This window comes from Sporofaciens musculi (assembly GCF_009830285.1).
Taxonomy (GTDB): Bacteria; Bacillota; Clostridia; order Lachnospirales; family Lachnospiraceae; genus Sporofaciens; species Sporofaciens musculi.
In genome coordinates, this window is record NZ_WUQX01000001.1 from 4,745,015 (window position 1) to 4,801,105 (window position 56,091).

General features: G+C 43.2%; 67 protein-coding genes and 5 pseudogenes. 11 read left to right on the forward strand and 61 right to left on the reverse strand.

Annotation, left to right across the window (positions count from 1 at the left end):
• The first annotated feature begins 134 nt into the window (after nt 1-134).
• Complete coding sequence (locus GN277_RS23990; RefSeq protein WP_159754755.1) at nt 135-413, forward strand: helix-turn-helix domain-containing protein; 279 nt, start codon at nt 135-137, stop codon at nt 411-413.
• 4 nt (nt 414-417) lie between these two features.
• Here GN277_RS23990 and GN277_RS23995 read toward each other — a convergent pair whose 3' ends face one another.
• From GN277_RS23995 to GN277_RS24050, 12 genes are all read right to left on the reverse strand, one after another.
• The gene (locus GN277_RS23995) at nt 418-624 is read right to left on the reverse strand and encodes a hypothetical protein (RefSeq protein ID WP_159754757.1); all 207 of its coding nucleotides are present in this window, start codon (nt 622-624) and stop codon (nt 418-420) included.
• A gap of 154 nt (nt 625-778) precedes the next feature.
• Complete coding sequence (locus tag GN277_RS24000; RefSeq protein ID WP_159754759.1) at nt 779-1,234, reverse strand: JAB domain-containing protein; 456 nt, start codon at nt 1,232-1,234, stop codon at nt 779-781.
• A complete protein-coding gene (locus GN277_RS24005) occupies nt 1,234-1,560 on the reverse strand; it encodes an LPD28 domain-containing protein (protein ID WP_159754761.1) in 327 nt (108 codons plus the stop codon). The genes GN277_RS24000 and GN277_RS24005 overlap by 1 nt, the downstream gene beginning before the upstream one ends.
• A 30-nt stretch (nt 1,561-1,590) precedes the next feature.
• On the reverse strand, nt 1,591-2,205 hold the full coding sequence (locus GN277_RS24010; protein ID WP_244324881.1) for a sigma factor-like helix-turn-helix DNA-binding protein: 615 nt from the start codon (nt 2,203-2,205) through the stop codon (nt 1,591-1,593).
• Between the two features lie 161 nt (nt 2,206-2,366).
• Nucleotides 2,367-3,479 (reverse strand): ParB/RepB/Spo0J family partition protein, encoded by a 1,113-nt coding sequence (locus GN277_RS24015; RefSeq protein ID WP_159754763.1) that lies wholly within the window; start codon nt 3,477-3,479, stop codon nt 2,367-2,369.
• 6 nt (nt 3,480-3,485) lie between these two features.
• The gene (locus GN277_RS24020) at nt 3,486-4,301 is read right to left on the reverse strand and encodes a ParA family protein (protein WP_159754765.1); all 816 of its coding nucleotides are present in this window, start codon (nt 4,299-4,301) and stop codon (nt 3,486-3,488) included.
• A 117-nt stretch (nt 4,302-4,418) separates the two neighbouring features.
• Nucleotides 4,419-5,114 carry an RpnC/YadD family protein gene (locus GN277_RS24025; protein WP_159754767.1) on the reverse strand — a complete coding sequence of 232 codons (696 nt, stop codon included), beginning with the start codon at nt 5,112-5,114 and terminating at the stop codon, nt 4,419-4,421.
• A gap of 31 nt (nt 5,115-5,145) precedes the next feature.
• Nucleotides 5,146-5,361, reverse strand: a complete 216-nt coding sequence (locus tag GN277_RS24030) for a hypothetical protein (RefSeq protein ID WP_159754769.1) — start codon at nt 5,359-5,361, stop codon at nt 5,146-5,148.
• Between the two features lie 480 nt (nt 5,362-5,841).
• On the reverse strand, nt 5,842-6,468 hold the full coding sequence (locus GN277_RS24035) for a hypothetical protein (RefSeq protein ID WP_244324882.1): 627 nt from the start codon (nt 6,466-6,468) through the stop codon (nt 5,842-5,844).
• 4 nt (nt 6,469-6,472) lie between these two features.
• On the reverse strand, nt 6,473-6,640 hold the full coding sequence (locus GN277_RS24040; RefSeq protein ID WP_159754771.1) for a hypothetical protein: 168 nt from the start codon (nt 6,638-6,640) through the stop codon (nt 6,473-6,475).
• Between the two features lie 235 nt (nt 6,641-6,875).
• Nucleotides 6,876-7,349, reverse strand: coding sequence for a relaxase/mobilization nuclease domain-containing protein (locus GN277_RS24045; RefSeq protein WP_159754773.1), 474 nt, complete (start codon nt 7,347-7,349; stop codon nt 6,876-6,878).
• Nucleotides 7,331-7,639: a plasmid mobilization protein gene (locus GN277_RS24050; RefSeq protein WP_159754775.1), complete on the reverse strand. Its 309-nt coding sequence runs from the start codon at nt 7,637-7,639 to the stop codon at nt 7,331-7,333. Before GN277_RS24050 ends, GN277_RS24045 begins: the two co-directional genes overlap by 19 nt.
• Before the next feature lie 261 nt (nt 7,640-7,900).
• Here GN277_RS24050 and GN277_RS24055 point away from each other — a divergent pair, with 261 nt between their 5' ends.
• Nucleotides 7,901-8,119: a helix-turn-helix domain-containing protein gene (locus GN277_RS24055; protein ID WP_159754777.1), complete on the forward strand. Its 219-nt coding sequence runs from the start codon at nt 7,901-7,903 to the stop codon at nt 8,117-8,119.
• 207 nt (nt 8,120-8,326) lie between these two features.
• On the opposite strand, the gene tnpA is transcribed toward GN277_RS24055, so the two are convergent.
• From tnpA to GN277_RS24115, 13 genes and pseudogenes are all read right to left on the reverse strand, one after another.
• Entirely contained in the window at nt 8,327-8,782 is a 456-nt protein-coding gene (gene tnpA, locus GN277_RS24060) for an IS200/IS605 family transposase (protein WP_159751301.1), read from the reverse strand.
• Nucleotides 8,783-9,283: 501 nt separating this feature from the next.
• The gene (locus tag GN277_RS24065) at nt 9,284-10,987 is read right to left on the reverse strand and encodes an AAA family ATPase (protein ID WP_159754779.1); all 1,704 of its coding nucleotides are present in this window, start codon (nt 10,985-10,987) and stop codon (nt 9,284-9,286) included.
• Between the two features lie 162 nt (nt 10,988-11,149).
• A pseudogene (locus tag GN277_RS24070) lies at nt 11,150-11,278 on the reverse strand (sporulation transcriptional regulator SpoIIID); the annotation flags it as partial.
• Nucleotides 11,279-11,392: 114 nt separating this feature from the next.
• Complete coding sequence (locus GN277_RS24075; protein ID WP_159754782.1) at nt 11,393-14,386, reverse strand: type I restriction endonuclease subunit R, EcoR124 family; 2,994 nt, start codon at nt 14,384-14,386, stop codon at nt 11,393-11,395.
• A gap of 49 nt (nt 14,387-14,435) precedes the next feature.
• Nucleotides 14,436-14,666 (reverse strand): hypothetical protein, encoded by a 231-nt coding sequence (locus GN277_RS24080; protein ID WP_159754785.1) that lies wholly within the window; start codon nt 14,664-14,666, stop codon nt 14,436-14,438.
• Nucleotide 14,667: 1 nt separating this feature from the next.
• Nucleotides 14,668-15,171, reverse strand: a complete 504-nt coding sequence (locus GN277_RS24085; protein WP_159754788.1) for a DUF3990 domain-containing protein — start codon at nt 15,169-15,171, stop codon at nt 14,668-14,670.
• Nucleotides 15,168-15,386: a DUF3791 domain-containing protein gene (locus GN277_RS24090; RefSeq protein WP_159754791.1), complete on the reverse strand. Its 219-nt coding sequence runs from the start codon at nt 15,384-15,386 to the stop codon at nt 15,168-15,170. Before GN277_RS24090 ends, GN277_RS24085 begins: the two co-directional genes overlap by 4 nt.
• A gap of 153 nt (nt 15,387-15,539) precedes the next feature.
• Complete coding sequence (locus GN277_RS24095) at nt 15,540-16,694, reverse strand: restriction endonuclease subunit S (RefSeq protein WP_159754794.1); 1,155 nt, start codon at nt 16,692-16,694, stop codon at nt 15,540-15,542.
• A gap of 5 nt (nt 16,695-16,699) precedes the next feature.
• The gene (locus tag GN277_RS24100; protein ID WP_159754797.1) at nt 16,700-18,298 is read right to left on the reverse strand and encodes a type I restriction-modification system subunit M; all 1,599 of its coding nucleotides are present in this window, start codon (nt 18,296-18,298) and stop codon (nt 16,700-16,702) included.
• A 35-nt stretch (nt 18,299-18,333) separates the two neighbouring features.
• Complete coding sequence (locus GN277_RS31860; RefSeq protein WP_456300596.1) at nt 18,334-19,473, reverse strand: PD-(D/E)XK nuclease domain-containing protein; 1,140 nt, start codon at nt 19,471-19,473, stop codon at nt 18,334-18,336.
• Between the two features lie 3 nt (nt 19,474-19,476).
• Nucleotides 19,477-20,037: an AAA family ATPase gene (locus tag GN277_RS32610; RefSeq protein WP_456300597.1), complete on the reverse strand. Its 561-nt coding sequence runs from the start codon at nt 20,035-20,037 to the stop codon at nt 19,477-19,479.
• A 206-nt stretch (nt 20,038-20,243) separates the two neighbouring features.
• A complete protein-coding gene (locus GN277_RS24110; RefSeq protein ID WP_204162786.1) occupies nt 20,244-20,399 on the reverse strand; it encodes a hypothetical protein in 156 nt (51 codons plus the stop codon).
• Between the two features lie 91 nt (nt 20,400-20,490).
• Nucleotides 20,491-21,300 carry a hypothetical protein gene (locus GN277_RS24115; RefSeq protein ID WP_204162787.1) on the reverse strand — a complete coding sequence of 270 codons (810 nt, stop codon included), beginning with the start codon at nt 21,298-21,300 and terminating at the stop codon, nt 20,491-20,493.
• Nucleotides 21,301-21,563: 263 nt separating this feature from the next.
• On the opposite strand from GN277_RS24115, the gene GN277_RS24120 reads away from it, so the two are divergent.
• Nucleotides 21,564-22,808: a sensor domain-containing diguanylate cyclase gene (locus GN277_RS24120; RefSeq protein ID WP_244324888.1), complete on the forward strand. Its 1,245-nt coding sequence runs from the start codon at nt 21,564-21,566 to the stop codon at nt 22,806-22,808.
• A gap of 72 nt (nt 22,809-22,880) precedes the next feature.
• On the opposite strand, the gene GN277_RS24125 is transcribed toward GN277_RS24120, so the two are convergent.
• From GN277_RS24125 to GN277_RS24140, 4 genes and pseudogenes are all read right to left on the reverse strand, one after another.
• Nucleotides 22,881-23,912 (reverse strand): 3-deoxy-7-phosphoheptulonate synthase, encoded by a 1,032-nt coding sequence (locus GN277_RS24125; protein WP_159754806.1) that lies wholly within the window; start codon nt 23,910-23,912, stop codon nt 22,881-22,883.
• A 43-nt stretch (nt 23,913-23,955) separates the two neighbouring features.
• On the reverse strand, nt 23,956-24,429 hold the full coding sequence (locus tag GN277_RS24130; RefSeq protein ID WP_159754809.1) for a low molecular weight protein-tyrosine-phosphatase: 474 nt from the start codon (nt 24,427-24,429) through the stop codon (nt 23,956-23,958).
• Nucleotides 24,430-24,602: 173 nt separating this feature from the next.
• Nucleotides 24,603-25,529 (reverse strand): DUF4238 domain-containing protein, encoded by a 927-nt coding sequence (locus GN277_RS24135; protein ID WP_159754812.1) that lies wholly within the window; start codon nt 25,527-25,529, stop codon nt 24,603-24,605.
• Nucleotides 25,530-25,668: 139 nt separating this feature from the next.
• A pseudogene (locus GN277_RS24140) lies at nt 25,669-26,316 on the reverse strand (site-specific integrase); the annotation flags it as partial.
• Between the two features lie 80 nt (nt 26,317-26,396).
• On the opposite strand from GN277_RS24140, the gene GN277_RS30575 reads away from it, so the two are divergent.
• Nucleotides 26,397-26,639 carry a transposase gene (locus GN277_RS30575; RefSeq protein WP_244324639.1) on the forward strand — a complete coding sequence of 81 codons (243 nt, stop codon included), beginning with the start codon at nt 26,397-26,399 and terminating at the stop codon, nt 26,637-26,639.
• A 51-nt stretch (nt 26,640-26,690) separates the two neighbouring features.
• On the forward strand, nt 26,691-27,548 hold the full coding sequence (locus tag GN277_RS24145; protein WP_244324963.1) for an IS3 family transposase: 858 nt from the start codon (nt 26,691-26,693) through the stop codon (nt 27,546-27,548).
• Nucleotides 27,549-27,718: 170 nt separating this feature from the next.
• Here the strand turns inward: GN277_RS24145 and GN277_RS24150 are convergent, their stop codons facing one another.
• From GN277_RS24150 to GN277_RS24180, 7 genes are all read right to left on the reverse strand, one after another.
• Complete coding sequence (locus GN277_RS24150; RefSeq protein ID WP_159757151.1) at nt 27,719-28,963, reverse strand: IS256 family transposase; 1,245 nt, start codon at nt 28,961-28,963, stop codon at nt 27,719-27,721.
• Between the two features lie 111 nt (nt 28,964-29,074).
• Complete coding sequence (locus GN277_RS24155) at nt 29,075-29,695, reverse strand: DUF6033 family protein (RefSeq protein WP_159754817.1); 621 nt, start codon at nt 29,693-29,695, stop codon at nt 29,075-29,077.
• 117 nt (nt 29,696-29,812) lie between these two features.
• On the reverse strand, nt 29,813-30,640 hold the full coding sequence (locus GN277_RS24160) for a hypothetical protein (RefSeq protein WP_159754819.1): 828 nt from the start codon (nt 30,638-30,640) through the stop codon (nt 29,813-29,815).
• On the reverse strand, nt 30,637-32,049 hold the full coding sequence (locus GN277_RS24165) for a sensor histidine kinase (RefSeq protein WP_159754821.1): 1,413 nt from the start codon (nt 32,047-32,049) through the stop codon (nt 30,637-30,639). The genes GN277_RS24160 and GN277_RS24165 overlap by 4 nt, the downstream gene beginning before the upstream one ends.
• Before the next feature lie 12 nt (nt 32,050-32,061).
• Nucleotides 32,062-32,766, reverse strand: coding sequence for a LytR/AlgR family response regulator transcription factor (locus tag GN277_RS24170; protein ID WP_159754823.1), 705 nt, complete (start codon nt 32,764-32,766; stop codon nt 32,062-32,064).
• Between the two features lie 355 nt (nt 32,767-33,121).
• On the reverse strand, nt 33,122-34,006 hold the full coding sequence (locus tag GN277_RS24175) for a radical SAM protein (RefSeq protein ID WP_159754825.1): 885 nt from the start codon (nt 34,004-34,006) through the stop codon (nt 33,122-33,124).
• A gap of 30 nt (nt 34,007-34,036) precedes the next feature.
• Nucleotides 34,037-34,927 carry a dihydroorotate dehydrogenase gene (locus tag GN277_RS24180; protein ID WP_244324890.1) on the reverse strand — a complete coding sequence of 297 codons (891 nt, stop codon included), beginning with the start codon at nt 34,925-34,927 and terminating at the stop codon, nt 34,037-34,039.
• 177 nt (nt 34,928-35,104) lie between these two features.
• On the opposite strand from GN277_RS24180, the gene GN277_RS24185 reads away from it, so the two are divergent.
• Nucleotides 35,105-35,431: a winged helix-turn-helix transcriptional regulator gene (locus tag GN277_RS24185; protein WP_016285912.1), complete on the forward strand. Its 327-nt coding sequence runs from the start codon at nt 35,105-35,107 to the stop codon at nt 35,429-35,431.
• On the opposite strand, the gene GN277_RS24190 is transcribed toward GN277_RS24185, so the two are convergent.
• The 5 genes from GN277_RS24190 to mobV form a co-directional block, all read right to left on the reverse strand.
• Nucleotides 35,423-37,414 carry a recombinase family protein gene (locus GN277_RS24190; protein WP_244324892.1) on the reverse strand — a complete coding sequence of 664 codons (1,992 nt, stop codon included), beginning with the start codon at nt 37,412-37,414 and terminating at the stop codon, nt 35,423-35,425. The genes GN277_RS24185 and GN277_RS24190 overlap by 9 nt on opposite strands.
• Before the next feature lie 54 nt (nt 37,415-37,468).
• On the reverse strand, nt 37,469-37,729 hold the full coding sequence (locus GN277_RS24195) for a stage II sporulation protein R (protein WP_456300598.1): 261 nt from the start codon (nt 37,727-37,729) through the stop codon (nt 37,469-37,471).
• 2 nt (nt 37,730-37,731) lie between these two features.
• The gene (locus GN277_RS24200) at nt 37,732-37,962 is read right to left on the reverse strand and encodes a YdbC family protein (RefSeq protein WP_159754827.1); all 231 of its coding nucleotides are present in this window, start codon (nt 37,960-37,962) and stop codon (nt 37,732-37,734) included.
• A gap of 77 nt (nt 37,963-38,039) precedes the next feature.
• Nucleotides 38,040-38,894: a ParB/RepB/Spo0J family partition protein gene (locus GN277_RS24205; protein WP_159754829.1), complete on the reverse strand. Its 855-nt coding sequence runs from the start codon at nt 38,892-38,894 to the stop codon at nt 38,040-38,042.
• Between the two features lie 8 nt (nt 38,895-38,902).
• A complete protein-coding gene (gene mobV / locus GN277_RS24210) occupies nt 38,903-39,868 on the reverse strand; it encodes a MobV family relaxase (RefSeq protein WP_159754831.1) in 966 nt (321 codons plus the stop codon).
• 53 nt (nt 39,869-39,921) lie between these two features.
• Between mobV and GN277_RS29580 the strand changes: the two genes are divergently transcribed.
• Nucleotides 39,922-40,104: a hypothetical protein gene (locus tag GN277_RS29580; protein WP_204162788.1), complete on the forward strand. Its 183-nt coding sequence runs from the start codon at nt 39,922-39,924 to the stop codon at nt 40,102-40,104.
• 176 nt (nt 40,105-40,280) lie between these two features.
• Here GN277_RS29580 and GN277_RS24215 read toward each other — a convergent pair whose 3' ends face one another.
• The 3 genes from GN277_RS24215 to GN277_RS24230 form a co-directional block, all read right to left on the reverse strand.
• On the reverse strand, nt 40,281-41,276 hold the full coding sequence (locus GN277_RS24215) for an AAA family ATPase (protein WP_159754833.1): 996 nt from the start codon (nt 41,274-41,276) through the stop codon (nt 40,281-40,283).
• A gap of 108 nt (nt 41,277-41,384) precedes the next feature.
• Complete coding sequence (locus GN277_RS24225; protein ID WP_159754836.1) at nt 41,385-41,819, reverse strand: RNA polymerase sigma factor; 435 nt, start codon at nt 41,817-41,819, stop codon at nt 41,385-41,387.
• An 86-nt stretch (nt 41,820-41,905) separates the two neighbouring features.
• On the reverse strand, nt 41,906-42,421 hold the full coding sequence (locus GN277_RS24230; protein WP_159754838.1) for a sigma-70 family RNA polymerase sigma factor: 516 nt from the start codon (nt 42,419-42,421) through the stop codon (nt 41,906-41,908).
• Nucleotides 42,422-42,965: 544 nt separating this feature from the next.
• Here GN277_RS24230 and GN277_RS24240 point away from each other — a divergent pair.
• From GN277_RS24240 to GN277_RS24250, 3 genes are all read left to right on the forward strand, one after another.
• Nucleotides 42,966-43,649: a helix-turn-helix domain-containing protein gene (locus tag GN277_RS24240; protein ID WP_159749279.1), complete on the forward strand. Its 684-nt coding sequence runs from the start codon at nt 42,966-42,968 to the stop codon at nt 43,647-43,649.
• A gap of 119 nt (nt 43,650-43,768) precedes the next feature.
• Complete coding sequence (locus GN277_RS30580; RefSeq protein WP_280178637.1) at nt 43,769-44,074, forward strand: IS3 family transposase; 306 nt, start codon at nt 43,769-43,771, stop codon at nt 44,072-44,074.
• Between the two features lie 5 nt (nt 44,075-44,079).
• Nucleotides 44,080-44,535, forward strand: a complete 456-nt coding sequence (locus GN277_RS24250) for an IS3 family transposase (RefSeq protein WP_159749277.1) — start codon at nt 44,080-44,082, stop codon at nt 44,533-44,535.
• Nucleotides 44,536-44,626: 91 nt separating this feature from the next.
• Here GN277_RS24250 and GN277_RS24255 read toward each other — a convergent pair.
• The 5 genes and pseudogenes from GN277_RS24255 to GN277_RS24270 all read right to left on the reverse strand — a co-directional run bounded on the left by GN277_RS24255 (nt 44,627) and on the right by GN277_RS24270 (nt 46,640).
• Nucleotides 44,627-44,826 (reverse strand): annotated as a pseudogene (locus tag GN277_RS24255) (cysteine-rich KTR domain-containing protein).
• Nucleotides 44,807-45,499, reverse strand: coding sequence for an alpha/beta fold hydrolase (locus tag GN277_RS24260; RefSeq protein WP_244324894.1), 693 nt, complete (start codon nt 45,497-45,499; stop codon nt 44,807-44,809). Before GN277_RS24260 ends, GN277_RS24255 begins: the two are co-directional and overlap by 20 nt.
• Before the next feature lie 99 nt (nt 45,500-45,598).
• Nucleotides 45,599-45,784 carry a hypothetical protein gene (locus GN277_RS29585; protein WP_204162789.1) on the reverse strand — a complete coding sequence of 62 codons (186 nt, stop codon included), beginning with the start codon at nt 45,782-45,784 and terminating at the stop codon, nt 45,599-45,601.
• A 120-nt stretch (nt 45,785-45,904) separates the two neighbouring features.
• The gene (locus tag GN277_RS29590) at nt 45,905-46,138 is read right to left on the reverse strand and encodes a PadR family transcriptional regulator (RefSeq protein ID WP_204162790.1); all 234 of its coding nucleotides are present in this window, start codon (nt 46,136-46,138) and stop codon (nt 45,905-45,907) included.
• A gap of 127 nt (nt 46,139-46,265) precedes the next feature.
• Nucleotides 46,266-46,640 (reverse strand): TnpV protein, encoded by a 375-nt coding sequence (locus tag GN277_RS24270; protein ID WP_016288753.1) that lies wholly within the window; start codon nt 46,638-46,640, stop codon nt 46,266-46,268.
• A gap of 88 nt (nt 46,641-46,728) precedes the next feature.
• On the opposite strand from GN277_RS24270, the gene GN277_RS24275 reads away from it, so the two are divergent.
• Nucleotides 46,729-47,493: a metallophosphoesterase gene (locus tag GN277_RS24275; protein ID WP_159754841.1), complete on the forward strand. Its 765-nt coding sequence runs from the start codon at nt 46,729-46,731 to the stop codon at nt 47,491-47,493.
• 738 nt (nt 47,494-48,231) lie between these two features.
• Here the strand turns inward: GN277_RS24275 and GN277_RS24280 are convergent.
• The 12 genes and pseudogenes from GN277_RS24280 to GN277_RS24325 all read right to left on the reverse strand — a co-directional run bounded on the left by GN277_RS24280 (nt 48,232) and on the right by GN277_RS24325 (nt 55,567).
• Nucleotides 48,232-49,056 carry a DUF4393 domain-containing protein gene (locus GN277_RS24280; protein ID WP_159754844.1) on the reverse strand — a complete coding sequence of 275 codons (825 nt, stop codon included), beginning with the start codon at nt 49,054-49,056 and terminating at the stop codon, nt 48,232-48,234.
• Nucleotides 49,057-49,465: 409 nt separating this feature from the next.
• Nucleotides 49,466-50,284, reverse strand: a complete 819-nt coding sequence (locus GN277_RS24285; protein WP_159754847.1) for a hypothetical protein — start codon at nt 50,282-50,284, stop codon at nt 49,466-49,468.
• Between the two features lie 120 nt (nt 50,285-50,404).
• Nucleotides 50,405-50,737: pseudogene (locus tag GN277_RS24290) on the reverse strand (tyrosine-type recombinase/integrase); the annotation flags it as partial.
• 42 nt (nt 50,738-50,779) lie between these two features.
• Complete coding sequence (locus tag GN277_RS30585) at nt 50,780-50,968, reverse strand: IS3 family transposase (protein ID WP_244324761.1); 189 nt, start codon at nt 50,966-50,968, stop codon at nt 50,780-50,782.
• Nucleotides 50,944-51,648: an IS3 family transposase gene (locus tag GN277_RS30590; protein WP_322101300.1), complete on the reverse strand. Its 705-nt coding sequence runs from the start codon at nt 51,646-51,648 to the stop codon at nt 50,944-50,946. Before GN277_RS30590 ends, GN277_RS30585 begins: the two co-directional genes overlap by 25 nt.
• Complete coding sequence (locus tag GN277_RS30595; protein WP_244324874.1) at nt 51,533-51,931, reverse strand: transposase; 399 nt, start codon at nt 51,929-51,931, stop codon at nt 51,533-51,535. The genes GN277_RS30590 and GN277_RS30595 overlap by 116 nt, the downstream gene beginning before the upstream one ends.
• An 80-nt stretch (nt 51,932-52,011) precedes the next feature.
• Nucleotides 52,012-52,731, reverse strand: a pseudogene (locus GN277_RS24300) (hypothetical protein); the annotation flags it as partial.
• An 86-nt stretch (nt 52,732-52,817) separates the two neighbouring features.
• The gene (locus GN277_RS24305) at nt 52,818-53,384 is read right to left on the reverse strand and encodes a DUF2815 family protein (RefSeq protein ID WP_159754850.1); all 567 of its coding nucleotides are present in this window, start codon (nt 53,382-53,384) and stop codon (nt 52,818-52,820) included.
• Between the two features lie 16 nt (nt 53,385-53,400).
• Entirely contained in the window at nt 53,401-54,522 is a 1,122-nt protein-coding gene (locus GN277_RS24310; protein WP_159754853.1) for a DUF2800 domain-containing protein, read from the reverse strand.
• The gene (locus GN277_RS24315; RefSeq protein ID WP_159754856.1) at nt 54,522-54,902 is read right to left on the reverse strand and encodes an rRNA biogenesis protein rrp5; all 381 of its coding nucleotides are present in this window, start codon (nt 54,900-54,902) and stop codon (nt 54,522-54,524) included. The genes GN277_RS24310 and GN277_RS24315 overlap by 1 nt, the downstream gene beginning before the upstream one ends.
• Complete coding sequence (locus GN277_RS24320; RefSeq protein WP_330587435.1) at nt 54,877-55,185, reverse strand: hypothetical protein; 309 nt, start codon at nt 55,183-55,185, stop codon at nt 54,877-54,879. The genes GN277_RS24315 and GN277_RS24320 overlap by 26 nt, the downstream gene beginning before the upstream one ends.
• Entirely contained in the window at nt 55,166-55,567 is a 402-nt protein-coding gene (locus GN277_RS24325) for an RNA polymerase sigma factor (RefSeq protein ID WP_159754859.1), read from the reverse strand. The genes GN277_RS24320 and GN277_RS24325 overlap by 20 nt, the downstream gene beginning before the upstream one ends.
• Nucleotides 55,568-56,091: the final 524 nt, after the last annotated feature.

The following is a 56,091-nucleotide window of genomic DNA, read 5'->3' on the forward strand; positions in this document are numbered from 1 at the left end:
TTTTTCACATCTCCCCTTCCACTTGACTGTCATTTTTTACATATTTTGACATCTTACATTGTCCATTATATCAATACTTTAGTATTTTGTAAATATACTTTCTTTAGAGTAGCCTATGAAAAAGGAGTTTTCTTATGTTTGGTGATATGATTAAAAATTTACGGCAATCCCGCAGCCTCAACCAAGTCCAGCTTGCGGATTCGCTCAACGTCTCAAAACAGACGGTTTCCAACTGGGAGAATAATAACATTCTCCCTTCCATAGAAATGCTAGTCAAGATTTCACAGTTCTTTTCCGTAAGTACCGACTACCTGCTGGAACTGGACAGCCGGAGTTACATTGAAGTAACCGGCCTTACCGATGTACAGTTAGCCCATGTCCGCCAGATTATTGACGATATCAAGGGGATATAAGCGGTTATTTTTCCGCACGCCCATTTTCCAACACTTCTATGGCATACTCATATCCCCTCATAAACGCTTTATCCTGAGCTTTGGTTACTATTTCAGCCAATGCCCTTTGGATTGCCCGCTGTTCCTTTACTGGGAAGGGCTGCGTCACCCTTACGATTTCCTGATATATATCATGTTCTAAATTTCCTACCCATTCTTCCTGTTCCTTCACACCTATCTCCTCCTCATACCAAAAGCTCTTTTATGTTATATTACTAAAACACATTATAAACTAATTTACAGCATATCCGACATATGCTGACAAAATCGATATTTTTTTAAATAACGTGATAAAATTCGACATAAAAGACTTATACCTCTTTCCCCTATGCCAGCAAGCCCTCTGTCTGAAAACTAAAAAAACCTTCCCCCACAATGATATGGTCCATCAACGGTATCCCAAGGATTTTTCCCGCCTTTTCTATCCTTTTCGTCGTCGCCATATCTTCCTCACTCGGCACGCACCTTCCCGACGTATGGTTATGCACCATCACAATCCCTGCCGCATTTGCCAGAACCGCATGTTTGAAGATTTCCCTTGGCTCTGCTAATGTCGCATTTACCGTCCCGATGGACACCACCTCGATTGCCGCCAGCTTCCCTGCGTTATCCATGGACAGCACCAGCAGATACTCCCTGTCTGCACCCGCCAGAAACTTCCTTGTAAATGCCGCAACTTTTTCCGGTCCGTCAATTTCTTCCATCGCATACGGAAGCTCACTTTCCCGAACCATCCTTACCCGTACAAACGGCACGTAATTTTTCACTTCTGGTTTTCCCACTATCCAATCCCCCTGACCTCCATATATTCTTCTAACGTAAAACTTCTTTCTCCGCTATAGTTCCAGTCCTCTCTTTCGAGAAAACATCGTCCCTCCTTCTCCACCTGTTCCAGACTTTCCTGAATCAATAAGGTTCCATAAAAATTAACTAAGATTCCTTTTGCAATCTCTACTGGATTTCCCTGACATTCATCATCATGCCTGACCTCATAACAGGAAAACCCTTTCGGTACGGAATCCCTTAATACTCTCAGTTCTGTAAAAATTGCCTCCTTCTCCAATACTGTGACCTGTTCATAACGAAGTTCATTTGCTTGATACCTCATTCTCTTTCCTCCTGTCTCACACAATTCCATCTAAATCAACGCCAATGCCCGGAATCTTCTTCTCATCCTTATCAGCCTTGCGGAAACTCCCCGCATGGTAATGTTGCAATGCTCTGCAATTTCCCTGTAAGTATATCCTGCCGCCCTCATGCAGACAACCTCCTTCTCTTTCACCGTCATATGGGACATCAACTGCTGTAACTGCACCCGATCTTCCAATTCACTCGCAACACAATTTACCTGCTCTAAAACCTGCTCTCTTGAAAACACACAGTCATAATCTTCAAGGTATGTCCCCATAGGGGCATTTCGTTTCGGACAGTTCCGGTAAATATATTCTTTTATCATGCTGTATCTCATTTTCCTCCACGCAATGGATGAAAACGGATACTTTGATAACTCCGGTTTTTCCAAAAACTCCTGAACCGCTTTTAGATATCCAAAGATTACCACGTCATAAAATTCAGCCCGTTCCAAATGATTCTTCCATAGAAACCGTTCCACCAGCATATGGTTCTGTTCTGCAAATATCTTCTGTTCCTCTGTCAATATGCGCATATTTTTCATCTGTATTTTCTTCTCCCTTCCCAAGCAGCAAAAAAACCGGGACATTTCTGCCCCGGCTTTGCTATTTCTTAATCTCATTATCTGTTTCTTCCTTATTTAAAAAGTGTCCGAATCGGACACCCATACTATGTATCTTCTCATAATTTCCAACACTGGCCCTATTCTGCCGAAACACCGCACGTTAATTATGTCCCTATTATAGTTTCCAGCACACTATCCGGCATACATCCCTGCGTAAATTACTCACCGCCCTGACACCGTATCATTATATCGTGAAGTAAATATAAATCCCCCTCGCTTACACAATCCGCCCGGTTCATAATCACCCTTGTAAGAAATACCGCCCACTCAACATCTGTCCACGCTTCTTTCGAGGTGTCCGATTCGGACACCTTTTGCATTGCCTCCGTAACTGTTTGCGGAATGACCGTCAGGCTTACCCTTTTCCTGCCCCACTCCCGCAGTATCTCTTGATGGCGGTTTAATTTCTTGAACCGCCTTATATTTCCTCCTCCTACAGCCTGTTCCGTTTCCTTTGTCTCCCTTTTACTTACCGAACCATCCTCTGGACTTTGTTTCTCATCCTGCGGCAGAGATTTCATATCCTGCTTTTCCACCACCGAAAATCCTCTATCTTTCCCTTCCCGTTTCTTCATCGCCCTCTCCGTTACCTCCTTCGCCTTAATACCGCCTCTTTCTGACGCCTGCCTTGCAATCTCCCTCTGTTCATCCTGCGGCAGTTTTGCCGCCTCATATGCGGCAGAAATCCCTATATTTCCCTTCTTAAATTCCTCGTCAATCTCCGAAGCCGCATGGTTGCTGATACATTCCATCCTAGCAATATTTGTACTGCTCTCATTCATCAGTTCCGCCACCACATCCCTAAGCTTTCCGGGTATCTTCAATCCATCTTCCTTCTTCGCCCGTATCAGAGCCTCCTTGAGCCGTTTCGCCTGCTGGCTTTTCTCCCATCCGGTGAGTTCCCTGTTGTACGCATTTCCCATCAGAAGGGACAGTTCCCGCATTGCAGGAGTCATATCTTTGTAAGGATAACGCACCTTCTCGTATTCCCGATACCCCCGTTCAAGGTTCTTGATATTCGCAAGGTTTCGCCTGTGCCCGCTCACGATACAAAACTCCCCATTCACTCTCGCCAAGACCGTCGGCTGCTGCTGTCCCACCGCAAGGAAGCTGTCTGCAAGTTCTTCTATATTTTCCTGCGAATAAAAATTACTCTCCGAAGGCTTCACGTCCTTGGGGTTCAGCCATATCTCCTTGTACGCATTCACTGTCCCTGACTCGGACTCCTTTTTCTTAATGTCTATCAAATCGTTAATTCCAAATTTCGCCATACCCCATCATCTCCCTATTCCCGTATAACTGGTCACGAAATGCTTATAATCCTGCGCCGCACCACAGCATGGACTGTACTCGTAGATTGGTTTCTTCACAAAAGAATTTTCTACCACCTTCGCAGAATACCGAATCCTCCCAAGAACCTTATACTGCCTGTAATGCTTGCTTTCTGCATTGTCCCATTCCTGCCTAAGCCATTCTAAGCCTGCCGCTTCCCCGTCCGTATTCTGGTAAATCGTTATCAGCACACCTTTTAATTCCAAAGACGGATTCAGAGCCTTTGCGTCCTCAATCTGCCCTGCCACAATATCCAAACCCTCCAACGCATTTTCATCAATCTTCACGGGAACAATGACTTCATCCGTAACCACAAGGGCATTGACCACATTGATTCCGATATCCGGTGGATTGTCTATAATACAGTAATCATAGCTTTCACAAATGCTGTCTCCTGTCTGATTGTTGATACCGGCTTTTAGAAATCTCCGGTATCTCTCCGTCATGTCAGCCCCTCCCTCTTTCACCAGATTCCAAGCTGCGCCAAACAATGATAGATTCGCCGTGATAATATCTATCCCTTCATAATCTGTCGCCTGTATCAATTCCTCCGAATTCTGCCAATCACCGCTTAGTATCCTTGCGACAGGTGCGGTCTGCTCTGCCTCATACCGGGCAAATGCCTTACTCAGATTCCCCTGCTTGTCGTTATCCCACAATAATACCCGGTTGCCCCTGCGCCACAATTCATAAGCCATATTTAACGAAGTGAAACTTTTCGCAACCCCTCCCTTTAAATTTAGCAAACTAATTGTTTTCATACCATTCCTCACCATCCTTGATTTATATTTAATAAATTGTTCCATTTGTATTTTTAGACAAATCTGCACATAAAAACGCTACCAGACTTACTCCGATAGCGTTAAAATAAATATAAACTATATACCAAACATTCTTCTTGTACTTTCTACTTCTTCCACAGTACAGCCAAGATTTTCAGCAATCTGCTTATTTGTTAAATCCGGGTTCTTCTTAACCATCCGGAAAACATCTGCCGATAAAATAATTCCTTCCCGTTTTCCTTCTTGCCTTGCTTCCTGCTGTTTCACTTGGATATCTTCCTCATAACTATACTCCGCAATCAACATATTCTCCACCTCACTTCCCTTTCGCTTCAAATAATCTGACAGTATTCCCTGTTCCATACATTCCCTGATTGCCTTTTTAATGGCGCTTTCTTCATCTGAATATTTTCTTACCGTACTGATAAACTGGCTGTATTCCTTTAGTATCCCGCATTTTCCCAGAAGATCATGCGCTTTATCCGAATTAATGTTGATCACCTTCACCTTTAGCTCTACTGAATTTTCTCCTGCCGGATTCATAAATGCGTCTGACAAAGATAATACCCTCTCTAACGGCTGTTCCTTCTTTCCATTATAAAATGTATAAAACTCCGGGGTTGGTATCTTCACCAATGTTGTCCTATAGCGCGCTTTACTATCGACCAACTGCTCATATGCCCTTCCCACATACTTCAAACAACGCAGACACATGTTCATATTCACAGTGCTTTGATGTTCCCCAAAGACAAGCACCTGCCTTTCCTTTATCTTTATACTACCATACTTCATTTGGGGTTTCAATTATCGGTTTCTAATCTCGTTACGCACATGTTTGTTTCTCCGCCTTCTTGAATTTACGGTTTCTGCATTTGAGATAATCTTTGGTCGATATGTAATTGCTGATTACAACTACCGGTTCCCCACATTCACAGCAGAGAAAATCCCCTTCTCCGGCCGCTATTAAATTTTTACAGAACTCGCAAATAGCCATCCTTTTCCTTTTACCCATGTCCTCTCCCTCCGTTTCTTGTCCCATATTTCCACTCCTCTTGCCTTGTAATCCTCATGACCGATTTCTTCATATATCTGTATAGCATGATACTATACATATCAGATTTTTCTGTAATGGAACATACCAAAAGTTGGAATGTTACTACTCTGGTACTTTTACAAGTATCATTAGAATAATATATAATTGAAATCCTATATTTTTACTGATTTTTGTATTATGATATGGCATAGACATATGGCATCGACTCTAAGAGATTTTAAAATGACGAAGAAGGAATATACTCACAATTTCTAAAAATATCTATTCTTCAATAGCTTATCTTCCCAATCCCTCTATCAAAGTTCCGCTAGAAATCCTATCGTAATATTTAATCCTTCATACTAAAAAATTGTGTCCGATTCGGACACCCTAAACCATACCCAAAGGGCATACCGTAATACATGCCCTTCGGGCTGGTGGACTTCGTCCATTAATGTATAGATAACCCTCATTCAGATTTACACCTTATCTTTTTCTCTGGTTTTGAAACCGCTTCTCCTTCCGTGTCGCATTGTCCCTTACCACTACTTGATGATACTTTTCCAGCATTTGGTCTTTCCTTTTCAAAGCCCTCTCCATACTGCCGCAGGAATATCCCCAGGGAAGCCTTTTCCCTTCATCATCTAACACATAAACATCCTCCCCTTCCCATGTAAAATCATCCAGGTTCCCATTGACGTAAGCACGTTCTTCCATCACAAAATCCGCCAGCAGTTCGGCCATCCTATACATGGCCTTATTATCTTCATATAACGTCTTGAATGTACCGAGGCCATGTTGGCATTTTTCTCTTTTGTTAAAATACTCAATCCATAAGTCCAAATAAATCCCCTCATTGCTTCCATAATTAAGATTGCTTCTCAACTCAAATTCATAAGTTCTGATTGGAACCGGGTTTCCATCCGCAAGGCTGTAATCCAGAATCTCCGGCAGCCTGCCCTTGTCTTTTAAAATATCAAGAATCTTACAGAATAATTCTTTCGTTGTCATAGGCTTTTCCATAATCTGAAATTCTCCCTCTCTATCTTTTCCGGCAGCACATAGACAAAAAGCCAGAACATTCTCTGCCCTAACTCTTTTTTCTAATATCATTCTCCTATTTCACATACATACTGCCGTCGTCAAAGACTCTGTAGGTAATCACATCCCCACCCATACTGCCTGTCACTTCCACAAATTCTGACGTCTCATAGCAATCCATGACATAATCCAGACTTTCTAATGCCCTATCCTGTACCTGATTCATCCTTTCTTTACTTCTCACTATCTTTTCTACCTCCAATACTAAATTTAAAATAGAATGATAAAGTTACTACGATAAGCACAAAATACTGGACATCCCAGTCCAGCCCTTTTATTGATATCATTAGAATAATATGCAATTAAAGTCCCCAACCATAACAATTACAATATGCCGCATAAAGCAAGGAATATCCCGTCAATCGAGATATTCCCAATCATTACAATTATGCATTACCCTACCTTCTCTTTAGTATCGGCTATTTCCCAAACCATTTACTTGAGATTTTCCTCTTTACAATAGGCTTTACATACTCTATGATATCTTCGATAGGATAATAAGCCTTGTATTCACCATTCGTATACGCAACTGTGTTAATCGCCATATGGATATGTATATTTTGCGTATCATCATGTACGGCAAACATGACCTGCCTGTCATATCCCCAATATGCCGCTATCTCATACCCCATTTCCATTACTTCATCAACCGTAAAGCCCAGGCTTTTTTCAAAGGATATAAAAATGTGGAATACCTGCTTTCCTTCTTCTTTATGGTATATCCGCTTTACAGCCAAAAACTGGTTTACCATATCTTCCACATACAGCGGAAATACTCCCATGCCTCCTACCTGTTCAGGCTTATCCAGCCTACAGATATAGTCAATTACCCTACTTACCGCATCTTCATTTTTATAATTACCTTTGGGAATCCCTATTTCAAATGCTGCCATACCAAGCGTGCCTCCTGATTCAAAAAATCTTTATCTTCTTGTGCAATATCATATTTATTAAGAATCTTGTTTAATGATGTCGAATAATTGCACAGTTGTACTAATAACTCTGTATTTTGAATATTATTTTCTAATTTTTTCCTGATATGCTCACTGATACTTATATGATTATTGTTTGCTTCACTGTTAAGTCTGTTGTACTCATCTTCTGTTAATCTGACTGTCACTTTTTTTCCCTTTGGTCCTGTCCCTCTGGCCATTGTTCTGTTTCCTCCTTCGTTATCTGACATCTTTGACCAGGTAACGGACTGTCAGACATTTTTGTCTGTTGTTGTCCGTTACCGTGGTAACCCTTTATTTAATTGTTATCTCTCTTATTCTTTTTTATTTCTGATTAAAATAATATTCCCATTCTTAAACTTTCCCTAACTACGTTGAACTTTCCCTGACTACAATGAAATATCGACTCTACACATCATCAATTCAAAACTATAAAAATAGTCCATTGGAACATCATAATAAAATATCTAATCAAGAAGGAGACTTTAACAATGACAGGTATCTTAAAACCATATTTCTCTACAGATAATGAAGCAGAACCGGCATTAATGACCGTTAATGAACTGGCAGAATATTTAGGCATAGGGAAGAACAGAGCCTATGAACTCTTGAATACCGGGGCTATCAAAGGTTTCCGGATTGGCTCAATCTGGAAAATAAGCAAGGTTGCCGTAGAGCAGTTTATTTATGAACAGTCTGGACTTATTTAATGACAAGGTATTAGTCAATAAAAATAATCTGACATACCTTTATATACCCAATCAAATTGAATCATGACCACCCGTCAAACGGGTGGTTTGCTCTGCGGCTATAAGCCGCTGTTACCGGCCAGCGCCTAAAGACGCTGGCTTTCACTTCGTTCAAGCCACTACGCCCTTGACTCGTCGCCGCCCTTCAAAGGGCGTTCGTAATACCGGCTACCCCTTGAAGGGGTCCTCGTATTCCTTCACGCTCAACTTGTCCTGCATAACGTCACTTTTCTCCTGATCCTGAATATACTTCTTTATTGTTGCCTCGTTCAGACCTACTGTGCTGACATAATATCCCTCCGCCCAGAAATGCCGGTTCCCGTATTTGTACTTCAGGTTTGCGTGTTTGTCAAATATCATCAGAGCACTTTTCCCTTTCAGATATCCCATAAAGCTTGACACGCTGTACTTGGGTGGTATACTTACCAGCATGTGGATATGGTCGGGCATCAGATGTCCTTCGATAATCTCCACTCCCTTATATCCGCAGAGCTGTTTTATAATGTCACGTATACTTTCTTTGTATTGATTATAAATCGCTTTTCGTCTATACTTGGGAGTAAAGACAATATGGTACTTGCACATCCATTTCGTATGTGCCATGCTATTCGTCTTGTTAGCCATAAAAATCACCTTTCCTTTCGTTATGTAGTAGCTTGAACAACTCTATCATAACGGAAAGGTGATTTTTGTGCTATAAGCACTTGCTACACCACCCGCATAGCAGGTGGTTTTTTGTTTCGCACGCCTCCGTTTTTCGGAACACGAAAAACTCCGCCGCACTCAACCGGCTAAAGCCGATAATCAAAAATCCTCAGAGACATACCGCCTCTGAGGATTCCTTTTACATAACTCTACATTTTTCTTCATATTTTTGTCTCTAAATGGTACACTTTTTATTATATTTATCTGCTAACTTTTCTGCTTTCTTCTGTGAAAATCGAGAATTCTTCATAAACATATATAAACATCCAATTCCCATCTTCATGCATAGACAAACTGATATTACTCCATATAAATCATATGGTAATACTTGATATATCTTACCTTTACCATTATATAAAGCCTTTACGTTCCATATTGTCATTCAAAACTCCTTTAACACATCTATATTTCTAAAATATATCATATTTCTTCCCTCCCAAATCGAACCTCGCAATCCTTCCGGAAAAATGATATCCCATAACAGTCAATCTTTCGATATCCTTCTGCACGCAGTTCTTCCATATATCTTTTGTCATATATTTGCTGCAATGCCTTTTCCGCATCCTTTTCCAAATCATCTATCGAATCCGAAACCTTCACTTCCACAATAAACGACCTTCCCCGTAGCGATGGGCTTTTCACCATAATGTCAGAACGCCCATTTCCGGTTTCACGGTTAGACTTCACCAGATAATTCTCGCTCTGGCTCAATATCCCTGTCAGAAAACCATGATAGAAGTTTTCTGCACTGTCATAAAAACTAATCGTCCGAATAAGCTGGCCGTTTAATATATCCGTCATCCTCTGGGCATTTCCCTCCTCCATTGCTCGGTACAAATCATGAAAATCCTCTTTCTTTATAGCGGCTTTCATCCAATTCAGAATCGTATTCTGATAAATCGTTTTTACTTCTATATTCGGTATACGCGCCCGTAAAAAGATAGAAGATTCTTTAAAATACTCACTCTCTTTTGTAAGATACCCTGTAAAATAAAGAAAATTCCATAAGTTCTCACCATTACTGTGCATATCCCCATAGGTAACTTCTTCATGAACCTGAATATCTAAAATGCCGCCAACTAAAAGTGTTTCTATCTGTCCTTTCGTTTCCCTGTCTGCCCTGGCTATCAAATCCTTTATAATGTCATTGGAACTGGTGTTAATCCAATATGGGTGCGGATATGCTTCTACATCTGAATATAAATCATATAAAAATTTAATCACACTCCAAGGGTTATAAACTTCCGTATCTCCAAACAAATACCCGTCATACCATTCTTTCATTGTCGAAAAACGACTTTCCACTTCATAGTAAGACATCATCTGAAGAACTTCTTGCTCTGTAAAGCCAAAATGCTCACTGTATTTTTTATCAAGCACCGATATAATATTGAGATGATTCAATCCGGTAAATATGCTCTCCTTTGAAATCCTCAGACACCCCGTAATAACCGCAAATTGTAGATACTGGTTCGTCTTTAGCGCCGCTTCAAACAATGAACGGATAAATCCAACCATCTTTTCATAAAAACCTCTAAAATATGCATTTTCTAAAGGCACATCATACTCATCAATTAAAATAACTGTATTCTTTCCTGTAATCTTATACATACATTGGCAGAAAAGCTGTAGCGAATTTCTTACAATTTTATCCTCTGCCTCTCCTTCCGCAATAGCGGTATACTGTTTATATTCTTTGAACGAAAGCATTTCTTTCTTGCTTTCTACAATACCTCTGTGCCGTTCAAATTCCATGCTGACTGCATTTTGTATCATGTAATAAGCAGTATCGTAATCTTCCTGCTTTGCTGACTTCAATGTCAGTTCAAGCACAGGATACAAACCCATATGATTTGTATAGTTTTCTCCTGCTTCTATAATCTTCATTCCCTGAAACAGACTTTTATTCTGCTCATTTCTTTTTTCATGCCCGGTATCTTCAAAAAAATATCGAAGCATACTTAGGTTCAATGTCTTTCCAAATCTTCTTGGACGCGTAAACAAATTTACTTTCCCCTTTAAGTCCAGTAATTCTTTTATAAACATTGTCTTATCTACATAGTAATATTCTGATTTTACTATATCTTCAAAATTTTCAACACCAACAGGTAATGCCTTCTTCATCACTATCGCCCCCATCTGATACTATTTTTCATATTATAACCTATCCCTTTACATTTCACAATCCGTTTCATTGAACAGCAACAAAGCCAGCTCTAAGAATACCTTCCGTATTCTCAGAGCTGGCTCATGATATCTATTTGATTCTCCATATCAACCGTTCTATTTTGTTACTACCGTATGTATGGTACTCTTACTTACTCCAAACGCCTTCGCTGTCTGCCTCACCGTTGCCTTATTCTCAATGATATAATATGCAATCTCTACTGCCCTTTCCTCGATATAATCCTTCATTTATGAACCCCTGCACTCATTGTTTTTACAATGTATGCAGAGGTACTTTTTCATATTCCTTTTTTCACTAAACCAGCTCAAACATCGATAACATATTAAAAAGCAACTTTCAAATTATACAACCATTAAAAGCGGTTTTATTTCTTCATCCAGAAGTTTTCTTAACTCCGCCATCATTTTTGTATAATATTTAAACTTTGGAAGTGCTTTTTCCTGAAATGATTTATAGCTTGTATAATCCACAGTCATTTTAATTGCGCTTTCGTTTGGAATTTCTCCGTTTTGATAATGTGTTGCCGCATACATCACATCATCCTTAGATGCATACCAGGTAATACAAAAATCAGAAATCACACGCTCGATGCAATCCTGTTTCATATTTTCCACAATATGAAGAATGGACTGTCCCCTGTATTTTGTATCATCCAATTCAATTTCTGCAATCAGATTCGACATAATATCTGCAACTTTTGGATTCTCTTTTCGCAAATCCCCTACATATTGTTTCACTTCATCCATTTTTTTCTGACGTTCTTTTGGCGTAACTTCTTCCATTTCATCATAAGGTGTAACGATATTCTGAATTAGGTGAATAATATACTCATAATCAATCTTTGTATTGCTGTATGCCATCAGCTCGTAGTCTTGATCAATTTCTATATCATCTCCGCCATCTTTCCCATCCAAACCATCAGGTTCCTCTCCCTTTGCATCTTTGATTTCCTGTACTACATTTTTATAATGTCCCACATAGTCATCATATTCTTCTTCAGAAACTCCATATTCTTCTAACATGCTGTCATCATATACAGTAAACGACTTTAACTGTGCAAACAAAGAGTCAAACTCCTGAAACATTTTTGCAAATATTTTCTTCTCATTCAAAGACAGGGTTGGAATTACTTCCGGTTTTTCAGCAGAGACGCGAAGTGCTGCAAGCGCTTTCCTGAAAGCGGGTTCCACTTCATTCCATTCTGCCATAAGCGCCTCTTTTGTTCCGCCGGCAGAATATAATTTAACTGCATTATCAACCGCTTCCTTAAAAAGAACTGGGGCCTGAAATGTAACGATTTGTCCATAGATTTTATTCTTATCAAAAATTCGATTTGTTCTTGAAAAGGCCTGAATCAGGTCATGGGGTCCCATCGGCTGTCTGTCCATAAAAATCGTAGACATACACGGAGCATCGAATCCTGTCAGTAAGCGATCTACCACAATCACTAAATCCAACTGTTCATTTCTGCTTTTATATTTGGAATCTTTTCTTGCAAGACGCTTATTTAAGTTTCCGTTATATCCCTGTATCTGAGACAATTCATATTTCGTGCCAAACATTCCATTATAGTCATCCAGAGAGTTTTGCATTTTCTCCTGATTAACCTGAGAACCTTCCTCATTTTCTGTTACAGAATAGGTAATTGCAAACTTCGGGAAATCCGGCAGGACCTGTTTGATTCGCTCATCAATTGTAAGAGATGTTTTTCCATTTTTTACCCTCGTCAATAATTCGTAATACTGCTGTGCTCTCTGAATCGAACTTGTGGTAAGCAATCCCTCGTAAGTCTGTCCTTTTCCATTTTGAAAACCAAGTTTGTGATAAGACTTATTCAAAATGATATCCAATACTTTTAACATATGTGTTTCGCTGTCATATACACTGCTGTCTGTTTCATCTTCTACATCTTTCGGTCCATTATGCTCTACCTGAAATCCCAGCACTGCCTTATCATGAATTGCATTTTGAATCGTATATTTGTGCAGACGTTCCCCATACAAATCTTCTGTCGTTCTTGGAAGGTCTCCCTTTTGCGGATATGGATTCTCTGCAAATCTTGGTGTACCCGTAAATCCATACCATAAAGACCGGTTAAAAAACCGCTCCAACTCTCTTTTTGTTCCCGGGCTAACCGCACGGTGGCACTCATCCACAACAAATGCAATTCTAAGATTCTTAATTTTTCGATATTCTGGTGTATCCTCTTTTAATTTCTTTGTGATTAGAATATGTAGTTTCTGAATGGTAGTTACAATCACCTGTCTGTCATCAGATTTTAATTTTTTCTTTAAATCATTTACATTATCCGTTTCATCTACATCTACCAAATCATTATTTGCATAAGCCTGAAATGCCATGGTCGTCTGTGTGTCCAAATCTTTGCGGTCTATCAGGAAAATCGCTTTGTCAATGGACGGAATATCCATCAGCAGATTTCTGGTTGCTTTATAAGATGTCAATGTTTTCCCAGAGCCTGTCGTATGCCATACGTATCCTGATTTTCCCTGTTTAGATGCTTCTCTAATTGCCTCGATTGCATGAATCTGATATGGGCGCAGCAATATTAAACGCTTTGCATCTTCGTCTAATACTGTATATCTCGAAATCATCTCATGTGCCTCTGGAATACGGAGTACACTCTTAGCAAAATCAAGATAATCCGAAACCGGATGATTCTCACGATCCAGCCATCCACTAATAAACTTGGAATTTAATTCTGTATCACCAGCGGCTGAAAAATATTTTGTGTCCACACCATTGCTGATTACAAACATCTGCACCGCTGAAAAAATTCCGGTAAATTTACCTTCTCCAATATATTTTTTAATCTGCCAGAACCCATCCATATATGAGTGCTGCTTATTTTTCAATTCTATATGAATCATTGGAAGACCATTGATCATCAATGTCACATCGAATCGTCTATCCCTTCTCGGAATTGCTTTGTCATCATCTGACTTCAATGTGCTATATTGATTGATTACTTCATAAACACTACTTCCGCCGGCAATATGTTCATGGTTCATTACTACAAGATGCAACCGCTCAGTATCACGCTGTACATGAACCTGAACCTTTCCATTTTCTCCAACCAGCCATTCCCCCGCTTTATAAAATGATGAAAACTGCAACTGGTTTTTTACCTGTTCAAATTCTGCATCAGATAAATTTTCTCCATTTAAACGTTCTTTATTATTTTGCTCCAAAATATATCTGAAATTTCCCCATAAATCTTCTTCTGTTTTCAAATCTTCTCTATATATCCATTGAGAATCTCCATAAACCAACTTCTCAATCAATTTTTGCTCTATTATCGCCTCTAATTCTGGCATAATATTTTCCTCCTTTGTTTCAATTAGTGAAATTTCATATGATATACTCCTATATCTCTGCCTGAATAATATGCCCAAAATTCATCTCGTCTTTGAAAAGATCATATATATATTCTGAACTTTCCAAATACAAACCTGTTTCCTTATCTTGCAACTTTTCAAATACTTCCGAATTATAAAATTTATTCATTGCTTCATCGTATTCAATATTCTGATCTGTGGCAAGCATATCAACAATATCCTGAACTATATATTCTATTATTTGGTCTTGTTTACTCATACTAATCATCCGCCTTTCGCAAAAGCCTAATACCCTTTTCCGTATGAAAAGAATATTGTGAAGATGTTTTCTTATATATCAAACCTTTCAGTAATGTCTCAAAATCAATAATTTCATTTTCATATTGACGAAATAGTAATGCCATATTATCATCTGCGACAGGACCGATAACAATATCGTATTTATTATCTTTGTTACACAGAATGTTCGTTTCATCTGTAAATGTTCTATTCCTATTATTCATTACAAATTTTGCCCATTCTTCTGTTGTTTGTATTCCAAAATCCTTAATTTTAATATCTGACATTTTTCTGAAGTCATCTTGTATTTCAAAAGTATTTACGACTGGAGAACCTCCATAAATTCTAGACACTCTTTTCGCCATCTGTTTTGCTTGTTCTTCTATATCTGTTAAATAAAAGGCCTTTCCAAAATCTTTATAAGGTCTACACATTGCTAAATTAATACTTTCTATCACAACATTACTTCCATGGTATAATCTCATAGCACACCTCCGTTTTTACGGCATAACATTTCCAAATCTTCCACTATTGTTCCAAAATCTAATGTGTGCTCCACTTCATAATTTTCTTTTATAAAAGCAATGCCTTTAAATTGAAAAAGATAACGGAATGATTCTTGTATACTGAGATTATGCTGTTGAGCAAATTCATTTACACATGCAACGGTAAATCCAATCTTTTTTCTCTGTTCACTCATTCAAAACCTCCCGCTTTTCTATTCTTTTTACTATTCGCATCCATTTAACATATACCGAAACACATCGTAAGCCATACCATTTTTTATATCATCACTCTGCGTATAATTTATTCTTTTGCCAGTCTGATTCTTCTTCAAAATCTTGTCGATTATTTAAACAAACATATTTTGCAACATATATTTCTTGATTTTCACTAATTCATCACACTTACGCTGGTGAAGGGTGATGAGGTAGTCGAGGTTTGTTAAATAATCTGAAATTTTCTTTTGTTCACCCATACTTGAAATACAAATAACCTCATCATGAACATCATTTCGATTGAGAGTAGGTACCCCACTCCCAGTGCTAAAGCGCGACAAATCCAAACACTGATACATATAATAGATAAACTTTTGATTGTTACCATTAAAGTCTGTAACCCACAATGTTGTATTGTGAGGCCAGTAGTCATCCTCTATATAGTGTAATTTCCCAATCGTACCAGAACGCCCAGTTACAATTCCCGGTCCTTTCACTTTATATTGTGAATGATATCCACCAATACCATTTGACATTACAACCGGATAAACGCCTTCTTCCATCTGGCTTGTCGGAAGATCAAATCCTCTTTGCAAGGGAGCAATGTTTTTAACCTTACGCTGTTCCCAATCTTCTGTAAATCCTTCAAAGCGAATTTCTGGAACTTTCATCCCATTTTGTGGAAACATTTTTTGAAGCATATATTTTTTTAATTTTTTAGCCTCATCATACTTACGCTGGTGAAGGGTGATAAGGTGGTCGAGGACGGAGAAGAACCGCGCAATAGCCATTTGCTCCTCATATTTTGGAAAGCTCACAATACCTTTGAGCGCATTTTCGGCCGACACCTTCATGTCGTTTTTTGCACCTTTGTTCACCAGAGGATGGAGGTAATTATTTACTCTGGCATTTTGTTCAAAATAGCACTGGATGAAGTCAGAAAACACATTAGCCTTTCCGTGATAAACCGCATATAAAGTAGAAACAATACCTGGTTTCCCTTTGTTTGTCTTGATAATTCCATAGGGATTTGTTTTGAGAGGCGACTTGGTATAAACTACATCGCCAGTTCCAACGACCCCATAATTTAATACAGAAGCTCCGGCGAAAGACCGCCCCTGAAATTCAATCTGATTCACAATACCTAATTCGCCGGAAACAGACAAAACATCGTCTCGTGTAAACGTACCATCAAAGTTCTTTTCACCAGAGACTTCCAGGAACTCCCCCAGCTTACACTGTTCCCAATCTTCTGTAAACCCTTTAAAGCGAATTTTGGGTTTTCCCATATTTATCACCCCTCAATCATTTCAACAAGACGGTTTATGGATAACATAATATCCTGATCAGAAGATGTTAAATCCTTTAAGCAAGATAACACTTCATTCTGTGCCTTTTTTATCTCATCATCCGTCTGTTTCATTTCTGTCAAAAGTTCATTTAAATTAATCTCTTCTTCTTTTTCAAAATTATCCACATATCTTGGAATATTAAGGTTGAAATCGTTCTTCTCAATATCTTCAAAGCTGGCAAGATAAGACTCTTTGTCTATTGTTTCTCGTTTGTGATACAAATCTACAATGGCATCTATATGCTCGTCCGTCATTGTATTTTGTTTTTTACCCTTTTTAAATTTTTTTGAAGCGTCTATAAACAAGACATCTCTTCCATCTCTGTGTTTCTTTAAAACAACGATACAAGTTGGAATTGATGTATTATAAAATAAATTTGCCGGTAATCCAATTATTGCATAAATATTTCCAGAACGTAATAATTTTTCTCGAATTTTTCCTTCTGCCACTCCTCTGAATAACACACCATGCGGTAATACAATTGCCATTGTTCCATTATTTTTCAGATGATACAGACCATGTAACAGGAAAGCATAATCAGCTTTTGACTTCGGCGCCAGAACTCCATAATCGCTAAAACGTTCATCTTGCAGAAAACCAGCGGCTGCACTCCATTTTGCTGAATATGGCGGATTCATCAATACCATATTAAAATCAGTTTCTTCTTCCGTTGGCCAATCACCGTCTAAAGTATCACCATTTCTCAGTCTTTGATTTTCCGGTGCAATACCATGCAAAAACATGTTCATGCGTGCCAGGTTATATGTAGATGTCATCAATTCTTGTCCGTAATATTTAATATAAATTGGCTCTAGTGCATATTTTTTAGCATTCAATAAAAGAGAACCCGAACCCATACACGGATCATAAACGGACAAACCTTTTTTGCTCTCCTGTCCGGAAATAGCAATTCTGGTTAATATTTTGGAAACAGCCTGCGGTGTGTAGAATTCACCAGCTTTTTTTCCAGTTTCGGACGCAAATTGGCCAATCAAATACTCATAAGCATTTCCTAAAACATCTGTATCTGTATTCAATAAATCTGCTTTATCAATTTCTTTTAACAGACTGGCAATTGTGTCACTTTGCTTTTGATCACCCGTTCCCAAGCGATTGGAATACAAATCAATGTCTGTAAATAAATCCGCAAATAATGGATCACTTTGTTCGATATTATTAAATGCCTTCTGTAATTGTTCACGGTTAAAAAAATTATTTCGCGCTGCCTCCGCAAAATTTGTGTAAGTTAATTCTGGCTCAATTACATAATGGCAAGATGATTTTATTTCGTCTTTCAATTCTTCTGCACTTTCATCTTTCAAAGCATCAATAAATACATTCAAAGCAATTTTTAATGTTTCTGGTTTTTCATCATAAATCAAATCATAGACCTTTATTAAAAAAGAATCTGATAAATACTTATAAAAAACAATCCCTAAAAGATAGTCTTTATATTCATTTGCATCCATCTTTGAACGTAATATATCTGCTCCGCTCCATAATACACTAATCAAATCTTTACTGTTTTCCTGCTCCGCCATTCGATTATCCTCCATACTATGTCTGCTATTTTGTTCTAATCTTGTCTTTTCCCAAACCGCACCTCGCAATCCTTTCGGAAAAATGATATCCCATAACAATCAATCTTACGATATCCTTCCGCACGCAGTTCTTCCATATATCTTTTATCATATATTTGCTGCAACGCCTTTTCTGCATCATTTTCCAAATCAGCGATTGAACCAGATACTTTCAATTCTAAAACGAATGATCTTCCTCTAAGAGACGGGCTTTTCACCAGAATATCAGAACGACCATTTCCCATTTCACGATTCGATTTCACCAGATAATTCTCACTCTGGCTCAGGATTCCTGTCAAAAAACCGTGATAGAAGTTTTCTGCACTATCATAAAAACTAATGGTTTTGAAAAGCTGACCGTTTAATATATCCGACATCCTCTGAGCGTTACCATCCTCCATTGCACGATACAAATCATGAAAATCTTCTTTCTTTATAACAGCTTTCATCCAATTCAGAATCGTATTCTGATAAATTGTTTTTACTTCTATATTAGGTATACGCGCTCGTAAAAAGATAGAAGATTCCTTAAAATATTCACTCTCTTTTGTAAGATACCCTGTAAAATAGAGAAAATTCCACAAGTTCTCTCCGTTACTATACATATCCTCATAGGTAACTTCTTCATGAACTTGGATGTCTAAAGTTCCTCCCTCTAAGAGCCTTTCAATCTGCCCTTTTGTTTCACGGTCAGCTCTGACTATCAACTCTTTTATAATGTCGTTAGAACTGGTATTAATCCAATACGGATGTGGAAATGCTCCTACATCTGAATATAGATCATATAAAAACTTAATCACGCTCCATGGGTTATAAACTTCCATATCACCAAATAAATATCCATCATACCATTCTTTCATTGTCGAAAAACGGCTTTCCACTTCATAATAAGACATCATCCGGTAAACTTCTTCCTCCGTAAACCCAAAATGCTCACTATATTTTTTATCAAGTATAGAAATAATATTAAGATGATTCAAGCCGGTAAATATACTCTCCTTTGAAATCCGCAGACACCCTGTTATAACGGCAAACTGGAGATACTGGTTTGTCTTTAACGCAGACTCAAACAATGAGCGGATAAAATTTACCATTTCTTCATAGAATCCTCGAAAATAAGCGCTCTCAAGCGGCACATCCTATTCATCTATCAAGACAACTGTTTTTTTATCCGTCGCCAGATAAAGACATTTACATAAAAATACTAACGCTCCGGAATAATCATCATATTCTGCCTTGCGGTCAGCAATTTTCTCATACAGTTTCTTATCCTCTCTACTAATTTTCTCGCTCGTCAATATATACTGATGTCTCTGGAACTCGTCTGCGATTGCATTCCTCATCTTACCATATGCTGATTCAAAAGTTGGTTGCTTTGCTGATTTAAGCGTCAGATTAATAACAGGATAATTCCCCATATGTTCCGTATATTCTTTGCCTTGCTCCATAATTTTCAAGCCACAAAAAAGAGATTTATTCTCCACATTTTTCTTCGCATCCCCTGTAGCCTCAAAAAAGTAACGGAACATACTTAGATTCAATGTCTTTCCAAATCTTCTTGGACGTGTAAACAAATTTACTTCTCCCTTTAAATCCAGCAACTCTTTGATAAACATAGTCTTATCTATATAGCAATAACCATCTTTTATTATTTTTTCAAAGTTATCAACACCTATCGGTAATGGTTTCTTCATCATCATCCCTCCATTATAATGCCGTTTTCCATATTATACCCTATCTCTTGCTGTTTCACAATCCGTTTCCATTGATCATAAGCAAAGCCAGCTCTGAGAATACCTTCCGTATTCCCAGAGCTGGCTCATGATATCTATTTGATTCTCCATATTAACCCCTGCACTCATTGTTTTTACAATGTATGCAGAGGTTGATTTTCATATTCCTTTTTTCACCGCTTCATAACTTCATCTATATCATACTTCTGTCCTTCCCCAAATCGAACCTCACAGTCCTTCCGATAGAATGAAATTCCATAACAATCAATCTTTCGATAGCCTTCCATACGCAATTCTTCCATATATTTTTTATCATAAATCTGCACCAACAGATAACGCCTTCTTCCAAGCCCTGCTTATTGCTGATTTGTCCAATCCCAACTTCTCAAATAACGGAAGGGAAATGTCTAATCTGTTAAATTATTTATTCGTCTTCTTGAAGCTGTGAGGCAATTCTTTCGGCACGTTTATTTGTACTCCAAATAATACCCGTACAAACCAGAGCATGAATAGTGATACAACAATCGGAATGAAGCAGGATGTTACCATCATCATGGCAATTACCTCAATAAAATGGTTTAAGAGATTTTCTCCTTTTTTCATCAATCCTGACACTCCATCTTTCAGTTTCGACACAAACTTGTCAATAACATTACCCTCTGAATCCGTGTTGTCATTTATTTCATCCGTTATATCCTGTGCCTCTTTCACAGTCGCTTCCATCGTCAAATCGTATGTTTCTTCAATCATCGCAGAGACTTTCATACTAATCGGAATAATCATAAATATTACAAGTCCGAAAACTGCTGTTTTCGCTGCCAATGCCTTTAAAAATGTTCTGTTTAGACATATTCCTGCTGCAAATAAAATACATGCCGCCGGAATTAATATAAAAAATACAGCATATCCGGTAAGCGTAACTAAATATTTTTCCAGAAATATAACCATTAGAATAATCGTAAAGTACGAAATCAAATCTGCCAGTTTATTCGCCATAGGGGTTGTCGAATCCCCTGGAATTGCAGCAATCGCTGTTGATGCTGCCGCTGTTGATGCCGTCAATTTCAGGACATCCGCTTTTTTCTCATCTAACACCTCTAACGTTTTTTCATGATTTTTCGGATCGCTTGCCGCCTTTGAAAGAACCGTCATAGAAAAAATCATCGGCACCAATACCGCGGCCACCAGCGCTAACTTTGTTACATTATTCTTTTTCATTATTTCTATCATTTTATCCTCCTCTTTTCTGCCTATGTTTCTATTCCATATACATATTATACAATATAACCTACAAAAAAGATAAAGGTTATTAATGCTATTAATCATACACTTCTGTTGTAAGTATTTTTAAATTATGCTAGAATAAATAGACGTAAGAGAGGGGCTGACATCGTGAAAGACAATATTTTTCTGAAAAGCCGCCAGAATCTCGGACTGGAGAATTATCTTCAGATACATGCAGAAATGACAGACTGACAGGGAGGATGACGCATATGGATAATAAGAACTGTGAACTTTTATTTGCATATTTGAAAAATATTCTCTACGGTCCTCGGACTGCATCCCTTGATATTGACCAACTGGATGAACCTTATCATGAATTGGGACGAGATTTGCAATACCTCCATCATGCCGTAGAAGAACTACTTTCCTATACGTCCGAGCTGTCCAAAGGGAATCTGTCTGTTGCATTTCCGGACAAACACAATTTTCTGTGTGAGAATCTGAATCAGCTTCATGAGAATCTGAATCATTTAACCTGGCAGGCCCAGCAGGTGGCAAAGGGGGATTATTCTCAGCATATATCCTATCTCGGTGAATTTTCCACCGCATTTAACGATTTGACGGTACAGCTCAAACAGCGTGAGGAACAGCTTAAGGAGGATACCAGTAGAGCCAAAAGCCATACAGAGATGATTGAAGATTATAATGAGCTTCTGGTAGCAATGCTCAGTAAACGAAATGAATGGCTAATCGTCGTAGACATTGATACGAAAGAAATCTTATACTGCAACAAGGACGGCCATTGTGACCCGATTGACAGTTCTTTTTGCGCTACCTGTAAGAAACGCCTTCCATTTCAAGATGATATTCTAAATTGGAACAAACGGGACGAGTATAAAGTTTGGGAGATTAATGACTGCGATACCTATTATCGTGTTACTTCATTTCCAATCGAATGGAAAGAGCGTTATTCCTATGTGCATATTGCGGTGGATATCACAGATGAAAAACGGATGGCACACACATTGACCAGCAAAGCTTACCACGATGCGGGAACAGGTATTAAAAATCGTCTGTTTTTCAAGGAATATATGGAGAAGATTCTGAATGAGCAGCGGGATGCAACCCTTTGTTATCTGGATTTGGATGGATTGAAATATGTGAACGACACCTTTGGCCATTCCCAGGGCGACGCATATATTCAGAATTTTGTAGAATTAATAAGAAGCTGCTTCCGTAACGGAGATACTTTTGCCCGAATTGGCGGAGATGAGTTCTGCCTTGTACTCACAGGACTGATGAAAGACTTGATTGATAAAAAACTGGCGGCCATCTTAGATAGCTTTCAATCGGAAAGTGATTCCGAATATCAATGCAGCTTCAGTTATGGAACAGTTGAGATTGCAGGGAAAGACAATGAGCTGACTCTTGATGAGATTATCCAGAAGGCGGATTCTATTATGTACAAATGCAAACGGAAAAATAAAGTAAAGTATCCGGAGCTAATCCGATAACATACCAAAGCTAACTTATTTTACCCTCCGCGGACTTGATTCCATACGGAGGGTAATCTTACAATCCTTTTCTCAACATTTCTTTGCAATGTCATAAAGAAGCTGTTCTGTATCCTCCCACCCAATACACGGATCTGTAATGGACTGCCCATAGGTCAGGCTTTCTGTTATGTCCTGCCTGCCTTCCACCAGGTAGCTTTCAATCATGACGCCTTTTACCATCCTCTTAAGCTCTGGATTGTAGTTCCTGCTGTGCATCACTTCACTGACGATGCGAATCTGCTCTTTGTACTGCTTGCTGGAATTAGAATGATTCACATCCACGATGACTGCTGGATTCTTAAGCTCCCATTTTCCATACATTTCCGCAAGGCGGGCAAGGTCTTCATAGTGATAGTTGGGAATATTCTTCCCATACTTATCGACTCCGCCTCTTAAAATCGTATGAGCTAGTTCATTTCCGCTGGTTTCCACATCGCATCCCCGATATATGAACCTATGAGGGTGCTGTGCCGCTGTAACAGAATTCAGCATCACGGACAAATCTCCACTGGTAGGATTCTTCATTCCCACAGGAATATCCATACCGCTTGCCGTCAAACGATGCTGCTGATTTTCTACCGACCTTGCCCCTACCGCCTCATATGATAACACATCATCCAGATAACTTCTGTTTTCCGGATACAACATCTCATCCGCCGTAGATAGTCCGGTTTCCTCCATCACCCGTATGTGCATCTTGCGAATCGCAATAATTCCGGCCAGAAGATCCGGCTCTTTTTCTGGGTCTGGCTGATGCAGCATCCCCTTATATCCTTCGCCTGTGGTTCTCGGCTTGTTGGTGTAGACCCTGGGTATGATCAACAGCCTGTCTGATACTCGGTCTGACACTTCCTTCAAACGTCTCACATATTCACAGACAGATTCTTCATTATCCGCAGAACAAGGACCCACAAGAACAAGAAATTTGTCTGACTTTCCTGTGAAGATATCTCGGATTTGGGCATCTCTTTTTTTCTTAATCTCTTGAATCCTCTGTGAAAGTGGAAATTGTGATTTTAATTTTTCCGGAATCGGCAATTCGTGATTTATTATCATTGACATGTTTTTCCTCTCCATTCACTTAAACGGTCTAAAATATATTTTCCTACCGCATCTCTATTTCATTCTGGCTGATAAGGTAATTCAGGAAGCCTTCACACCCCTCCAGAATATCGTCATACGTCTTATCAAAGTTTCCTGTATACCATGGGTCTGCAATGTCCCTTGGATGTTCGGTAAAATCCAGAAGCATGGACACCTTATGCTCTGGATCTGAACCGACAATACGGTTAATATTGCGAATGTTCCGATACTCCATGCCAAGAATGTAATCGTATTCCTGATAGTCCTTCTTTTTTAACTGAGTGGCATATTTTCCTGCTGTACTGATGCCGTATTGTTTTAACTTGTTTGTCGTCCCCCGATGAACTGGATTGCCTAGTTCTTCGCTGCTGGTGGCGGCGGACGCTATGTGAAACTGATCTGCCAGTCCCCGCTTTCTGACCATGTCGCCAAATACGAATTCTGCCATGGGTGAACGGCAGATGTTGCCGTGGCACACGAAAAGTATCTTAATCATAATATAAATTCCTCCTAAAATGCGTTGAATTGCCGTGTTTTGGCACGTTTTGCGAGGTTTATTTTTCTGATGAAAATTGTTAAAAAAATCACAGAATGAGCAAAACGGGGCAAAATGTGGCAAGTTGAAGCCGTCAATCGTAGTAAAAACGTAGTAAGAATTGGAGGTTTTTACTACTGCAATCTTCCCTTCATGTTATACAATGTATTTATATTTTGCATAAAATTTATTGCCTCTTCTGATCCAAATAAATATAATTGTGCCATACTTATCTGCATCGTGTTATATGCAATAACACCCTTAATAGACATATTTATTATATTACCCTTTGCCTTATCTCCTGAAAGCATAGGTGCTTCCTCATCTTTCACCCTCATTACAACGGACATACGCTTTGAAACCGGAATGCATATATCATTAAAGTGACACCATATCATCTGAGCCGGATTATCACTTATAATAAAATCCAGTTCTGTGTCATTATAGCCAATGAACCAATCATAATTTTCCACTAACATTTTCATTGTTTGTAGAACAGGCCCCAATGACAAAATATTTTCCAGTTGTATATTAATTCCCGGAACACAATTTTCTTCTATAGTTTTTCTTTTTGTATCTTCACTCAATCCCAAATTATCACACATTTTATTTAAGACTTCTTCTGTCTTGGAATTGATGGCATCCATCCTGTCCCTAAAACTTTTCGTCCGATACGCAAGTTCATGTATAAAGCAAATAAATCTTGCCCGTGATTTATCTTCATAAATTATTTCCGGAGCAGCTTCCAAATTATCAAGTAATTCTTTATAAGCGCCTTCCGTACGCGACAACGTATGCTCTGTTAATTGCTCATCATGATAAAATTTACTTTCTTTAATTGACGGAAACGCTTCAATGTCCCATTTCAATACATCTTCTATCACATCCTCTGTTGTATCATAAAAAAAGCGTTTCGAGGCAAAATTTTCTGGGTTCTGATTATGCAGAATAATCCCTTCTTGTTTCTTTAAAACCGATATCCTTGGGTTATCTTCTGTACCATACCCGAATCGTTTAATATATATTCGAGGAACATAATGCTGATTTTTTGTTTTATCCATAAATACTGCCTTCCTCTCAGTCCTCAAAATCAAACCTTCGAACTGCTTTGATTATTCTACCATAAAATTGCCCATATTTGGAGACAAAATTATAAAAAAATAACGCCCCGCCGAAGCAGAGCGCTTTACCATCTCTTTATCAAATTGCCCGGAACATTTTCTGCGATACAGGCTTTTCACCCTTCGCCTTTTCCAGTTCCTTCCTCGCTACCTCCAAATCCTCCATCCGCTTTAATTCATCCGCAGCATCCTCCAGCCCAAGGTGCGTGTATGTATTCAGCGTCACCCCGATATCGCTATGCCCCATCAGATACTGGAGCGTCTTTGGGTTCATGCCCGACTTTGCCATGTTGCTGCAGTAGGTATGACGGCAGACATGGGGCGTGATGTTCGGCATCTGCACCCGGTAAATCTCATTGTACCGTTTGACCATATGATTGAAACGATGCTCCCAGTGCATTGCCACTTCCGGGTTCCCATTCTTATCCAAAAACAGGAATCCCGTGTATCCGCCTATAATCTTCTCATTCCCTGGCGCTTCCCGGTCCTCAATGATGCCCCGGAAGCATTCGGCAACATCCTCAGTCATGGGCAGTTTCCTCGTTCCCGCATTTGTCTTTGTGGATTCAATTACCAGCTTCATGTTCGCAGTCCGCTGGAGCTGGTGGTCAATGTTGAGGATTTTGTTTTCCAGGTCAACATCCCGCAAAGTCAGCCCGCAGAACTCTGAAATCCGCAGCCCCGTGTGGAAAAGGATATAGACCACTTCATAATATTTGCAGTAGACATGGTGTTAGTATATAAGTGTGGACAGGAAAAGTTGAACAACCTATACTATCAAGTGAAAAAGCAAAGGAGATGTTTTACATGGCGAAAAACCAGAAATCTTACACTCCGGAATTCAAGCAGCAGATCGTGGATCTGTATAATGCCGGAGGAACCTCGTATCCGCAACTGGAGCGTGAATATGGCGTAAATCGAAGCACACTCAGCAACTGGGTAAAACAGCTCTCCCCATCAAAGTATCCGGGGAGGAGACGGTCACCCTTAAGGAGTATAAGGCTCTCCAGAAAGAAATCCAACGCCTTAAGATTGAGAATGAAATATTAAAAAAGCGACCGCCTTATTCGCGAAAGAACTATAGCCGAGATTGTTTCCTTTATCCAGAACAACTTAACCCGCTACTGTGTATCTCAGCTTTGCAGCGCTCTGAAATTCCCAAGGAGTACCTATTACAAGGCTCTGGTTTGTGTACCCTCGAATAAGCAGAAGGCATATGCGGAATTCGGCAGGAAAGTGAAACAGGCATATGATGACTCAAAACAAAGGTATGGGGCTGTCAAAATATGCCGTGTGCTGAATGATAATGGTACACCTTGCAGCGTCAAGAGGGTGCAGAGGCATATGGCAGAGCAGGGACTGCGCTCTATCGTAGTAAAGAAGTACAATCATCATGCCAACCATGGCAGCATCCCGGAGGATAAGAAAAATATCCTGAGGCGTGATTTTGGGACGGAGACCATCAACCAGAAATGGTGTACGGATATCACTTACATCCATGTACAGAAAGAAGGATGGACCTATCTGGCTTCTGTCATGGATCTGTGCAGCCGAAAGATTATAGGGTATGCCTATGGCACATCTATGACGGCGGAACTGGCGGTTAAAGCGGTAGAAAACGCATGCCTGAATGTCAGGGATACCGAGGGGATCATCCTTCATAGTGATCTTGGAAGTCAGTATACGAGCCAGGCATTTGAAGACTGCCTGGGCAGTAAAGGAATCCTGCATTCATTTAGTCGTAAGGGAAATCCATACGATAATGCCTGTATGGAATCTTTCCATTCCGTACTGAAAAAGGAAGAAATCTATCTTCATACTTACCAGGATTTAAAGGAAGCTCGCAGAGCAATCTTTAAATACATAGAGGGCTGGTATAACCGTAAACGGATCCATAGCTCTATCGGTTATCTGACACCACAGCAAAAGGAGGATGAGGAACTCAAAAAAGCAGCATAATCTTTCAACTTTTTTTGTCTAAAGTATTGACATAGATCCATTTCCTATACGCATGATAAAAACCCTCCTTCTATATGGTCAGATCAACTTGGGTTTGTCAAGTAAAGTGTGTAAGTTTTATAAAATTTCCTTACCGGCAGTTTTCAAAGCTGCCGGTTTTACATGCAGAATCAACACTGCTCATATTTGAGAATGCGTGTCTGCATCTTATCATCCATGGCAAGCTGATTACGTACTAATGCCCAATTGGCTACGGGACGGTCATTCCACTTTTTATACAATTCCACAATCCGCAGATAGAAGGCCTTTCGTACAGCGTCCTCATTGGGGAACGCTCCCTTTTTCGTGACTTTCCTCAAACTCGAATTGACAGACTCTATGGCGTTTGTCGTGTACATCACCTTCCTGACCGCGCTCCCATAATTATAAAGCTGGGCTACATGCTGCCAGTTGCGTATCCATACGTCTATTGCTCCGGGATATTTTGACCATGCCTGTTTAAGACGCTCAAATTCAGCTTCCGCTGCTTTCAGACTAGGCGCTCCGTATACTTTCTTTAACTGGGCGCTATATGCCTTATAATCTTTTGATGGTATGTACTTGATAGCATTTCGGATCAGGTGTACGATGCATCTCTGCACGACTACATCCTGGAAGATACTCCTTGCCCCTTCTTCCAGACCGGATACTCCATCCATGCTGATAAACAGCACATCTTCCACACCTCTTGCACGGATCTCGTCAAAGATCTGCATCCAATAGTGTTTTCCTTCTGATTCGCCAATCCACAGCCCCAGCACGTCCTTTCTGCCGTCTGCGTCATAACCCAGCACCACATATACCGCACAATTTTTTGTCTCCATCTCTTTTCGTATGGTAACGTAAATACAATCGACAAACAGGAACGTGTAGAACTTTTTCAGTGGACGGTTCTGCCATTCTTCCGCGGTTCTGATCACCCTATCCGTAATTGTTGAAATGGTTTCATGGGAGATATCAAAACCGTATATATCTTCTACCGTATCTGCGATATCACGCTGGCTCATGCCTCGTGCATACATGGATAATACCTTATCTTCAATCCCGCTGACGTTTTTGGTACGTTTTGGGATTGCTTTCGGTTCAAAGCTGCCATCCCGGTCCCTTGGAACAGCAACATCCAGCTTTCCATAAACAGAATTGACAGATTTATGGGAATAACCATTACGCCTGTTTGTCGTCTCCTTTTCCCCGCGCTCATTACGCCCATACCCCAGATGGGAATCCATCTCTCCCTGGAGCATAGCCTCAAACATCGGCCCAAAGACGTCTTTGATAGCATCCTGCATTTCTTCCCTTGTCTGTGGCTGGTATTCTTCCATAATAGCCTTTGCGATTGCAGCCCCTCTAGTATTCTGACTATTTTTACGTGCCATAAGTGCTGTACCCATCCTTTTCTTCATCCTTTCTGTGAGTGTAGCACACTTTATATAGAAAAATAAAGTATGCAGTTAGATTTGTTGTATTTCTAACTTACACACTTTATTTTACACTCCCTCCAACTTTGCGCCTTTTCCTTCTTCCTGCAGTTTCACGGACGCATCTGCTTTCGTCCTGATCTTCTCCAGCAGCTTTTCCAGAGTTTCTGCCTTTTCCAGCCTCTTTTCTTTCAGGGCTTCTTCCTCTTTCTTCTTTGTCCGCTTTTCCTCCAACTGCTCCTGCATCTGCTTTTTATAGGATACTGTCGGGCTGTCCTTCGGCGGCTCATGTTTGCCGATGCACCAGTAGGAAACTTTCCCATCCTTGTCAATAACAGTGCCGCCCGCCACCATCTCCGCCCCATGTGCTGCAAGCCCTTCCTTAATCTCTTCTGCCGCTTTCGGGGCATCAGCAATCACTTTCTCGTATTTCGCTGCCGCTGCCGGGTCTTTCGCCATCTTCTCAATGATGTTGGCTGAAATGGCTACATTATTGCCCCCGCTACAGCCGAACATATAAGCATCTTCCTGTTTTCCGTTTTTGAAATCCGCAACCGTTATATTCACATCCGGGTATTTCTCTTTCAGACTATTAAGATAAGCCTGCGAATCCCCATTAAGGGAACTGCTCCCATTTGCCCTGTCTGCTGCATAAGTGTTCGTGTAATCCGTTACTCCTGAAATTGCCATAATAATCATCCTCCTTCAAAAAATCTTACCTGTGGCCCCTCTGTCATTCGGAGCCGCCCATGCCCCCTTATGGTAAGTCCGGGCATGATCTTCCTTACTTCAAAATGTCCGGAATGCTTATATCTTCTGATTTCCAACCACGCTTTTGCTAAATGTGCTTATGTTTTCCTCATAGGCGGTTGCTGCCAATGCGCTTACACCTGCTGTCTGGAAAGCCGCCGCATCATCGCCATTCTGTATACCCTCTGCAAGGAAAGCCTGCTGCCTCTGCCTGCTTGCCATCTGGCTTTTCAGGTAATTCTCCTGTGCCGCCGCTCTCCGTGCCTGCGCCTTTTTCACCGCTTCTTTCTCCTGCTCCTCCATCAGTTCTTCCATCCTCTTATGGCGTTTCTCCCACCATGATTCTTCATTGCCTGCAAAATTTGAACTGCTGCCTCCAACAGGCCCCGCATAACCATAGCATTCTTCCGGGGATGCCCCGATAACTTCATAGCAGACATTATTCGGCCCGACAGGCAGACTGCTTACGGAATACATGGAACGAATCCTGTTCAGGACATATTTTTCATACTCCGGGTCATTTTTCATCCTTTCAAATGCTTCTTCTTTAATCACCAGAGAGCCAGACGAAAATGATGATCTGAACCATGAACTTACAGGCATTTTCGACATCTCATTCATAAAATACTGTTTGTACTCATCTGTAGTCATTTCCTCTTTAGGTTTATCGGAAATGCTGCTGTCATATGTAAATCCAAAATAACTCGGAGGATTGGGTACTACCATGTCCCCCGCCCATGCTGATGAGCCGGATTTTTCCGCTGCATTCTTTCCTTCCGCTTTCTGCACTTCCTCCGCAAAGTTCCCTGCGCCTGCTGCCTTTTTACTGTTGTTTGTGTAGGCATATGGGTTCACCCCTACGCCGCTTACATTACTGATACTCATACCTGTCTCCTTTCCTGTAACATCACCGTTACACTGAACTCATTTTTCTTTACCCTGATATCCACGTCCCCCATATATTTCTCCGCTTCCCTCTTTACATTGGAAAGCCCGATCCCATGCATGGAACCCTGCCTTCCGAAAGGCTCCTCTTCCTTTGTGGAGATTGGGAGGTTCGTATCCGCGTCCATGATGATCTCCCCTTCAAACGGGTTTCTGACCTCAATCAGGAAGAACTTTCTCCTCTGCCTGCTGGAAATGAAAATGTACCTGCCGCCCTGCCGCATCTTCCCGCAGGCTTCCAGGGCGTTCTGCAGCAGGTTGTTTACAATGATGCCGATGTCATAGGCATCATACCTTTCCGATTCCGGGTAGGTAAATTCTGACCGGAACCGTATGCCCTGCTTTTCCGCAGCTTTCTGCCTGTCGTTCACGATCACGTCAGTAACGGCATTCCCTGTCTTTATGGAAAATTCAAAGGCATCCATGCTCTCATCCATTCTGGAGATGTACTGCCCCATGCCGCCGTAGTCCCCGCTTTCAAGCAGCCCCTTGATATTGGTCAGATGGTTTTTCATCTCATGCTTCATCCGGCGGATGCCGTCATAAAACTGATCCACCTCCGCCATCCGCTCCTGTATGGCATGGACCTGCTGCTGTTCCACAAAATATCTTTCCTTTTCCTCCTGAAGCCCCATCATTTTCTGATAAGATATTATGGTCACCAGAATACCGGCATAAAATAGTGCGGCGGCCACAGGCACTATCCCTATCAGCACCGGGTACTGCTCATAAAGCTGTATGGACAGCTCCCCCGCAGTCACAATCAGAATCCGGAATAAAATATTGACAAACAGAATGCCTGTCACGGGTGTCAGCAGCAGATAGCACAATTCCCTTATGTGCAGTCCCATCCTGCATTTCCTGAGCTGGCGTGCCACCATATACATCAGTGCGGAAAAAAGCACAAGCTGCAGCAGTTCCACCAGACAGAAATTCAGGGCGGCATTCCGCAGTACCCGCTCTACACCTTCCTCCCCTTTCACAAGATGCCTGCCCGTGTAAAAATTCACGCTTGCCACCGCCAGCGAGCTCAGGTTCCTGATGCAGAAGAACACCACCCCCATAAACAGTGCGGATTCCCTTTCCATCCCTAAATACTTTGCCGTCAGCGTCAGCAGGACTATTACGGAAAACATACTGACCAGCGCTCCCATACTGACCGCCATGTTAAAAAAATAGATGATAGAATAGGATGCAAACACAGTCAGCATCTTTATGATATCTGCTGGATGCCCCCTCTTCCGCCCTGCCATATACGGACAGAAAAATGCCGTCAGACAGCAGGCATATAGAATGACCTCAATTCCCACCACTGTATTTTGGAACAGCGTAAAACTTGCCTCACTCAATGACAGCCCCTCCTATTTCATAAACCGCAGGTACGCTTTTACAAAATCCTCATACTTATATTTTGAAATCAGCAGTTTATCCCCATTTGTCAGCGTTACCTCTGTTTTGTTGTATTCATCCACATAGGACAGGTTTACCAGATAGCCTTTGTGGACACGGCAGAACTGCCCCTGCAGTTCTTCTTCCAGATCGCTCATTTTTGCATAATACTCCAAAACCCCGTCCTTCATATGGACGGCTATCTTATGGTTCTGGCTTTCCATGTAATAAATGTCGCCTAACGGTATTGTTTTTCCCGTATTCCCATACTGGATCATCAGCACTCTTTTACCCTGCCCGGTCTGCTGCGCCGCCCTTTGGAAAATCTCGGCAAACCGCCCTTCGTCAATGGGTTTCAGCAGGTACTGGAAAGCCCCCACGTCAAAGGCATCATACACATATTTTTCATAGCCCGTGACAAATATGATGATGGGCTGTTTGATATCTTCCATGCCCCTGATCCGTTTTGCCATTTCCATGCCATCCAATGATGAATCCGGGTCTTTCAGCTCAACATCAAGAAACAGCAAGTCATGTTCAGCCCCCGCTAAAAGATAGTCCTCCGCCGTGGCATATTCCGTAATCTCACACTCCACTCCCTGTTTCCGAACAAGCGAGCAGATGTAGTCTCTTATATTTTTTTCATCATCACAGACCGCTATTTTGATTGCCTCCACCTCCTTCTTTCAGCATTTGTCCCTAAAAAAGCTTTACTTCGTGTATCGGAAAAATAAGAATATTTTTAACTCCGATAGCGTGAATAGACGATTTGACAGCGTAACTGGATTGACGTTTTTTATTCTTAATATCCCCTCTATCACCCTCAATATCCACACCAAAAGGGTCGGATGCCCCGCAAGGCGGCACAAACGCAAACCGCCGTGTAAGCATATTACCTCTTATTTCCCCGCTTTCCAAGTAATTTCCGTTATTAGTCCGCCCGGTCGGCCTGCGGGAAAAAGCAGACCGCCAGAATTGGAAAAAGGGCCTGTGAGCCCTTTTCCTCTTTATCTTTCGTATGCCTTGCTATTTTTACAGATGTCGCAGGTTCTCACGGTATCTGCGCAGCTCCCTCTCATCCACGGAGCCGATGACCTCATCCAGCCACTTGATCATTTTTTTCTTATCCTTCGGCAGGTGGCCTTCCACATTGATGCAGTTCGATGCGCCCATCGTGGCAAAATAGGTGTCAATGTCAAGTCTTTCAATCAGCGTCCTCAGTTCATACAGCTTTTCTATCTCCGTTTCCTCCGTCCAGTTTCCTGCCTGGATTTCCTGGTACAGTTCCGAAGTCGGGTAGATGGTCAGCATGGAGGAAACGATGATCTTCGGGTGGAGCCTGTTGAACACTTCCGCCGTGTTCTTTACCCCGTCCTCCATATGCCCGGAGCCGTATATCCCGGCAAGGTAAAAGAAATTATAGTCCATGCCCACTTCATCCAGCCTGCCGCACTCTTCTATGATCTCCTTTACCCCGAACCCTTTATGCATGAAGGACAGGGATTCCTCATCCCCCGCCTCCACGCCGATGGTAAGGCTGTTGTAGCCAAGCCCCCGCAGCTCCCGTAGCTGCTCCGTGGTCTTCGGCGTGATATCGGTGATGCGGGCAAAGCAGCCGATGGACTGCACTTTGGGATAATACTTCTTCACCAGCTCTGCCAGCATTTTCAGCTTGTCAAAACTTAATACAAAAGGGTTCGCCCCGGTGAAGAATACCCTCTTTGCGTTCCGGTAGTAGCGGCTGATCTCCTTCAAGTCCGCCTCCACCTCGGATAAAGGCGACATCCGGAACTTAAACGGCACGTCCTCATAAAGCGTGCAGAACTTGCATTTGTGGTGTGTACAGCCCGCCGTCACCTGTACCAGTGCGCTCCCAGCCTCATAAGGCGGCCTCCATATCGTTCCCGTGTAATGCATAAAACATCTCTCCTTCCTGTCTGTAAAAATCTAACTGACGATACCCCTGATCTCCTTTAAGTCCCGGATACCGTTTTCCTCCATGTACTTTTCCAGCCCGCCGATGATCTCCGGCATGGCGCAGGGGTTCCTGAAATTTGCCGTACCGACTGCCACCGCTGCGGCTCCGGCCATGATGAACTCCAGGGCATCCTCCGCCGACTGGATTCCTCCCATCCCGATGACCGGGATGCTTACTGCCCGGCAGGTCTGCCATACCATCCGCAGCGCAACCGGCTTTATTGCGGGTCCGGACAGCCCGCCCGTCTTATTCGCCACGCTGAACGTCCTTTTTTTCACGTCGATCCTCATGCCCGTGATGGTATTGATCAGCGAGAGCGCATCCGCTCCCCCTGCCTCTGCCGCTTTCGCAATCTCCGTTATGTCCGTGACATTCGGCGTCAGCTTCATGGAAACGGGCTGCGCCGCTTTCCTTTTTATCTCCTTCGTGATGTACTCCACCATGCGCGGCTCCTGCCCGAAAGCTATCCCGCCATGCTCCACGTTCGGACAGGAAATATTGATCTCCAGCATATCTATCCCCTGCACGGACAGCCGTTCCACGGCTCCCAGATAATCCGCCACGGTGCTGCCGCAGACATTGACAATGACTTTCGTGTCAAACTGTCTGAGGAAAGGGAGGTCCCTCCCGATAAAGACTTCAATCCCCGGATTCTGCAGCCCCACCGCGTTTATCATGCCGCTGGCAGTTTCCATGATCCTTGGTGTGGGATTCCCCTCCCACGGGACAAGGGACACGCCTTTTGTGACCACTGCCCCTAACCGGTCCAGGTCCACAAACCCGCTGTATTCCTGCCCGGAGCCGAATGTCCCGGACGCAGGCATCACCGGGTTCTTCAATGTGATGCCCGCTATATCCACTGATGTGTTTATCCCGTCCGCCTCCTTTCTTGAATCACATTATAACAACTGGCAGGAAAAAGAAAAGTACTGTCTTTTTTCGTTTATAGTGTGAAAAATGATACCGGTATCAAAAAACATAGTACCTTGAACTGAAAGGGCGGATATAGTATAATGCTGGCAAAAGGAGGGAACCACATGAGCAATATGAAAGCGCCGCTGCCCCAATGTGCGGCTATGGTCAGGGTACAGAACATCCTGAGCGGGAAATGGAAGATAACGATATTATGGTACATTGCGGAATATGAAGTGCAGAGGTTCGGGGAACTGAGGCGGAGGCTTGGGGACATCACGCAGTCCACCCTTACCAAGCAGCTCCGCGAACTGGAACAGGACGGCTTTATCTCCCGCTATATCTATCAGGAAGTGCCTCCGAAGGTGGAGTATTCCCTGACTGACCTGGGAAAAAGTTTCATCCCTATTTTGAGAGACATGAAAAAATGGAGCGACACGCATTTAATGTGATGCCGGGAAGTCCCTGCCTGCCCAGGGGCATAACAGTGGAAATGGGGTGAAAAAAGAAATGAAAAAAAGATTTTCTCCAAAAAAGACAGCCGCATTCTGCACGGTATCCGTGCTGCTGGCTCTGATCAGTCGGTCATTTTTTGCGGACAGTTCAATACATACTTGTCTGTCCCTTGTCCTGCTCCTGCGTCTGCTCTCGTTTGATTTCTCCCTCTGCACCTTTTTCGCACATATCGGACAATATTTTGAGATAGCAGAGCCAGGGACATATTCAACGCCGCACACCGTACAGTGTTTAGCGGGCAACGCCGTCCACCGTTTTGTGGGTGTGATATGTAATTCACCGACAAAGCCGATGAATTTATAGTAAATCTTGATTTCCTGCCTAACCGTCCCGTCCGCTGACTTTTCACGCTCCGAAACAAATATCTTGTCTATCAGTGCATTTACTACTGTTGCGTCCAGTTCCTTTAATCCTTGATAGTTGCGGATAAGAGAGAGGAAGTCACGGATTCCTTGCGATTTCTCATAACTTTCGTTGAGCGTTTCTGTCACTTCCCTTAACCGTGCTTCGATTTCAAGCTGTTCTTTCTGGTATTTCCCCGACATCATCTCGAAATTCCGCTCGGTGATACGCTCCATGACCTTATCCTCATAGAGAGAGGAAAACAGCCTGTCAAGCTCCGCAAGGCGTTTGTTCAGCTTCTTTTGTTCTTTCTCCATTGCCTTCGCTTTGCTCTGGTCTGTTTCCGTAAGCCGCTTCTCAATCGCCCTCACCGCCCGCTCGTCATTCACCGCCATATCCGCAAAACGGTTGATGTCGGCAAGCACGGCGTTGAATAAGTCCCTCGCTTCAATGGAGTGTGCGGTACACATGACGTTGCCGTATCTGGCGTAATTATTACAGGAATATTGTACGCAGTCAATGACATCTGGGCGTTTCCTCCTGTTGGCGTTCATCGCCCGCAACGCATAGCCGCAGTCTGCACATTTGATTACGCCTGCAAAGATATTCTCAAATCCCCCTGCGTTCTGTTCCCGCCTGCGGCTCGTCATAAGCTGTTGGACGGTATCAAATTCCTCCTGCGTGACTATCCCCTCATGGGTGTCGGGTATCACTTCCCATTCTTCGGGCAGCTTAGAGGGGCGTTTCTTGCTTTTCATGTTGGCGGCAATCCGCTTATAGCCTGCAAGGTTTCCCGCATAGACAGGGCTTCTTAAAATGCCCCTCACGCTGTTCTCGCTCCAGATATAACGGTTTTCCTCGTTATCCTCAAAGTACCGCTCATAGCCTGCCGCCCCCTGCTCCGCCGCATAAGCGGCAGGTCGTAAGACGTGCTGTTTATTGATGTGCTTGCGGATTTTGGCGATTCCGTTTCCCGCAAGTGCAAGGTCAAATATCTCTCTTACAACGTGCGCCACCTTATCATCTATCAGCAGATGGTTGTGGTCGGCAGGGTCTTTGATATACCCATAGGGTGCATATGTCCCCATGAATTTCCCCTGCTGAAACCTCGCCCGATATGCCGATTTTATCTTGACCGACACATCGGCTGAATACATTTCGTTTAGGATGTTGCGGAATGGGGTGATGTCCATCGCCGATTTATTGAGCGTGTCCACGCCGTCATTGACCGCTATATACCGCACATTATTTTCTGGGAAAAAGACTTCCAGATACAGCCCGCAGTCAAGATAGTTCCTCCCTAACCTTGATAAATCTTTCGTAATCACGCAGTTTATCAGCCCGTTTTCAATGTCCTTAATCATGTTCTGAAAACTCGGTCTTTGGAAATTCGTACCAGAATAACCGTCGTCCACATACGTTTTTGCCAAATGCCAGCCCTGTTTTTTTACATAATCCGTGAGGATGGATTTCTGTGTGGCAATGCTCGCACTCTCATTATCCGTCCCATCATCCTTTGACAAGCGGCAGTAAATGCCGACTAAATAGATTTTCTTTTCTTCTTTGATTCCTGCCATACTGTGAAACCTCCGTCCTTGCTCTACTAAATTTCATGTTCCATTGCGTACATTCTAAGCGGATATATCCTCATTGTCGAAGGTGTCACCCTCGGCAATCTTCCTGCGGATGTCCTCGGAGATAATCGGGATAAACGCCTCCGCAACGGTCTGTGTGCCGACATATTCACGGCTGACAATCATCTGCACTGGCTCTCTTGCCACAATACGCTTTCTCTTTTTGTTTGCTTTCTTATCCTCGCCCATACTCAAATTTTCCTTTCCCGACAGGGCAGGGGAGTGTCTGAAAACGCCCCCGCCCTGCCAATCAGACACAATCAATCCCCGCTGTTCAATTCTTCCCGCAATGCTTTAAGGAGAGCCGCCGCTTCATCGGCGGTCAACGTGATTCCCTTTCCGCATTTCTCACGGTTGGGGGAAAAGCTGCGGATGTCATACTTCGGCTCTTTCCCGTTCCATGAGATTAAATTGATTTCCTTTGTATAGCCGCTGTCACCCGCAGACAATACGGCGATTTCCTTTACCATCTCATACTGGATTTCTTTCATTTCCTGCCCCTTTCCTGTCTTGGCTTTTCGCATTTTATCTGAATAAAGTTATATATTTACTTCCCGAAAAGAGAAGATTATCGGCTGTCCCTGTTCCGTTTCCTCTGCAATTCACGCTCTAACAGTTTGATGATGGTGTCCTCCATCTGCTTCGGCGTTGTGCCTTTCGGGAAGTATTTCTTTAACCGCTCCATGCCGATTTTCACGGTTTCTTTCTGGTTTCCCTTTTCCTCCGTCATAATGGAAAATATCATATCCATGTCAAGCCGCCCGCTCTGGCTCAAGGTTTTCATCCGCTGTGCCTGTGAGAGTGAGGGCGTTGCTTCCTCGCTTTCCATCGTGGCGAATAAATTTTCCTGTTCGTCTTTCTTCAAAAAGGACAGCTCCACCGCAGGCGTGAGGGCGATTTTCCCCTCGTCCACCATCAGCAAAATCGGCGGTATCAGTTCCGTCAATCGGATAAATCTCTGCACGGTCATCCTGCCAACGCCAAAGCCCTGCGCCACCTTATCGTCCGTCCGCAACTTCGTCCCAACTTGTGACGAGGTTAAATCCGTGCGGAAGCCCTGCCGCTTCATGGCTTCGGATTTCATCTTGTAGGCAAACGCCCGCTCACTCGGCAGGATATTTTCACGCTGTAAGTTGCTGTCCACAAGGGTGATGATGGCTCGGTCACGGTCTAAGGGCAGGACAAAAGCGGGGATTGTGTTTATCCCTGCAAGCTCCGAAGCACGGACACGCCGCTGTCCCGCAATGATTTCATATCCATTCCCATCCTCTTTCGGGCGTGTGATTATCGGCGTTACAATTCCAAACTCTTTGATACTCTCTGCTAATTCTGATAACATTTCGTCCTCCACTACATGAAACGGGTTATCTGGAAACGGATATAAATCTGCGGTCTTTAATACCTTAAAATCCTGTTTCTTCATTCACATTCCTACCTTTCTTTCGCTCTGTTCCGATTACTTTTCTGCAATTCTTCCAATACCTCTGGCGGGATTTTGGAGAGCAGCCGCCCCATCTGCTCGTTGGTTCTCTGCAATTCAAATATCCTCTGGTTGGCTTTCTGTACCTTTAGTTCCTGCTCGTACTTTTCATCACGCATACGCCCCGCATAATCGGATTCCTGCCCGATTCTCTCTTTCAAGCTGTCGATATACGCCTGCTGTTTGCCGATTTTCTTAGAGAATTTCTCCACGTCTGGAAGCCATGCGGAGAGCAGTTCTAACGCCTTATCCCTTTTCTTGCCAGCGTTAAAAGCGTTGATGTCGGAGAGGGCAGATACGATTTCTTCATACTGTTTATCCAGTCTGCCGCCCAGTTTATAGAGCCATGTGGGGATGTGCTTCCGCTTGGTTTCCATTGAGGACTGACCTCTTTCAAGCTGATTCCACCGTGCGGACATCCTCTCATGGTAGGCGGTCTGCCATTCGGATAGGGATTTCTGGTTGCCTAAGATACTCTTCGCTGACAGCTTGTTGTCGGGCGTAAGCGGCACAAAACATAAGTGCATATGGGGCGTTCTCTCGTCCATATGGACGACTGCGGAGAGAATATTTTTCTTCCCCACACGCTCCGATATGAAGTCAAGAGCCATAGAAAAATACTCTTTCTGTTCTTCGGGCAGTAGACTGTTCATAAATTCGGGCGAAGCTGTAATGAGCGTTTCCACCATCATCACGCTGTCTTTCCTCGTCCTACACCCTGCTTCAGCCACCATTCGGTTTATCTCTTTCTTATAGGTGTAACGGGGCGGATTCACAAGATGGTAATTATCTTTGGAGCGTCCCACGTCAATGTCTGGGTTGCTTTTGTAGGCTTCTTTCTTCCGCTCGTTGTGGCGTTCGCAAGCAGCAACGCCGCCTGCCTTGCGTTTCTGGAAACGCAGGATTGCGTAAGGCATAGTTCATCATTTTCCTTTCTTTCGGCGGGTAATCTCCCAAAAGGTGACGGTGGGTGACGGTGATGACGGTGTTTTTGGGATACCCCCACGGGAGCCGCCAACTGTCACCGCACATTCTTTCATCCGAAGCGAAAAGCGCAGGATGGGCAGGGCGTAAGCCCTGCTTTAAGGGAGTCCAGAGGGAACGTCTGGCACACGACTTTGCAGGGCAAAGTGTAGTGTGTTACACCCTGTAAACGCAGTCGGAAAAATCGGAGGATTTTTCTGACCGCAGGGGTGGCTTTACGAGCCGAAAAGGACGAGTAATGCCCACGCCTGCATTTTGCGTTTACGGGGTGTTCTCCCGAAGGGCAGAACCGCCGATTTTACATACATTTGCTATGACGGTGACAGCAGCAGGGGGTATCCCAATCTAACCGTCATCACCGTCACCACCGTCACCCGACTGCCTTGTGAGGGAAATCTCCCTGCACCCTTTCTTCCTGTGGTAGCCGTAACGGATGTTGTTTTCGCTTAGGAAACTGGCGCGGTATTCGTTGAGCCGCTTCGTCATGATGTTGGGCGGCGTTCCCGTTTCCCCCATCTGTTCCAGAAGCTCCGTTGCTGTTCCAGTCCATTCCTCCCTGCCCTGCATAAACTTCACCAACCGAAAAAGAATGTCTGGTATGGATTCCCTTTCAATCTGCTCCTGCTCTTTCCGCTCCACAAGCTCCCAACTACAATCACGGAAACGGAGCTTAAACTCCTGATAGGGCGTGTCCCTGCCCGTCACATACAGCTTTGCGGCATTGGATACACGGCTTTCCTGTTCCAGAACAAAGGTTGCGTCCGCACTCCCTGTCAATCCTGTCGTGCCAGACACTTTGTTGAACACGTCGCTGTCATTCTGCTTTCGGATGTGATGGACGACTACCACCGCCAGAGAATGCCTGTCGGCAAAGTCTTTGATAAGGGAAATATCCCCATAGTCACTGGCATAAGCATTGTCTTTGGATGCGGTGCGGATTTTCTGTAAGGTGTCAATAACAATGAGCCTGCTGTCTGGATATTCTTTCAAATAGTCCTCTAACTGCACGATAAGACCATCTGACAGCTTATCGCTTGCCACCGCAAAGTGGAGCCGCCCGCTGGCTTCGTCCGTCAAGCGGAACAGCCTGTCTTGTATACGGCAAAATGTGTCCTCAAGGCAAAGATAAAGCACATCGCCCTCCTGTGTTGGCATATCCCACAAGGGGATTCCCTGCGACACGCAGAGGCATAGCTTTAACATGAGCCAGCTTTTGCCGATTTTCTGTGAGCCGCAGAATAGGGTTAAGCCCGTGGGTATCAGACCGTCTACCACAAAGGACGGCTTTTCAAGCGGCTCATAGAGGAGCGTGTCGGCGTTGACCGTCTGGAGCTTCTGCATGGGATTCCTCCTTTCGGGCGGTGTCTTTGGTTTTGTTGCACATAGGCGTTGACCTCCTAAAATAGATTTACTCCCACGAAAAGAAGTGAGAGTATGTAATGCCGCCAATTACGGCAGTCTTAAAATCCTCCGCAGCTTCTTCCGCAGATGGTCTAACCTTGCGTAGATTGCTCCCGTTGTCAATCCCACAAGTGGGGCAATCTCCTTAGTGGAATATCCCTGCATTTTCAGCAGGACGATTTGTAACGTGCGCCTGTCCACCTTGATTAAGGCAAGGTACAGAGTTTCGTTCTCAATCTCGTCCAGTAAATCAGAGACAGACTTTACCTCTGCCTGCTTCTCCCTGTCCGCCATGCCCTCAAGGTATTCGCCGAAGTCGCTCGCCCATCGGTAAAACCGCCTGTTGGAATTAAAATCTGCCCTGTCGTCTGTGCGGATTTGCTCAATGACCGCTTCGTCAACGCCGCACTCACGCAAAATCTTTTCTTCCGCTTCTTTCCAGATACGCCATTTCCTGTCCTCCCGTCCGTGGTTATATGCCATGCTTATTTCCTCCAATCAGAATTGATTGAGAGGGCAGGAAAAGCCCCCTCATTTTCCCAAAGGAAAAAACAAGGGGGCTGAACGCCTTAAATTTTGTTTTCCATTATCTTTCTCAGCTTCGCAAAGATTTTGGCTTTGCGCTTGTTGACAACGCTCTGTGTCACGCCTAACCGCAGCCCGACTTCCCGCTCGGAAAGTTCCTCAAAGAAAAGGGCTTTTATCAACGCCTGCTCACTGCCCGACAATAAATGCAGGGCGGCTTTCAGTCTGTCCACCATCACCGCATGGACAACGGTTTCCGCAACGTCTACCGTTTCATCAATAACGAAGTCAAGCACATTTCCCTCGCTGTCCATAAATCCCTCCAATGAAAGCAGGCTGTGGTTTGTGTCCAGTTTTTTCAGATAACGCCACCGCTCTTTCTCCTTGTAGAAATCTGCATACTGTTCCCGCACCACTTCAAGCAGACAGCCCTGCACGGGGATAAAGAGCTTGTCCATGTAACTCTGGTCGGCTTGCCTGCGGCGGCAGAAGTCCCTATAGAATAATTCCACATAACTGCCGCTTTCTTTGATATATACTTTTCTTGGCGCATACTTCACCGTAAGTACCTCCCATCTGAATTTTTGAAAATGTAAAAATCCAGATGGAGAGGGCGGGGAGCGGCAGTGAATACCAGATACAGCCCTGCGGCATAATCTGATAAAAAACGACAAAAGAAAAACCGCAAAGGCTCTGTGACCTCTACGGTTATAGGAGATATATATTCTGTTAAGCGGAGATTCTACTTCTGATTTCATGGTGAGAAGTAGCGTTGCATAGGCAGGGATTTTTTTAACTGGCTTTCTGCCATTCCTCGATATGCTATGTATGGATTAACTCTGCATTGCATGAGCAGATGAATTACTGCCCGAAAAAAGGACATAAAAAAATCCCTCCAAACTTTAAAACAGGTCTGGAGAGTGTCTGTTAAGTCTTTTCGGGCATAGCAATACCGCCCACCACACGCCGTTTTTTTATATGGTGGGCGTTTGCCTTAAAACCTTATGAAATAAAATAGAGCCAATGAACTGTGACTATGATATGCTCCCCTTATGGTAGACAGATGAAATAATAAAACTGTCACTATAAGGAGGAGCATATTTTATGGGACAACATTCAAAATACTCTTTTGAAATGAAATTAGATGCCGTTACAAAATATTTGGAGGGAAGCTGTTCAACAGAAAGTATCGCCCGAAGCCTGGGAACAAATGGAACACGTATCGTCGAGTGGGTGACCTTGTATCAGTCTTTAGGAATAGAGGGGTTAAAAACAACTCCAAAACTCCGTATCTATTCCGCCGAAACAAAACAAAATGCTGTTGCCGATTACCTTTCCGGCAAAGGAACATTAAGGGAAATCCAGAAAAAGTATGGAATCCGCTCAGATAAGCAGCTTCGCAACTGGATTATGAAGTATAATGGTCATGAGAAGTTAAAGACTTCTGGAACAGGAGGAACCAGCGTCATGACCAAAGGAAGAAAAACCTCATATGAGGAACGGGTGGAAATTGTAACATACTGCATAGAGCATGGAATGGATTATGCCCAGGCAGCAGAAAAATACCAGGTATCCTACCAACAGATTTACCAATGGACAAGGAAATACCAGTCAAACGGCGTAGAAGGGCTTATTGACAAAAGAGGGAAAAGAAAATCTGAAACAGAAATGTCGGAACTGGAGAAGCTGCGTGCGGAAAATAAGCTTCTTCAAGCGGAAAAGCGCAGAGCCCAGCTGGAGGTTGCTTTCTTAAAAAAACTCGACGAAATCGAAAGGAGGCGGTTCTAAGCCAGACACAAAATGAAACGGTTTATCTGGCGATACAGGAAATATATGACGAGCAGGGATGCTCAATATCAGAACTCTGCAGATTTGCGGGAATTTCGCGTTCTGCTTATTATAAATGGCTGAACCGAAAACCAAGTGAAAATGAGAAATTCAACCAGAAATTATGTGTCCTTATCAGAGATGCGTACGAGGAAAAAAGCGGAATTCTGGGTTACAGGCAGATGACGATTAAATTGAACCGTGAAAATGAATTTCAAGTCAACGCAAAGAGAATCTTGCGCCTTATGCGGATTTTACATCTGAAATCTGTGTGCCGGCGCAGGAGAAGAAACTATGTAAAATCAACGCCAGAGGTTACTGCCGAAAACATCTTAAACCGGGAGTTCCATGCGGAACGTTTTGGGGAAAATGGCTTACGGATGTAACGGAGATGAAATATGGAGCCAGTGGGAAGGCATACCTGAGCGCCATTCTGGACTTGTCAGATAAAAGTATTGTTTCCTTTGTCATTGGACATTCCAATAATAATGCCCTTGTTTTTGAAACCTTTGACACTGCCCATGAAAACCATCCAGATGCAAGGCCTTTATTCCACAGTGACCGTGGATACCAATACACCTCAAAATACTTCCGTAAAAAGCTTAACAAAGCGGGAATGACACAAAGCATGTCAAGAGTATCCAGATGTATTGATAACGGACCAATGGAAGCGTTCTGGGGGATGCTGAAATCAGAAATGTATTACCTGAAGAAATTTCAAACATATGAGGAGCTAAAGGAGGCTGTATCAGATTACATAGATTATTATAATAATCATCGGTATCAGAAACGCTTAAACTGTATGACACCGATAGAATATAGAAACTATTTGAAAGATGCTGCATAAAAGCTCTGCCAGTCCTCTTTGCGACTGGCAGGTAAAAATTTTTATTTTTTTAACTGTCTACTTGACAGGGAGCGGTTCACTACTCACTTGTTCATCGGCTCTGCGTCTTAAGCGTCTGGCTCTTTGATGACTGTTATTTGTAAATTTTTGCTTCAATCAATGTTTCCTGCTTGCATTTCGGGCAATAGAGAGGATAGTTTTTAAAATCGTATCTTCTCTAATTTTGTCACGGGTCTTATTTCCGCAAACAGGGCAGCGTATCCAATCACTTTTAGTATTTGCCGTTTCCACTTAACCAAAATTCCTCCATAGCTGCATTAAATTTATTCGGCGTGTCCATATTCACACAGTGTCCAGCTCCCTCGAAAATAATCACACCACATTCTGGTTCATTTTTCTTCCACATTTCTACGGCGGATAGTTCCATTGGAATATCGTACTTTCCGCAGCCAATAAGCAAAGGGTATTTCCTCGGTTCTGTCTGCCGAACATTTATCATACTGCTTAAAGAAGATAAATACATAAATGACTTCTTAGAAAATTGAATATTCATCTCGTAAAAATCCTTTTGAGCCTGTAAAGTATAAGCAGATATTTTTTTATTCGACTTTGCAAACCATTTAATTGAAAATATAGCTTTAAGCATCATAAGTATCTGTGATGCGCTATTTTCCTTCTGCATTTTGACATCGAAATTGTTTATATCATAACCGCCGAAACAAGCAAGTGATTGTACGGCTTCTGGATACTGGTTTGCAAAGTCTTGCGCTAATACAGCCCCCAATGAAATCCCGACAATATGTATCTTTTCTATTTTTTCTGTTTTTAGAATTTTGTTTATCCACGATGACATTTTATCTATACTATCGCCTTTTTGTACTTTTGTTGATTTACCGTGACCGATAATATCAAGGGTAAGAATGTTATATTTATCTTGAAAATAGTCAATTTGTGCTTGAAACATATTGTGGTTTACAAAAGCAGCATGTATAAAGTATCCACTCAGCCCTTTCCTTTCTACTGATATAATAAACAATAGGCGATTCTTCTAAATGGTATTGTTTCATATTTCACCGTTCCTCATCTTTCTTAACAAGCTTTCAAACCAGTCGATATTAAATTTAATCAGTTCTTTTCCATAAAGAGCGGAAACAAACTGATAGTTAAGTATATCTTTATTTTCCTCTGAAATTTTGATATTTTCTGCTTCTTCACATATTGCCGATAATACATTATATTTTTCATTCAAAAATATTAAATGCTGTTGTATGCTTATTTCACGATTTTTTTATCCGAAAATCCCATAAAATAGACCTTTGCCAACTCTGGGCTTTTGGGACTTTGTTCTTCTATGGGTGCATTTATCCATTCAGAAAAAATGTTGCCGTCCACTTTCGGTTATGCAATAAACTTTCTTATACTTTCCATTATCAACTATTTCCTCATAGCTGATAAACCCACAATTCAGCAATTTTCTTATAGCTGCCTGTATGCTTCCCATACTACTGCTATACATCAAATTGATTCCTTTATCTATTCTTTCCCTTAGTTGATAGATTGTTCTATTGCACATAAGTAAAAGCCCAAGAATGATATTGTCCATCGTTAACCTCCATATATTCCTATTAGTAACATTACTATTATACGCATCTTGTGTTTAAAAGTCAAGTAGACAGATATTTTTTAACAAATGCACAGCGACAGAGCTTTTACCCTCTGCCGCCTGTCTGTTATGCGTAGATTATTTCCTCGTTTACAATCTCCATTGCACAAGCCCGTATGTTGTTCATCCTCCCGACCCATTCTAAGGCGTTTTCAGCCTTTAGCCGTTCCGTAATGCCCTGTGCCTGTTTCATGCCCTCTATGAGCCTTTCAAAGCGTTCCTGCGCCTGCCTGTCAATGTCGGCAAGGTAGGCGTTGAGCCTGCCGCTTGTGAGAAGATTGGTGTATGTAACCTTTCGATACTGCTTCAGATAGTCCAAGTGCCGCTGTCCCCATATGCCTATGGGCTGTTCTTCTTCGGCGGGTACGATTAAGCACGGTATTAAGTAATCTCCTTGCCGCTCATATTTGCCGCCCAGTTCCTCAAATAATGATTTAGCCATTGTCTGTTACCTCCACATTCTTTTTTATTTTGAATGTCCGCAAAATCCGTCCTACATCATATGGACAGTATGGGGGAACACTACGCTGATGGTAAGCACCGTTGCCATTTCCAGCAGCCGGATCCCTCCTGCCTTTTCCGGGTTTCGTATCGCACAGGTATCCGACCTTCATAATGCCAAATTTGGAAAGGATAACTCCACGCTGCTGCGGATGCTGTCCGAGAGCGGGCCGGACATTATTGTGATAACCGGGGACCTTGTAGATTCTGCACATACAGACATAGACACAGCCCTTTCCTTTGCAAAAGAGGCCGTCCAGATCGCACCTGTCTACTATGTGACAGGCAACCACGAAGCCCGCCTGACAGAGTATGGGCGGCTCAGAACCGGCCTTGAAACGGCTGGCGTGACTGTTCTTGAGGATAAAACAGTATGGCTGGAACGGGATGGTGGAAAGATTATGCTTATCGGGCTTTCCGATCCCGATTTTACAGTTAAGGGTGATATGTTCGGGGAAGTGCCTTCTATGGCCGGTACAAAATTAGAATCCCTGGCCGGCAGCGAAGGCGGCTACACAATCCTGCTCTCCCACCGCCCGGAGCTGTTTGAAACTTATGCAGACTGCGGTATTGGTTTAGTCTTAAGCGGCCATGCACATGGCGGCCAGTTCCGCCTGCCCCTCATCGGCGGTCTGGTTGCACCCAATCAGGGACTGTTCCCCAAATTTGATGCAGGGCTGTATACGGATGACAGCACGGACATGGTCGTCAGCCGCAGCATTGGCAACAGCATCATACCGTTCCGCTTCAATAACCGTCCGGAGATTGTATTGGTAGAGCTTTGCGCTGAATAAAAATGTTTTTAAGAAAAAACAGTTTTGCAAGATATTTTTATCATTTTTATGTGTACTATCACGGAAACTCTGTATACAATCACGGAAACCCTTATATTATCACGAAAACTCATAGGCAGTTTCCGTGTTCGTATAAGGGTTTTGCCTGCGAGTATCGACTTTTACGTGATAGTATGGAGTTTTGCCTGATAGTATCCGAGTTTCCGTGATAATAACCGACTTTTGCCTACGAGTATATACTATCAGGCAAAACAACCACAGAACAACCGTTCGCACCCTCGCCAATGTAAAAATGCCCCTAAAAGCACACGGAAATAATGTAACTTGGGAACCTATGTAGTGCCAAAAGTGGCGGATTTACGGGCTTTGTCGGCTTTCCGTGTCCGTATCTGCCGGAAACTAAGACACCTTATGGTGCCAAGGTTATCGCTCCCGGCACAAGGCTCTGCCCCTGCCCCTTTCAAACCTTTTAACGATTACTTGCTATCGTTAAAAGGAGGTGCAAATTTGGAGGGCAAAACAGCTTCCGAAACGGAAAAAAGGCCCAAAAAGCCAAAAAATAAAACCGCCGAATCCGTGGAAAGGCTTATTTCCACGCATTTCTGCGGTTTTCCATTGTATCAATTTCGTTGTTGCGATGTTTCCTTGTACCTGTGGACATTTTCCTGATAGAATTCTAAAATTTCTATCGTTAAAAATTGTACTAAAACGCCAGAAGTCTGACGCAATATATTGAATTTAGAGACAAATATCTTTAAACTGACTGCCCAATTTAGTAAGTTCTATCGTATCAACAAAAAAATCTATAACTGATTTATGCCTTGGGAATGTTGCCCCTGACAAACGCTTTTCAGATAAATATTTTGTAATCGTATCAAAAATATTTTCATACAAAGCATCAAAAGCAAAATCAATAATAGTTAAATTTTCAATAATACTTTTGTAAAGCCTAATGTCATTATTAATTATGTTCTTTTTCAAATCATTAGAACTGTTTCCATTTTTGCTTTTCGATACTATTAAACCAAGTTGCTCCAGTATTGCCAAAGAAAATGATATTCTTTCAATTGAAGCTCCAAATATTACGCATTCGTCATTATAATCTCCGTTTGCTATCGACTTAAAGAGCAACGCATCTGTAGATGATAATTTACCTATAATATCTGTAAAAATTGGATGCAATTTTACCGCTTTATCACTACTCATTGACGACGCAATCAAATTAACAAACATTTCCCTCAATTCTTCTTTTTCAACACAATACTTTGAAGCTTCCAAAGCTGGAGCAACAATCTGAATATCTGGTTCTACCCTTTTCTCATTTGGGATAGCTTCTATTTTTTCATGTAATTCCCGATTATAATTTTCTAATTCTACTGCATAGCGCAATTTGCGTTTCTCAGCCATATGACCAATACTACCAAAAACTAAAAACCAAATATCTGACACTGTACTACCAATGACCTTCGTTGGCTGTTCTGTTAAATTAGTTAAAGCCTTATCAACACATTCTGGCATCTCTGCATTGATTAAGCCAATATTATTCTTCGATTTATCCGACATATGTATTTCCTCCGTCTATCATATATATTTTTACTTTACTACTTAAAAAGTAGTTTTTACATATTCGGTTTTTCACTTCCTCATTCGTAGTAAAACCGTAGTACCCCACCGCCCCTATTGCCGCGATTTGCCCCGTTCTGCCCCACAAGTACCGCCAATTCCCGGCTACCCTTCGTGCTGCCGTGGCAGACGAAAAGTATCTTAATCATAATAAAAATTCCTCCTAAATTGCGTTGATTTGCCGTGTTTTGGCACGTTTTGCGAGGTTTATTTTTCCGAAGAAAATTGTTAAAAAAATCACAGAATGAGCAAAACGGGGCAAAATGTGGCAAGTTGAAGCCGTCAATCGTAGTAAAAACGTAGTAAGAATCGGAAGTTTTTACTACTGCATTTATTTGTCTTCTCATTTTTATAAATATGTATAGCCTATCCCCTTTGCATTCAGGTACGATTTCAATTCCTCTATCAATTTACTATTACATTTATCCCCAAAAATAATTTTTGAAATATTTAAGTCAAAATCTACATATGGCTTTGCGATTCCCTTATAGCCTAATCGTTCCTTAATATTCATTTCAATTGTGCCACCATTCACTTCCCCCAGGTCATATGGGCAATAAAGCATCCTTACTTCCTTCTCTTTTGTAGAATCAATATTCAAAGTTACATTATACGGATTTTTAATTACCCATGGAATAATGGCAAATGCAAAATCACCATTGTTAATCCCTGAAATTATCATTTTGTTAAAATCAATACTTTCTTTGTCCAAATACTCTACCGGATATAAATAATCATAATCCCCTACACTAAATTCAATGCAAATCCCATTTCCATTGGATGCATAATCTTTCCACATATAATCCTGACACTCATATGTGAGAGAATATACATCATACATTTGCGTAAAATAGTTAATCAGTAAATGCACATTACTGACACTTCGACCTGTTTCCATTGCAATCTTATTTACATCATAATTAATTTGAAATTCTGTTTCATCATTTAATGTTTTATAAAAAGAGAACCATATTTTTCCTTGTTTTAATGTATCAATCTTCGTCCTTACCAGACTTGGCTCCCCGTCAAATGAAATAAATTTATATACTTTCCCATCTTTGATTGTTTTTCTCAAATAATCTATTTTGTACGGTGTTGCTCTGTCCGGTTTATCTCTTAAATTGCCCATTAACGTGACATATTTCTCATAAAATCCAAATCCGTTCATGACATCTCCTTAATTTATGCTAATTTTCTAATTATCATTCTACCATAAAACTGCCCATATTTGGAGACAAAATTATAAAAAAAAACGCCCCGCCGAAGCAGAGCGCCTTGCCATCCCTTATTAAATTGCCCGGAACATTTTCTGCGACACAGGCTTTTCACCCTTCGCCTTTTCAAGTTCCTTCCTCGCTATCTCTAAATCCTCCATCCGTTTCAGTTCATCCGCGGCATCCTCCAGTCCGAGGTGCGTGTATGTATTCAGCGTCACCCCGATATCGCTGTGCCCCATCAAATATTGGAGCGTCTTTGGATTCATGCTTGATTTCGCCATATTGCTGCAGTAGGTATGACGGCAGACGTGGGGCGTGATATTCGGCATCTGCACCCGGTAAATCTCATTGTAGCGCTTTACCATATGGTTAAAACGGTGTTCCCAATGCATCGCCACCAGAGGGTTGGATCTATGTCAATACTTTAGACAAAAAAAGTTGAAAGATTATGCTGCTTTTTTGAGTTCCTCATCCTCCTTTTGCTGTGGTGTCAGATAACCGATAGAGCTATGGATCCGTTTACGGTTATACCAGCCCTCTATGTATTTAAAGATTGCTCTGCGAGCTTCCTTTAAATCCTGGTAAGTATGAAGATAGATTTCTTCCTTTTTCAGTACGGAATGGAAAGATTCCATACAGGCATTATCGTATGGATTTCCCTTACGACTAAATGAATGCAGGATTCCTTTACTGCCCAGGCAGTCTTCAAATGTCTGGCTCGTATGCTGACTTCCAAGATCACTATGAAGGATGATCCCCTCGGTATCCTGACATTCAGGCATGCGTTTTCTACCGCTTTAACCGCCAGTTCCGCCGTCATAGATGTGCCATAGGCATACCCTATAATCTTTCGGCTGCACAGATCCATGACAGAAGCCAGATAGGTCCATCCTTCTTTCTGTACATGGATGTAAGTGATATCCGTACACCATTTCTGGTTGATGGTCTCCGTCCCAAAATCACGCCTCAGGATATTTTTCTTATCCTCCGGGATGCTGCCATGGTTGGCATGATGATTGTACTTCTTTACTACGATAGAGCGCAGTCCCTGCTCTGCCATATGCCTCTGCACCCTCTTGACGCTGCAAGGTGTACCATTATCATTCAGCACACGGCATATTTTGACAGCCCCATACCTTTGTTTTGAGTCATCATATGCCTGTTTCACTTTCCTGCCGAATTCCGCATATGCCTTCTGCTTATTCGAGGGTACACAAACCAGAGCCTTGTAATAGGTACTCCTTGGGAATTTCAGAGCGCTGCAAAGCTGAGATACACAGTAGCGGGTTAAGTTGTTCTGGATAAAGGAAACAATCTCGGCTATAGTTCTTTCGCGAATAAGGCGGTCGCTTTTTTAATATTTCATTCTCAATCTTAAGGCGTTGGATTTCTTTCTGGAGAGCCTTATACTCCTTAAGGGTGACCGTCTCCTCCCCGGATACTTTGATGGGGGAGAGCTGTTTTACCCAGTTGCTGAGTGTGCTTCGATTTACGCCATATTCACGCTCCAGTTGCGGATACGAGGTTCCTCCGGCATTATACAGATCCACGATCTGCTGCTTGAATTCCGGAGTGTAAGATTTCTGGTTTTTCGCCATGTAAAACATCTCCTTTGCTTTTTCACTTGATAGTATAGGTTGTTCAACTTTTCCTGTCCACACTTATATACTAACACCAGGTTCTCCAGTTCCGTCAGTTCCTGCATGGCGGCTGACAGCTCCGATTTAGAACGTCCGTCCATTACAATCGCACTCCTGACCATCTCCATGTCCACGCCGATGCCCCGGTCGTTGATCTCCTGGTCCTGCCGGTACTCCTCCCACACAAACTCCGGCACAGGGAATTTGGCAAGCCTCTGCTGTATCTGCATCTCCGCCTCCACGTCACGGAGGTTATATGCTTTAAACCGCTCCCACTTCTCCCGGTCATGTTCAGGCAGGTTCCGCGTCCGGCCGCCATTCGCCTTGGTTGGCTTGCATGGGACGCAGAAATACCGGATCAGCTCTTTCCCTTCGGACAGCTTCTGCTTTTCCAGCCCAAGCACCGCGCCTACATCCTCCAGTGACCGCGGAAGGCCAAGGTAAGCCGCCCACACCATCGTGCAGCGCCAGCTCCCAGGCTCAAACCATGTGCCGAAATAATTTGACAGGCAGACACGCTCGAAATTGTTGTTATAGCTCCACTTGATGACGGAATCATCGGAAAGCGCCTCCACGATATCTGCAGGGATTTCCTCACCGCAGGCAAGGTCAACCACCTGCACATCCCCGCCGTCCACGCTGAACCCAAACAGCAAAATCTCAAAATCCGGGGAAGAAGCATACCGGTAAACGCCGCACTTGGACAGGTCCACGGACGAAAATGTTTCTAAATCCACTCCTATAGACTTCAATTCCATCAGCTCCTTTCACCGCCTTAAGGGCGGCAGGGAAAAGGCAGGTGCCCATTCCCCGCCACCCGGCGGCTGTGCTTTTCTCTATCTGGTTATGACAGGAAATCCTCCTCGTCCTCATCCGCAAAGTCATCCTCCGCACGGGACTTCCCGCCCAAAGGCTCCCCGTCACGGATTTTCTGTAAATTGTTCAGCCCGCAGGCGATACCCTTATTCCCGTTGGAATTGAATGCATAGAAATTGATGCTTGCCCTGCCGTACACACCGCTGTACACCTCGGACGTATCAATAATCGGCTGGCGGTCTGCATCCACGATGCCGGGAGCCGTGGTGCTGTTGGCATTGACGAAATAAGAATCCGCATAGGCTTCATCATCCGGGCGCTCCGTGTCCCCGTCACGCAGAGGTGTCTTTAAGACAGAAAGGGCAGGGACGCTCCTGCCGTTCCCCTTCAGCTTCGCCTCGCCCTCATGGTAGGCCGCTTCAATCGCAGCCTCGATTTTTGCAATGGTCTTTTTGTCAGATTTCGGGATGATGAGCGATACAGAGTATTTTGGCTCACCTCCGTTAATTGCCTTTGGGGTCCACACATTTGCATAGCTCCACCGGGTGTTCGGCCCTGTGATTACTTTTGTTGGATTATTGGCTGTGTTTGACATATGATTTTCCTCCTGACTAATCTTCCTTGAAATCTTCCTGCGCCGTGTCCATCTCCGGGCGCTTGTCGCTCTCTGGGACTAACGCGGGCTTGCCCTGCGGCTTCTCCACAAGGCCCTTTAAAATCTCTGCAAACTTCTTCTTGCCCAGCAGCTTCTCCATGGCCGTGATGCCTAAGAGCTTCGGCTCATACGGGTCGAAGCCGGCCTTCTTTACGGTATCCGCCACGGCATCCTCATCCGTGTACTTCCGGTTGGACCTCCCGGCCACAACCTTAAATCCGGCATACTTCACACCGCTTAACGCCTGCTGCAATGCGAACTCCTTCACGTCCGCCGCCCATGCCGCCAGCTCATCCGCTTTCACGAGGATTGCCGCGATCTCGTCATCCTCCAGCGTGGCGGGCATTTCAAAGTCATACTTTGCAAGCTCCAGGTTGTACTCCGCCCGTTTCCTGCAGACCGCCTTCGCCTTGCAGAACCGGCAGTGTTCCCCGGCGCAGAACTCGCCCTCCCCGGCATAGGCCAGCTTTGCCTTTTCGGTAAGCTCACCCTCCGCCCACTGGATTAAGTCCGCCTTCGCCATGGCATACACGCTGACATTCTCCCGGCGCGGCTGGTAGATCGCCATGCGGACGGCGTCAATGTCATAAATGCCGTCAAACAGCTCCAATGCGCCCAGGGCATACAGCATCATCTGCGGGTTCCCCTCAGCGGGAACCTCCACGCCCTTGCCATGCTTGTAATCAATGATATACAGCGTCCCGTCCGCAATAATAACGCAGTCGCCCGTGCCGAAGCCCTCCTCCACATACCGGGAGAAGTCCAGCCGCTGCTCGATCAGCACCACCGGGTCCTTGCAGGACTGCCTTGCCTCTTCCACCAGTGAAAGGACATACTCCGCATAGCTGCAGGCGCATTCCTCCATCTCCTCATCGTAGAAGGAAAGCCCCTCGGTTGGGTCTTCCGTCCCCATGCCCAGGGACAGCTTCAGCTTGTGTTCGCACAGGCTGTGGGCGTCGGTGCCCTGCTGCGCGTATTCGCTGCCCGTATCCTCATAGTTCTCGCAGAGCCTTGCAGACGGCGGGCAGGCAAGCCACCGGTGGCTGGAGGATGCGGACAGTAAAGCGTGTCTCCCCATCACAGCACCTCCGCTTCCGCAAGCAGCGCAGGGTATTCCGCGGGGTCGATCTCCGACAGCTTATCCGCGCCGTGCTTATTCAGCAGCTCCCTTACTTCCTCCGTGTGTCCGGATCGGGATTTCTCCGCCAGAACCGCGCGGACTTCCTCCAGCGTCAGCGGCTTCTCCTCCTGCTCCTGCTTTGCCGCCTTCGCATCCTTCTTCGCCGTGTTCTTTGCGGCCACCTTCCCGGTCTTGCCCGCCTTCTCCGGCTCCTTCGTGGTCGTCAGCTCTGCCTCCGCTGCGCCATTGTCTGCCACCGCATCCGCAACGGCCTGCAGGCTGTCGGCAAGGGAACGCAGATCCCCGATGACGTCAAGCAGTAACTTCACTTTTCCCATGTACGCTTCCTCCTTCCATGACTTCACTCACTGCCAGTTCCCGGACGGAACCGCCCGGAACGATGATGGTCAAGCTCCGCTTCTCCCCCAGGAGGAAGCGCACGAGGCGCTCCCTCACGGAGACATTGCGGCAGCTCACGACCCCGCCGGATGCCGGCTCCTTTGAAACACTGATCCTCAACGTGTGTTCCATGCCCATCTCCTCCATTTCCGAAGGGCGGCTGTTTTCATGCCCTTCACTATACGGAGATTTCAGGGCGGCTTCATACACCCCTGGACTCAAAAAATTTTTTCAGCTTTTCACGGACACCCTTCACGCTCTTCATGACGGCATTCGGGGCGACGCCTTCCCTCCTGGCAATCTCGTTGATGGAAAGCCCGTCAGCAAGGCGGCTCACACGCTCCTTCTGTATTTCCGTCAGTCCCTCAAGCGCCTCCTTCAGTTCCCCTCTGCGCTCATCCGATACGAGGAGGCTTTCCGGCGTTTCTTCCGTACCGTACTCTGCACCCTCAAACTGCGCCGCATCCAGCGAATAACAGTGGTACCGCTCCTTGCGGGAAAGGTTGTCCTCCAGCCGCCTGTCCTCAATGATGACGGCACCGATAGCTTCCTCCACCTCAACCTCTGATACAGTCCCATCCGCAAATTCATATTTAATTTTCATTCAGATTCCCTCCAGTTCTTGAAATTTGGTTAAACAATTTTCAAGACCAGAGGGGGCGCACGGCCCCTGAACGGTGGCTGATGCCTACAGCCGAAAGCGCAAAAAAAGCGCACCCGAAGAATCCCAGGTGCGCCTGTCATAAAAACATTGTATCCTTTTGTAATCTGTTGGGAAAAGAGATAGAAATGTGTCGAATAAAAAAATTCCACAGTCCCCCTTGAGGCTGCTGTATATACAGAAAAAATATGATATCCGGCCGTGGGTGCAGGGAGCCAGTTCCCTGCTCGTGCCATGCCCGCTTCCTCCGAGGCACTATTCTTCCACGCCTCATAGGACTCTTCTGTAACACTCATTGTGAATTCTTCGTTCCCTGACTTGATCCTGATGATTTTTTCAGACATAAAAGCGTTCCTTTCTTTACGCCTTCGTAAAGCCAGAAACGCTTCTATTTTTGATATGAAATTGATTTAAAATGGAAAAATGGCCGGAGTAAGCTAAGGCTCATTGTCTCTAGCTTCACTCCG

What these genes read in the sequence shown, in the direction of transcription:
- GN277_RS23990 (WP_159754755.1), top strand. Translation starts at nt 135, where the DNA reads ATGTTTGGTGATATGATTAAAAATTTACGGCAATCCCGCAGCCTCAAC.
- GN277_RS24005 (WP_159754761.1), bottom strand. Translation starts at nt 1,560, where the DNA reads ATGAGGTATCAAGCAAATGAACTTCGTTATGAACAGGTCACAGTATTG.
- GN277_RS24010 (WP_244324881.1), bottom strand. Translation starts at nt 2,205, where the DNA reads ATGAGATTAAGAAATAGCAAAGCCGGGGCAGAAATGTCCCGGTTTTTT.
- GN277_RS24015 (WP_159754763.1), bottom strand. Translation starts at nt 3,479, where the DNA reads ATGGCGAAATTTGGAATTAACGATTTGATAGACATTAAGAAAAAGGAG.
- GN277_RS24020 (WP_159754765.1), bottom strand. Translation starts at nt 4,301, where the DNA reads ATGAAAACAATTAGTTTGCTAAATTTAAAGGGAGGGGTTGCGAAAAGT.
- GN277_RS24025 (WP_159754767.1), bottom strand. Translation starts at nt 5,114, where the DNA reads ATGAAGTATGGTAGTATAAAGATAAAGGAAAGGCAGGTGCTTGTCTTT.
- GN277_RS24030 (WP_159754769.1), bottom strand. Translation starts at nt 5,361, where the DNA reads ATGGGACAAGAAACGGAGGGAGAGGACATGGGTAAAAGGAAAAGGATG.
- GN277_RS24035 (WP_244324882.1), bottom strand. Translation starts at nt 6,468, where the DNA reads ATGATATTAGAAAAAAGAGTTAGGGCAGAGAATGTTCTGGCTTTTTGT.
- GN277_RS24045 (WP_159754773.1), bottom strand. Translation starts at nt 7,349, where the DNA reads ATGGCAGCATTTGAAATAGGGATTCCCAAAGGTAATTATAAAAATGAA.
- GN277_RS24050 (WP_159754775.1), bottom strand. Translation starts at nt 7,639, where the DNA reads ATGTCAGATAACGAAGGAGGAAACAGAACAATGGCCAGAGGGACAGGA.
- GN277_RS24055 (WP_159754777.1), top strand. Translation starts at nt 7,901, where the DNA reads ATGACAGGTATCTTAAAACCATATTTCTCTACAGATAATGAAGCAGAA.
- tnpA (WP_159751301.1), bottom strand. Translation starts at nt 8,782, where the DNA reads ATGGCTAACAAGACGAATAGCATGGCACATACGAAATGGATGTGCAAG.
- GN277_RS24065 (WP_159754779.1), bottom strand. Translation starts at nt 10,987, where the DNA reads ATGAAGAAGGCATTACCTGTTGGTGTTGAAAATTTTGAAGATATAGTA.
- GN277_RS24075 (WP_159754782.1), bottom strand. Translation starts at nt 14,386, where the DNA reads ATGCCAGAATTAGAGGCGATAATAGAGCAAAAATTGATTGAGAAGTTG.
- GN277_RS24080 (WP_159754785.1), bottom strand. Translation starts at nt 14,666, where the DNA reads ATGAGTAAACAAGACCAAATAATAGAATATATAGTTCAGGATATTGTT.
- GN277_RS24085 (WP_159754788.1), bottom strand. Translation starts at nt 15,171, where the DNA reads ATGAGATTATACCATGGAAGTAATGTTGTGATAGAAAGTATTAATTTA.
- GN277_RS24090 (WP_159754791.1), bottom strand. Translation starts at nt 15,386, where the DNA reads ATGAGTGAACAGAGAAAAAAGATTGGATTTACCGTTGCATGTGTAAAT.
- GN277_RS24095 (WP_159754794.1), bottom strand. Translation starts at nt 16,694, where the DNA reads ATGGGAAAACCCAAAATTCGCTTTAAAGGGTTTACAGAAGATTGGGAA.
- GN277_RS24100 (WP_159754797.1), bottom strand. Translation starts at nt 18,298, where the DNA reads ATGGCGGAGCAGGAAAACAGTAAAGATTTGATTAGTGTATTATGGAGC.
- GN277_RS32610 (WP_456300597.1), bottom strand. Translation starts at nt 20,037, where the DNA reads ATGATGATGAAGAAACCATTACCGATAGGTGTTGATAACTTTGAAAAA.
- GN277_RS24115 (WP_204162787.1), bottom strand. Translation starts at nt 21,300, where the DNA reads ATGATAGAAATAATGAAAAAGAATAATGTAACAAAGTTAGCGCTGGTG.
- GN277_RS24120 (WP_244324888.1), top strand. Translation starts at nt 21,564, where the DNA reads ATGGATAATAAGAACTGTGAACTTTTATTTGCATATTTGAAAAATATT.
- GN277_RS24125 (WP_159754806.1), bottom strand. Translation starts at nt 23,912, where the DNA reads ATGTCAATGATAATAAATCACGAATTGCCGATTCCGGAAAAATTAAAA.
- GN277_RS24130 (WP_159754809.1), bottom strand. Translation starts at nt 24,429, where the DNA reads ATGATTAAGATACTTTTCGTGTGCCACGGCAACATCTGCCGTTCACCC.
- GN277_RS24135 (WP_159754812.1), bottom strand. Translation starts at nt 25,529, where the DNA reads ATGGATAAAACAAAAAATCAGCATTATGTTCCTCGAATATATATTAAA.
- GN277_RS30575 (WP_244324639.1), top strand. Translation starts at nt 26,397, where the DNA reads ATGGCGAAAAACCAGAAATCTTACACTCCGGAATTCAAGCAGCAGATC.
- GN277_RS24150 (WP_159757151.1), bottom strand. Translation starts at nt 28,963, where the DNA reads ATGGCACGTAAAAATAGTCAGAATACTAGAGGGGCTGCAATCGCAAAG.
- GN277_RS24155 (WP_159754817.1), bottom strand. Translation starts at nt 29,695, where the DNA reads ATGGCAATTTCAGGAGTAACGGATTACACGAACACTTATGCAGCAGAC.
- GN277_RS24160 (WP_159754819.1), bottom strand. Translation starts at nt 30,640, where the DNA reads ATGAGTATCAGTAATGTAAGCGGCGTAGGGGTGAACCCATATGCCTAC.
- GN277_RS24175 (WP_159754825.1), bottom strand. Translation starts at nt 34,006, where the DNA reads ATGCATTACACGGGAACGATATGGAGGCCGCCTTATGAGGCTGGGAGC.
- GN277_RS24185 (WP_016285912.1), top strand. Translation starts at nt 35,105, where the DNA reads ATGAGCAATATGAAAGCGCCGCTGCCCCAATGTGCGGCTATGGTCAGG.
- GN277_RS24190 (WP_244324892.1), bottom strand. Translation starts at nt 37,414, where the DNA reads ATGGCAGGAATCAAAGAAGAAAAGAAAATCTATTTAGTCGGCATTTAC.
- GN277_RS24200 (WP_159754827.1), bottom strand. Translation starts at nt 37,962, where the DNA reads ATGAAAGAAATCCAGTATGAGATGGTAAAGGAAATCGCCGTATTGTCT.
- GN277_RS24205 (WP_159754829.1), bottom strand. Translation starts at nt 38,894, where the DNA reads ATGAAGAAACAGGATTTTAAGGTATTAAAGACCGCAGATTTATATCCG.
- mobV (WP_159754831.1), bottom strand. Translation starts at nt 39,868, where the DNA reads ATGCCTTACGCAATCCTGCGTTTCCAGAAACGCAAGGCAGGCGGCGTT.
- GN277_RS24215 (WP_159754833.1), bottom strand. Translation starts at nt 41,276, where the DNA reads ATGCAGAAGCTCCAGACGGTCAACGCCGACACGCTCCTCTATGAGCCG.
- GN277_RS24225 (WP_159754836.1), bottom strand. Translation starts at nt 41,819, where the DNA reads ATGGCATATAACCACGGACGGGAGGACAGGAAATGGCGTATCTGGAAA.
- GN277_RS24240 (WP_159749279.1), top strand. Translation starts at nt 42,966, where the DNA reads ATGGGACAACATTCAAAATACTCTTTTGAAATGAAATTAGATGCCGTT.
- GN277_RS24250 (WP_159749277.1), top strand. Translation starts at nt 44,080, where the DNA reads ATGAAATATGGAGCCAGTGGGAAGGCATACCTGAGCGCCATTCTGGAC.
- GN277_RS24260 (WP_244324894.1), bottom strand. Translation starts at nt 45,499, where the DNA reads ATGTTTCAAGCACAAATTGACTATTTTCAAGATAAATATAACATTCTT.
- GN277_RS29590 (WP_204162790.1), bottom strand. Translation starts at nt 46,138, where the DNA reads ATGGACAATATCATTCTTGGGCTTTTACTTATGTGCAATAGAACAATC.
- GN277_RS24270 (WP_016288753.1), bottom strand. Translation starts at nt 46,640, where the DNA reads ATGGCTAAATCATTATTTGAGGAACTGGGCGGCAAATATGAGCGGCAA.
- GN277_RS24275 (WP_159754841.1), top strand. Translation starts at nt 46,729, where the DNA reads ATGGTAAGCACCGTTGCCATTTCCAGCAGCCGGATCCCTCCTGCCTTT.
- GN277_RS24280 (WP_159754844.1), bottom strand. Translation starts at nt 49,056, where the DNA reads ATGTCGGATAAATCGAAGAATAATATTGGCTTAATCAATGCAGAGATG.
- GN277_RS24285 (WP_159754847.1), bottom strand. Translation starts at nt 50,284, where the DNA reads ATGAACGGATTTGGATTTTATGAGAAATATGTCACGTTAATGGGCAAT.
- GN277_RS30585 (WP_244324761.1), bottom strand. Translation starts at nt 50,968, where the DNA reads ATGGAATCTTTCCATTCCGTACTGAAAAAGGAAGAAATCTATCTTCAT.
- GN277_RS30595 (WP_244324874.1), bottom strand. Translation starts at nt 51,931, where the DNA reads ATGGCGAAAAACCAGAAATCTTACACTCCGGAATTCAAGCAGCAGATC.
- GN277_RS24305 (WP_159754850.1), bottom strand. Translation starts at nt 53,384, where the DNA reads ATGTCAAACACAGCCAATAATCCAACAAAAGTAATCACAGGGCCGAAC.
- GN277_RS24310 (WP_159754853.1), bottom strand. Translation starts at nt 54,522, where the DNA reads ATGGGGAGACACGCTTTACTGTCCGCATCCTCCAGCCACCGGTGGCTT.
- GN277_RS24315 (WP_159754856.1), bottom strand. Translation starts at nt 54,902, where the DNA reads ATGGGAAAAGTGAAGTTACTGCTTGACGTCATCGGGGATCTGCGTTCC.
- GN277_RS24325 (WP_159754859.1), bottom strand. Translation starts at nt 55,567, where the DNA reads ATGAAAATTAAATATGAATTTGCGGATGGGACTGTATCAGAGGTTGAG.